The sequence below is a fragment of the Dyadobacter alkalitolerans DSM 23607 genome, from assembly GCF_000428845.1.
Taxonomy (GTDB): domain Bacteria; phylum Bacteroidota; class Bacteroidia; order Cytophagales; family Spirosomataceae; genus Dyadobacter; species Dyadobacter alkalitolerans.
In genome coordinates this window covers 1-57671 of the sequence record NZ_AUAS01000004.1, presented here as the reverse complement: position 1 = coordinate 57671, position 57671 = coordinate 1, and the positions used below count along the sequence as shown (strand labels likewise).

General features: G+C 46.7%; 51 protein-coding genes, 1 tRNA gene and 1 riboswitch (1 of these 53 running past the window's edge). Of the genes, 30 read left to right on the top strand and 22 right to left on the bottom strand.

The genetic code is table 11. The features are described from left to right. Window positions 1-114: the end of a PAS domain-containing sensor histidine kinase gene (locus G395_RS0108715; RefSeq protein WP_229204084.1), read on the top strand. 1119 nt of this gene lie to the left of the window's left edge; 114 of the gene's 1233 nt are visible here — the last part of the coding sequence; the start codon falls outside the window, past its left edge; the stop codon is at window positions 112-114. Between the two features lie 21 nt (window positions 115-135). Further along, on the top strand, window positions 136-1200 hold the full coding sequence (locus tag G395_RS0108710) for a response regulator (protein WP_026629698.1): 1065 nt from the start codon (window positions 136-138) through the stop codon (window positions 1198-1200). 186 nt (window positions 1201-1386) lie between these two features. Here the strand turns inward: G395_RS0108710 and G395_RS28960 are convergent, their stop codons facing one another. After that, complete coding sequence (locus tag G395_RS28960; RefSeq protein ID WP_051350115.1) at window positions 1387-3204, bottom strand: hypothetical protein; 1818 nt, start codon at window positions 3202-3204, stop codon at window positions 1387-1389. A gap of 153 nt (window positions 3205-3357) precedes the next feature. On the opposite strand from G395_RS28960, the gene G395_RS0108700 reads away from it, so the two are divergent. From G395_RS0108700 to G395_RS0108680, 5 genes are all read left to right on the top strand, one after another. Further along, entirely contained in the window at window positions 3358-4356 is a 999-nt protein-coding gene (locus G395_RS0108700) for a 2-hydroxyacid dehydrogenase (RefSeq protein WP_026629697.1), read from the top strand. A 57-nt stretch (window positions 4357-4413) separates the two neighbouring features. Next, entirely contained in the window at window positions 4414-4971 is a 558-nt protein-coding gene (locus G395_RS0108695; RefSeq protein WP_026629696.1) for a hypothetical protein, read from the top strand. Window positions 4972-4987: 16 nt separating this feature from the next. Beyond that, window positions 4988-7153 (top strand): cation:proton antiporter, encoded by a 2166-nt coding sequence (locus G395_RS0108690; protein WP_035360799.1) that lies wholly within the window; start codon window positions 4988-4990, stop codon window positions 7151-7153. Between the two features lie 79 nt (window positions 7154-7232). Next, on the top strand, window positions 7233-8492 hold the full coding sequence (locus G395_RS0108685) for an Hsp70 family protein (RefSeq protein ID WP_026629694.1): 1260 nt from the start codon (window positions 7233-7235) through the stop codon (window positions 8490-8492). Window positions 8493-8523: 31 nt separating this feature from the next. Beyond that, complete coding sequence (locus G395_RS0108680; protein WP_026629693.1) at window positions 8524-8922, top strand: hypothetical protein; 399 nt, start codon at window positions 8524-8526, stop codon at window positions 8920-8922. Here G395_RS0108680 and G395_RS0108675 read toward each other — a convergent pair. The 3 genes from G395_RS0108675 to G395_RS0108665 are packed head-to-tail and all read right to left on the bottom strand — an operon-like array spanning window position 8919 to window position 12057. Continuing rightward, window positions 8919-9500: a sugar O-acetyltransferase gene (locus G395_RS0108675; protein WP_026629692.1), complete on the bottom strand. Its 582-nt coding sequence runs from the start codon at window positions 9498-9500 to the stop codon at window positions 8919-8921. The two genes, G395_RS0108680 and G395_RS0108675, sit on opposite strands and share 4 nt — an antisense overlap. 22 nt (window positions 9501-9522) lie before the next feature. Further along, entirely contained in the window at window positions 9523-11112 is a 1590-nt protein-coding gene (locus tag G395_RS28955; protein ID WP_035360796.1) for a carbon-nitrogen hydrolase family protein, read from the bottom strand. 45 nt (window positions 11113-11157) lie between these two features. Continuing rightward, window positions 11158-12057: an SDR family oxidoreductase gene (locus G395_RS0108665; protein ID WP_026629691.1), complete on the bottom strand. Its 900-nt coding sequence runs from the start codon at window positions 12055-12057 to the stop codon at window positions 11158-11160. 201 nt (window positions 12058-12258) lie between these two features. On the opposite strand from G395_RS0108665, the gene G395_RS0108660 reads away from it, so the two are divergent. Next, a complete protein-coding gene (locus tag G395_RS0108660; protein ID WP_026629690.1) occupies window positions 12259-13197 on the top strand; it encodes a glycerophosphodiester phosphodiesterase family protein in 939 nt (312 codons plus the stop codon). A 218-nt stretch (window positions 13198-13415) separates the two neighbouring features. Continuing rightward, window positions 13416-13823 carry a response regulator gene (locus G395_RS0108655; RefSeq protein WP_026629689.1) on the top strand — a complete coding sequence of 136 codons (408 nt, stop codon included), beginning with the start codon at window positions 13416-13418 and terminating at the stop codon, window positions 13821-13823. A gap of 64 nt (window positions 13824-13887) precedes the next feature. On the opposite strand, the gene G395_RS0108650 is transcribed toward G395_RS0108655, so the two are convergent. After that, window positions 13888-14820, bottom strand: coding sequence for a methylenetetrahydrofolate reductase (locus tag G395_RS0108650; RefSeq protein ID WP_026629688.1), 933 nt, complete (start codon window positions 14818-14820; stop codon window positions 13888-13890). Between the two features lie 101 nt (window positions 14821-14921). Continuing rightward, window positions 14922-17222: a 5-methyltetrahydropteroyltriglutamate--homocysteine S-methyltransferase gene (gene metE, locus G395_RS0108645; RefSeq protein WP_026629687.1), complete on the bottom strand. Its 2301-nt coding sequence runs from the start codon at window positions 17220-17222 to the stop codon at window positions 14922-14924. A 39-nt stretch (window positions 17223-17261) separates the two neighbouring features. Continuing rightward, a riboswitch (cobalamin riboswitch) is annotated at window positions 17262-17403 on the bottom strand. A 409-nt stretch (window positions 17404-17812) separates the two neighbouring features. On the opposite strand from metE, the gene G395_RS0108640 reads away from it, so the two are divergent. The 3 genes from G395_RS0108640 (at window position 17813) to G395_RS0108630 (ending at window position 23606) form a co-directional block, all read left to right on the top strand. Next, a complete protein-coding gene (locus G395_RS0108640) occupies window positions 17813-20284 on the top strand; it encodes a TonB-dependent receptor (protein ID WP_026629686.1) in 2472 nt (823 codons plus the stop codon). A 12-nt stretch (window positions 20285-20296) separates the two neighbouring features. Beyond that, window positions 20297-21637, top strand: coding sequence for a DUF4374 domain-containing protein (locus G395_RS0108635; protein WP_026629685.1), 1341 nt, complete (start codon window positions 20297-20299; stop codon window positions 21635-21637). Window positions 21638-21851: 214 nt separating this feature from the next. Beyond that, the gene (locus tag G395_RS0108630) at window positions 21852-23606 is read left to right on the top strand and encodes a PKD domain-containing protein (RefSeq protein ID WP_026629684.1); all 1755 of its coding nucleotides are present in this window, start codon (window positions 21852-21854) and stop codon (window positions 23604-23606) included. Between the two features lie 15 nt (window positions 23607-23621). Here the strand turns inward: G395_RS0108630 and G395_RS31045 are convergent, their stop codons facing one another. From G395_RS31045 to G395_RS0108580, 9 genes are all read right to left on the bottom strand, one after another. Beyond that, the gene (locus G395_RS31045) at window positions 23622-24140 is read right to left on the bottom strand and encodes a DUF4123 domain-containing protein (protein WP_084439507.1); all 519 of its coding nucleotides are present in this window, start codon (window positions 24138-24140) and stop codon (window positions 23622-23624) included. Then, a complete protein-coding gene (locus G395_RS0108620; protein WP_026629683.1) occupies window positions 24140-24859 on the bottom strand; it encodes an AAA family ATPase in 720 nt (239 codons plus the stop codon). Before G395_RS0108620 ends, G395_RS31045 begins: the two co-directional genes overlap by 1 nt. 344 nt (window positions 24860-25203) lie before the next feature. Further along, window positions 25204-25653 carry a PAAR domain-containing contractile injection system baseplate protein gene (locus G395_RS32975; RefSeq protein ID WP_026629681.1) on the bottom strand — a complete coding sequence of 150 codons (450 nt, stop codon included), beginning with the start codon at window positions 25651-25653 and terminating at the stop codon, window positions 25204-25206. A gap of 11 nt (window positions 25654-25664) precedes the next feature. Continuing rightward, a complete protein-coding gene (locus tag G395_RS32970) occupies window positions 25665-27830 on the bottom strand; it encodes a PKD domain-containing protein (protein ID WP_084439505.1) in 2166 nt (721 codons plus the stop codon). A 12-nt stretch (window positions 27831-27842) separates the two neighbouring features. Continuing rightward, on the bottom strand, window positions 27843-28679 hold the full coding sequence (locus G395_RS0108600) for a PKD domain-containing protein (RefSeq protein WP_026629679.1): 837 nt from the start codon (window positions 28677-28679) through the stop codon (window positions 27843-27845). A 25-nt stretch (window positions 28680-28704) separates the two neighbouring features. Beyond that, window positions 28705-30135, bottom strand: a complete 1431-nt coding sequence (locus G395_RS0108595; RefSeq protein WP_026629678.1) for a hypothetical protein — start codon at window positions 30133-30135, stop codon at window positions 28705-28707. 32 nt (window positions 30136-30167) lie between these two features. Beyond that, on the bottom strand, window positions 30168-31478 hold the full coding sequence (locus tag G395_RS31040; RefSeq protein WP_051350073.1) for an OmpA family protein: 1311 nt from the start codon (window positions 31476-31478) through the stop codon (window positions 30168-30170). 13 nt (window positions 31479-31491) lie between these two features. Beyond that, complete coding sequence (locus G395_RS0108585; protein WP_026629677.1) at window positions 31492-32619, bottom strand: hypothetical protein; 1128 nt, start codon at window positions 32617-32619, stop codon at window positions 31492-31494. 13 nt (window positions 32620-32632) lie between these two features. Then, window positions 32633-33574 carry a hypothetical protein gene (locus G395_RS0108580; protein ID WP_157486623.1) on the bottom strand — a complete coding sequence of 314 codons (942 nt, stop codon included), beginning with the start codon at window positions 33572-33574 and terminating at the stop codon, window positions 32633-32635. Window positions 33575-33794: 220 nt separating this feature from the next. Between G395_RS0108580 and G395_RS31035 the strand changes: the two genes are divergently transcribed. Beyond that, window positions 33795-34547 (top strand): pesticin C-terminus-like muramidase, encoded by a 753-nt coding sequence (locus tag G395_RS31035; RefSeq protein ID WP_051350072.1) that lies wholly within the window; start codon window positions 33795-33797, stop codon window positions 34545-34547. 18 nt (window positions 34548-34565) lie between these two features. On the opposite strand, the gene G395_RS0108570 is transcribed toward G395_RS31035, so the two are convergent. Beyond that, window positions 34566-35351, bottom strand: coding sequence for a LuxR C-terminal-related transcriptional regulator (locus tag G395_RS0108570; protein WP_026629675.1), 786 nt, complete (start codon window positions 35349-35351; stop codon window positions 34566-34568). A gap of 102 nt (window positions 35352-35453) precedes the next feature. Here G395_RS0108570 and G395_RS0108565 point away from each other — a divergent pair, with 102 nt between their 5' ends. Further along, a complete protein-coding gene (locus tag G395_RS0108565; protein WP_026629674.1) occupies window positions 35454-36197 on the top strand; it encodes a sensor histidine kinase in 744 nt (247 codons plus the stop codon). A 119-nt stretch (window positions 36198-36316) separates the two neighbouring features. Continuing rightward, entirely contained in the window at window positions 36317-36970 is a 654-nt protein-coding gene (locus G395_RS0108560) for a response regulator transcription factor (RefSeq protein WP_026629673.1), read from the top strand. On the opposite strand, the gene G395_RS31030 is transcribed toward G395_RS0108560, so the two are convergent. The 5 genes from G395_RS31030 to G395_RS31025 are packed head-to-tail and all read right to left on the bottom strand — an operon-like array spanning window position 36967 to window position 42543. Continuing rightward, window positions 36967-38559 (bottom strand): TonB family protein, encoded by a 1593-nt coding sequence (locus tag G395_RS31030; RefSeq protein WP_026629672.1) that lies wholly within the window; start codon window positions 38557-38559, stop codon window positions 36967-36969. The genes G395_RS0108560 and G395_RS31030 overlap by 4 nt on opposite strands. A 33-nt stretch (window positions 38560-38592) precedes the next feature. Beyond that, entirely contained in the window at window positions 38593-39633 is a 1041-nt protein-coding gene (locus G395_RS28930) for a PP2C family protein-serine/threonine phosphatase (protein WP_051350071.1), read from the bottom strand. A 35-nt stretch (window positions 39634-39668) separates the two neighbouring features. Further along, window positions 39669-40367 carry an FHA domain-containing protein gene (locus tag G395_RS0108545; protein ID WP_084439503.1) on the bottom strand — a complete coding sequence of 233 codons (699 nt, stop codon included), beginning with the start codon at window positions 40365-40367 and terminating at the stop codon, window positions 39669-39671. A gap of 26 nt (window positions 40368-40393) precedes the next feature. Beyond that, complete coding sequence (locus G395_RS0108540; RefSeq protein WP_026629670.1) at window positions 40394-41791, bottom strand: hypothetical protein; 1398 nt, start codon at window positions 41789-41791, stop codon at window positions 40394-40396. 17 nt (window positions 41792-41808) lie between these two features. Further along, window positions 41809-42543, bottom strand: coding sequence for an FHA domain-containing protein (locus G395_RS31025; RefSeq protein WP_051350069.1), 735 nt, complete (start codon window positions 42541-42543; stop codon window positions 41809-41811). A gap of 143 nt (window positions 42544-42686) precedes the next feature. On the opposite strand from G395_RS31025, the gene G395_RS0108530 reads away from it, so the two are divergent. The 15 genes from G395_RS0108530 (at window position 42687) to G395_RS0108460 (ending at window position 57308) form a co-directional block, all read left to right on the top strand. Beyond that, window positions 42687-45185: an ATP-dependent Clp protease ATP-binding subunit gene (locus G395_RS0108530; protein WP_026629669.1), complete on the top strand. Its 2499-nt coding sequence runs from the start codon at window positions 42687-42689 to the stop codon at window positions 45183-45185. Between the two features lie 78 nt (window positions 45186-45263). Then, complete coding sequence (locus tag G395_RS0108525) at window positions 45264-45722, top strand: type VI secretion system contractile sheath small subunit (protein WP_026629668.1); 459 nt, start codon at window positions 45264-45266, stop codon at window positions 45720-45722. A 46-nt stretch (window positions 45723-45768) separates the two neighbouring features. Beyond that, a complete protein-coding gene (locus tag G395_RS28920) occupies window positions 45769-47145 on the top strand; it encodes a hypothetical protein (protein ID WP_035360791.1) in 1377 nt (458 codons plus the stop codon). 45 nt (window positions 47146-47190) lie between these two features. Beyond that, window positions 47191-47583, top strand: a complete 393-nt coding sequence (tssD, locus tag G395_RS0108515) for a type VI secretion system tube protein TssD (RefSeq protein WP_026629667.1) — start codon at window positions 47191-47193, stop codon at window positions 47581-47583. A gap of 77 nt (window positions 47584-47660) precedes the next feature. Then, on the top strand, window positions 47661-48134 hold the full coding sequence (locus tag G395_RS0108510) for a hypothetical protein (protein WP_026629666.1): 474 nt from the start codon (window positions 47661-47663) through the stop codon (window positions 48132-48134). 78 nt (window positions 48135-48212) lie between these two features. Beyond that, complete coding sequence (locus G395_RS0108505; protein WP_157486621.1) at window positions 48213-48968, top strand: hypothetical protein; 756 nt, start codon at window positions 48213-48215, stop codon at window positions 48966-48968. Window positions 48969-48987: 19 nt separating this feature from the next. After that, on the top strand, window positions 48988-50820 hold the full coding sequence (locus G395_RS0108500; RefSeq protein WP_026629664.1) for a type VI secretion system Vgr family protein: 1833 nt from the start codon (window positions 48988-48990) through the stop codon (window positions 50818-50820). A gap of 4 nt (window positions 50821-50824) precedes the next feature. Next, complete coding sequence (locus tag G395_RS0108495; protein ID WP_026629663.1) at window positions 50825-51259, top strand: GPW/gp25 family protein; 435 nt, start codon at window positions 50825-50827, stop codon at window positions 51257-51259. A gap of 7 nt (window positions 51260-51266) precedes the next feature. Next, entirely contained in the window at window positions 51267-53102 is a 1836-nt protein-coding gene (locus G395_RS0108490; RefSeq protein WP_026629662.1) for a type VI secretion system baseplate subunit TssF, read from the top strand. Then, the gene (locus tag G395_RS0108485; protein WP_026629661.1) at window positions 53102-54049 is read left to right on the top strand and encodes a hypothetical protein; all 948 of its coding nucleotides are present in this window, start codon (window positions 53102-53104) and stop codon (window positions 54047-54049) included. Before G395_RS0108490 ends, G395_RS0108485 begins: the two co-directional genes overlap by 1 nt. Window positions 54050-54061: 12 nt before the next feature. After that, window positions 54062-54910: a TssN family type VI secretion system protein gene (locus tag G395_RS0108480; RefSeq protein ID WP_026629660.1), complete on the top strand. Its 849-nt coding sequence runs from the start codon at window positions 54062-54064 to the stop codon at window positions 54908-54910. Beyond that, a complete protein-coding gene (locus G395_RS0108475; RefSeq protein WP_026629659.1) occupies window positions 54907-56004 on the top strand; it encodes a hypothetical protein in 1098 nt (365 codons plus the stop codon). Before G395_RS0108480 ends, G395_RS0108475 begins: the two co-directional genes overlap by 4 nt. A gap of 11 nt (window positions 56005-56015) precedes the next feature. Beyond that, complete coding sequence (locus G395_RS0108470) at window positions 56016-56498, top strand: hypothetical protein (protein WP_026629658.1); 483 nt, start codon at window positions 56016-56018, stop codon at window positions 56496-56498. Between the two features lie 10 nt (window positions 56499-56508). Continuing rightward, window positions 56509-56991 (top strand): hypothetical protein, encoded by a 483-nt coding sequence (locus tag G395_RS0108465; protein ID WP_026629657.1) that lies wholly within the window; start codon window positions 56509-56511, stop codon window positions 56989-56991. Between the two features lie 232 nt (window positions 56992-57223). Continuing rightward, window positions 57224-57308: transfer RNA gene (locus G395_RS0108460), tRNA-Ser, on the top strand. 156 nt (window positions 57309-57464) lie between these two features. On the opposite strand, the gene G395_RS28915 is transcribed toward G395_RS0108460, so the two are convergent. Continuing rightward, a partial coding sequence (locus G395_RS28915; protein WP_035360788.1) for a transposase occupies window positions 57465-57671 on the bottom strand: 207 nt, incomplete at its 5' end.

Below are 57671 nucleotides of genomic sequence, written 5' to 3'. Positions count from 1 at the left end.
AATTATGTGAGTTTGATGGGCGGGCAGGTTACTTTTTCAAGTGAAGCCGGAAAAGGGACAACATTCTTTGTAAAACTGCCCAATGTAGTGCCTGCACAGGCCAAAATTGATTAAGCACCAACCCAACACCTGACTGTGGAACCTAAAAAAATACTGCTGATAGAGGACAACCCTGAGATGCGGGAAAATACGGCTGAAATCCTGGAACTGGCCAGCTATAAAGTGATGACCGCCTCGCATGGCAAGGAAGGCGTCCGCCTCACCAACGAATTCAATCCCGACCTGATCATTTGTGACATTATGATGCCCGAGCTGGATGGTTACGGCGTCCTGCATTTGTTGAGCAAGGACGAGCACACGGCCAACATTCCGTTCATTTTCCTAACTGCAAAAGCAGAGAAGGAAGATTACCGCAAAGGCATGACCATGGGCGCTGACGATTACCTGACAAAGCCCTATGACGACGTGGAGCTGCTTAACATTGTGGAAATGCGGCTTAAAAAAAGCGAAAGGTTAAAAAGGCAATTCGAGCGCTCGGCAAAGGGTTTGGACCAGTTTATTGAGGAAGCCAAATCCTTTGATCTGATTGCCAAGCTGGCAGAAGACAAGAAAGTAAAAACATTACGTAAAAAAGAAACCGTTTACACCGAAGGGAGCTTTCCTTCCAATGTATTTTTCTTACAAAAAGGAAAAGTAAAAGCCTATAAATCAAACGGAAGCGGAAAGGAATACATTACAGAACTATATAAGGAAGGCGATTTTTTTGGCTACATCGACCTCTTGCAAGGCGAGCCTTACCAGGAAAGTGCCATTGCATTGGAAGAAGCGGAGGTTTCCATGATCCCAAAAGATGATTTTTTCAATCTGTTGCAGGGAAACCGCGAAGTGTCCTCCAAATTCATCCGTATGCTTTCCAACGAAATCAAGGACCGGGAGGAGCGCCTGCTGCATTTAGCGTACAACTCTGTCAGAAAAAGAGTAGCGCAGGCACTGGTAACATTGGTACAGCGCTATCAGGAGGATAAAGCCAAGCCATTCTCCATGTCCATCACGCGTGAAGACATCGCATCCATGGTCGGCACGGCCACCGAAACCGTAATCCGCACGCTTTCCGATTTCAAAGAAGAACGCCTGATCGACATGAAAGGAAGCCTGATCACCGTTTTCGAGTATGAAAAGCTAGTAAGAATGCGAAATTAGCAGCACAACAATCCCGGAGGGATGAAATATCGGTAGCAAAGACATCACCGCAAGCAACGGCAAATCCCGGAGGGATGTAACAGCATGCATTTCGTTACTTCCCTCCGGGATTCTTATTTGGTGCCGGTCGTGTTTCTACCAATATTGCATCCCTCCGGGATTCTTATTCAGTGCCGGTCGTTTTTTCTACCAATGTTTTATCCCTGCGGGATTGGTTATGCAGGCATTTTTCACTTCGCGCAGTTTTTGCTCGAATGCTTGCAATTGCTGCAACATTACTTCCCTATACGACTCCGTTTCATGGGCGAACTGCGGGACTAATGTTTTGTAATAGTCGATTCCTTGCAGCAACTGGGCTCTGAACTTTTCGAGATATTTTTGCTTTTTAGTGTCCACCTGCGGTGCATTTGATGCCATATCCTTTTGATAATGCGCTACATATAAGGCGATTTCATTGATAAACATGTTTGGGCGGGGCACGTCGGCCAGAAGATCAACCCTCCCATAGATGTGATCGACCATTTCTTTGAGCTTGTAAACTTTTGAAAACCAGGCAAGATTCGGTCCCGGGCAAATGGAAACGGCGTGATTTTCTTTTGTTGTCAGCAGCTTATGTTTGATCAATGTAGAGGTGCTCAGGCCTTCGCAGAGGCAAAGTTTTTCTGTAACGGAATTGATTTGTTCCTCGCGTTCAGTCGCGGTTAAATCCAGGGATTGAATCTGTCTAATTTTCAGATTCTGATATTGGCGGGAAGCTGTGCAGATCGGTTCTGCGGTGAATTCTGTGTTGGAGACCAGATATTTTTTCTTGCATGGACTTCCAGGTCTTCCTTTTGCGATTCTTTCCAAACGTTGCTTTTCGGCGCTGCTCCTTTTGAAATTATTGAATAAAACGCCCAGCGGGGATGAATTGGAAACATAGTAGTCACTTTCGTTGGCCTGGGTCAGTTCTTGCAGCGTGTGCTCGTCTACATTGGTAACCTCGGGCACGAGCAGGAATGGGCTTCCCCACCCTGTTGCATCGACTTGATAATGTTTCAATAAAAATTCATCTTCCTGAGCAGTGCCTATGCCGCCCTGAACCGTGATGCGCAATGCGGGGATTTTAGCAATATCAATGCTTTTGGTTATCAACGCAGCCTGGTACAATGCAAACAGCTCTGAAAGCATCTCATCCTTTTTTGTTTTAAACTCTTCCAAAATTGGCCCTAGCAAAAATCCATCCGTTGCAAAAGCGTGGCCGCCGCAATTAAGGCCCGATTCGATCCTGAACTCCGAAACCCAGATCCCTTTTTTTGCCAGATATTTAGCCTGAATAAATGCAGACCGGAAGTCGCTCACTTTTAATATGATATGCTTTTTCAAATGTCCGTTTTGATCGGGATAAAAATCAGCAAAGTCTTCCAGATAATTATAAAGCCGCGGATTCATACCAGCCGAAAGTACCAGCGACGAGGATAATGTGCTTTGGGCAAATCCGCGCAACGCCGCCGAAGCGTCTGAAAACTCATCTGCCAGGTTTTCTCCATAAACATCCTTGTTAAGCTTATCCACCTTCGACATAATGTTTACGTCGATAGCGCCCTTGGTAAGCTGCGATTTCAATGTTGCTTGCAAAAGCTGCTTTTCCTGCGCGGAAGGGGTCTGGCACATTTCCACATATTGTTTTTTAAGCGCTGAATGCTCGGGTAAAAGCTGGAAATATTTGTTCAGTGCGGCCCCGTCTTCAAAAGACTGCATTTTAAGGTCTTTAAAGTTTTTGTCAACGATGCGATGAACCAGGTTTAGATAAGCCGTAATGCGACGGGCCCGGAAATCGTGCTCGCCGGGATGGATCGGAACAAAATCCTCGCCGCTGGCTATGGTATGGTGCTTTCTCATTCGCTCGATCATCACATCATCGACGATGGACATAACCGACGAAATACCGAAATGGGCGACTTTTATTGGGGTATCAACAGAATATCCGAGGCCTAAGACCGGAATATGAAATGTATGGTGCATGGTTTGCGCAGTTGGATAATAATAGGCCAAAACTAGGCGAGCATTCCCGAAGAAAAGTTGATGCGGATTGCCGCCTTAAATGATAAATGTCATTGGAAAGCCGTTCCTTGCGGGGGAGCTTGCAGAATTTCCCTTTAACCAATCACCGCATTTATGAAAATCTTATTCTTTTCCGCAAAACCCTACGACCGCACCTTTTTCGATCTGTACAACGAGCGCTATGGATTTGGGCTGGAATATCTGGAAACCCATCTTGGCCCTCACATTGTAGAAGCAGTTCAGGGGCAAACAGCCGTTTGTGTATTTGTAAACGATAAGGTGAATGCAGATGTCATAGCAGCTCTGGCAGCAAAAGGCGTTAAGATTATCGCGCTCCGCTGCGCGGGCTTTAATAATATTGACCTGGAAGCGGCGCGAGACAAAGGCCTACGGGTTTGCCGGGTGCCTGAATATTCACCTCAGGCGGTTGCTGAACATACGGTAGCCATGCTGCTTACGCTTAACCGCAAAACGCATAAAGCCTATAACCGGGTAAGGGAGCAGAATTTTTCCCTGAATGGCCTGATGGGTTTTAATTTGTATGGTAAGACAGTCGGTGTAATCGGAACGGGCAAGATCGGGGCCGCATTTTGCAAAATCATGAAGGGCTTCGGATGCAGAGTGATCGCCTACGACATTATTATCAACGCAGATTTGCAAGCACAGGGGATTGATTACCAGGATCTTGACACTGTACTGAGCAATTCGGACATCATTTCACTACATTGCCCGCTCAACGAGCATACGCATCACCTGATCAATGCCCGGACATTGCAGCAAATGAAGCAAGGTGTTATGCTGATCAACACCAGCCGCGGTGGGTTAATCAATACGCCGGATGTGATCGATGCACTGAAAAGCAAGCATGTTGCGCACTTTGGCATTGACGTTTACGAGCAGGAGGAAAGGTTGTTTTTCAAAGATTTGTCAGAAAGCATTATCGAGGATGACACTATTCAGCGCCTGATGAGCTTTCCCAATGTTTTGGTAACTGCGCACCAGGGTTTTTTCACGGATGAGGCTCTTTCGGAAATTGCCCAGGTCACGCTCGGTAGCATTGAAGCACTCGGCAAAGGCGGGGAACCTGTCAATAAATCGGTGATTTTGGTCTGAACAGTTTGAAATCCTGACTTTAATTACCCACCTTACATGCTTTAAAATAGGACGTGCATGATGAGATGGATATTATTTTTTCTGTTTTTCGCTGCTGCATTGCAGGGCTGCGGATATAAAGAAAAGGAAGCGCAGCTGACCAAAAGGGAACAGCAGGTCGCAGAAAAAGAGCAGACATTAATGCAATGGGAACAGCGACTGACGTTGCTGGAAAAGGAGTTGCAGGAAAAAAAGAAAAAGCAGCTGGAAGATTCCACCGCAGTCACGGACTCGTTACAGGCGCAACCTGTTACGGGCAAATGGATCGTCAAAATGCGCTGTACGGAAACGAATTGCAGCGGATCGGCCATTGGGGATTCGAAAACAGAAACCTGGGAAATCGCCTATCAGAACAGGGGGATCGTTGTAAATACATTCACCGGAAACGAACTGTCCAGGATCTACAACGGTTCTTTCATGCAAACCCGGCTTGAAGCGACCAATGGTCAGCCCGGCTCCGAGTCGGTGATGCGTATCATGCTGGAACTTAAAGAAGGCAAAATGGAAGGGACGCGGGAAGTGGAGCGCACCGATTGCAAAATCCGCTACACCCTGACTGCCGAACGGCAGAAATAACCCTAAACTTGTGCGTATGAATTCGTTGCTGTTACTGGATCTCTCCTTACCCCTTAAAAACCCCGTTATTATTTTTTCGGTGGTGCTCTTTATCATCCTTTTTGCACCTATCCTTTTTAACCGGATCAAAGTCCCCCACATAATCGGGCTTATTATTTCAGGGATGATCGTCGGGCCGTATGGATTAAACCTGCTAAGCCGGGACAGCAGCATTGTGCTTTTTGGAACGGTTGGTCTGCTTTACATTATGTTCCTGGCCGGCCTGGAAATTGATCTGGCCGAATTCAAAAAGAACCGTAACAAGATCATTGTATTTGGGTTAACCACATTTTTACTGCCGCTGATCAGCGGTACGCTGGCAAGTTATTATATCCTGGGTTACGGGTTATTGTCCTCGCTGCTGCTGGCCAGCATGTTTTCCACGCACACATTGGTTTCCTATCCCATTGCCAGCAAATACGGCGTAGCCCGGAACCGGGCCATTAATATGACGGTGGGCGGGACAATGATCACCGACATTCTCGCGCTGCTTATCCTGGCGGGGGTTGCAGGATCTCCGAAGGGCGATGTTTCACCGGCATTCTGGTTTCGGCTCGGCTTTTCTTTCGTTGTTTTTGTGGCGGTGGTATTATTTGTTTTCCCAATAATCTGCCGCTGGTTTTTCAAGCGTTTCGACGATAGCGTTTCGCAGTACATATTTGTGCTGGCAATGGTGTTTCTGGCCTCTTTCTTAGCTGAGATTGCAGGTGTGGAGGCCATTATCGGCGCATTCTTTTCAGGTTTGGTTTTAAATAAATTTGTCCCGCATTCCTCCCCGCTGATGAACCGCATCGACTTTGTGGGCAATGCGCTGTTCATTCCCTTTTTTCTGATCAGCGTGGGTATGCTTGTCAACATCAGCGTATTAACGCATGGATGGGGCGCATTAAGAGTGGCGGGGGTTATCCTGGTGATTGCATTGTCGAGTAAATATCTGGCAGCATGGATCACACAGAAAGTGTTCCGGCTGTCTGCCGATGAAGGGCTGATGATCTTTGGCCTGAGTGCCTCGCATGCGGCTGCTACGCTGGCGATTATTTTGGTAGGATACAACATTATCATCGGGGAAACAGCGCTGGGCGAGCCCATCAGGCTTTTGGACGAAGATGTGCTGAACGGCACCATTGTACTTATTCTGGTTAGCTGCGCGGTCAGTTCATTTGTTGTAGAAAGAGCTTCCAAAAGGCTCGCGCTCACGCAGGATGAAGAAAGCCCCGGAGAAGCCGACGCTGTAAGCAACGAAAAAATCCTGGTTTCGCTTTCCTATCCCGATATGATCGCCGACCTGGTTGATTTTGGGATTATGCTGAAAGCAAAACGCGTTTCGATCCCGCTCTATGGCTTGCACATTGTTACGGATGAAGATCAAAAAAACGATTCGGCGTCCCACGGCAAGAGAATTCTCAATAAAGCAGTTCAGCATGCCAGCTCTTCGGAAAACATGCTCGTTCCGCTGACCCGTTATGATGCCAATATCAGCAACGGAATCACCTACTCTATTAAGGAACAGAATATTACGGATGTGGTCATTGGCTTACATCAGAGAACGGATCACAAAACATTTCTTGGCCCTAAAGTTGAAAACATCGTCAAGCGCGTTTTTGAAACGATCTATATTTACAAGCCGGCCCAGCCATTTAATACGCTCACGCGGATTGTGGTTGCCGTGCCCCCGGCCGGCAGTAATGAGCCTGGCTTTTTGCATTGGCTTGGTAAGCTGCTCACGCTGGCAAAGATCAATGCAATGCCGATTCATTTCTATGCCTCAGGACAGACTATCAAGGCAATTAAAAGCGTTCTGGCGCGTAAAACGACGACTGTCGAAGTGGAATTTAGTCTTTTCAGCGCCTGGGACGACTTTCTGATTTTTTCCCGCGAGCTGAAAATAGACGACTTCTTTGTGATCGTCTCGGCAAGAAAAGGGTCGGCGTCCTATCTTTCACAATTGGAAAAACTTCCGGGTTACTTCTCCAATTATTTTCAGGAGCAAAGCCTGCTGCTGATCTATCCAAAACAACTCGAATCGGGCATTAACATGAACGACATCGAGCAAGCCGACGGCGCACTGATCGGCACATTATCCGACAAGCTGGGATCGCTTACCAAGGCTGCCAGATATCTTCGTAAGATGCTTGGCGACTAATCAAAGCCTTCATAAAGCTGAGTTTTCGTTTGGATTGCCGGGTAAATAATGGGAAATTGCGCGCCCAATTTTTCAAATGATGACTACTTCTGTTTTTTGCGGTATCGATTTCGGCACTTCCAATTCCAGCCTGGCTGTGGCAAATCAAAACGATGTTTTTCTGGTTCCGGTTGAAAATGATAACCAGACCATTCCCAGCGCCATGTTTTTTGCTAGAAAAGACAACCACGCGTACTTCGGCCGGGAAGCAACCGAGCGATTCCTGACCCGCCAGCCGGGCAGGTTGATGCGCAGCCTCAAACGCGTTCTGGGTAGTTCAGCCATGCGCCAGGGCACGATGGTCAATGGCGAGCTGATGAAATTTGATCAGATTATTGCCGCATTCCTCGACCAGATGAAGCGCAAAGCCGAGGCCGATTGCGGAACGGAACTGCGGCATGTGGTGATGGGTCGGCCGGTTCATTTCGTCGATAATGATGCTGCTGCCGATCAGCGGGCAGAGAATGAGCTGAAACAGATCGCCCAAAACCTGGGTTTTGAACATGTAGGGTTCCAGTTTGAGCCCATCGCAGCTGCATTTGCCCATGAAGCCAGGGTTAGCGGAGAAAAACTGGCAATGGTGGTGGATCTGGGCGGTGGAACTTCGGATTTTACCATTATCAGGCTGTCCCAGGAAAATGCCACCAAGCACGACAGGAACGAGGACATTCTGGCCAACACAGGCGTGCGGCTCGGCGGAAATGATTTCGACCGCGACCTGAGCCTGGCCGAAATGATGCCTGAGCTGGGTTTCCGCTCCAAGTATGGCACCAAGAATCTCGAAGTGCCCTCCTACCATTACTTTGACCTGTCTGAATGGAGCAAAGTGAATTTTTTATATACCAACAGAATTTTATTTCAGGCTAAACAGTTGCTGCGCGAGACACACGATCCGGTGCGTTATGGAAGGCTCATCAATGTGCTCGAACAAGAAACGGGACATGCCGTATTGGCAGAAACGGAAAAGATCAAGATTGGCCTGGCCAGCAGTGAAAGCTTTGCTGCTACGTTGGGTTTTATTGATCAGGACTTGCGCATTGACGTTGCCAGAAAGGATTTTGACGCTGCTATCATTACAAAAACGGAGCGCATTGTGCAGTCGGCCAGGGAATGCCTGCAAGCAGCCGGCGTTACGCCGGAAAGTATCGGGCTGGTAATTATGACGGGCGGCTCAACCGAAATCCCGCTGATCCAGCAACATTTCAGGCAGCTTTTTCCGGCAGCGGAATGGTCGGAAGAAAACAAGCTTTCCAGTGTAGGACTTGGCCTTGCCTACGACGCGCGCAACCGTTTCTCGTAATTTGCAGGGTTTTATTATTTAGTAACCGATCATGATTCAAAACAAAAAATACATTTTTCTCATATTGATCATTGCTGTGATCGGTTACATTATCTACGATTCGACCTCGCAGCCGACTGTGGATGATCTAAAAGGGAATTTTACGGAAGTCGCCACATTCCGGAATGAAAACAACCAGGGTCCTATTATCAGAATTTATGCTGCATCGGTTGAGGGGCCTGTTTTTGATGAAATGCAAAAATATGGCGATATGATGCCTTACACGAAATATGGCACCACTACGGTCTACTTTTTTGATGCATCCAAACCATTTCCTAAAACCCTTAATGCAGCAAATCCCAGTTTTGACCCTCAGTATAATGATAACTGCTATGCGGTTTACACAAAGGATCAAAACGGGGCAGTATCATTCAGGAAGTCGCCTTTCTAATCCGTGTCCCGGGAGTCATTTACCGTAAGCGACCGGATAACGCGGCAGGGATTACCGGCCGCAAATACGTCTGCGGGAATATCCTTGGTGACCACGCTGCCGGCACCGATAATGGTCCGGTCGCCAATCGTCACACCAGGATTGATAACAGCGCTGCCCCCTATCCATACATCCTCTCCAATCGTAATAGGTTTCGCCGATTCGACGCCGGAAGCCCTGGTAACATGATCGATGGGATGCGTCGCGGTGTAAATCTGAACATTAGGCCCAAAAAGCGTACGGCTTCCAATACGCACGTAAGTGACGTCGAGCACGACACAATTGAAGTTGAAGAAAACACTGTCGCCAACGATAATGTTGCTTCCATAGTCGCAATAAAACGGCGGTTGCAGCCAAAGGTTAGCGCCGGCGTTCGGAATTAATTGCTTTAAAATAGCAGCCCTTTTCTCCGGCTCATCTTCCCGACCGGCATTTAATTCCAGCAGCAACAAGCGTGTCTGGGTGCGTTCCTGGGTCAGTTCCGGGTCCAAAGCGACGTAGAGCTCGCCATCGAGCATTTTCTGTTTCTCAGTTTTCATGCGGCAATTAATTACAATAGCATTAAATGTGTTCTTTGGGATTTCCTGCGGCCAAACTATTTTTCTGGCTTTCGTGATTCCGAACGAGCGTATAAATATCTGATCTTCTGTCTTTCAAATTCCGGACACTTCCAAATTGATTTAATTCCCTCAACATATCGATATCGACATCGGCGATCAGGATCATTTCGGTATTGGGCGTTGCTTCAGCTTTGATCCCGTTGGTAGGAAAAGAAAAATCGCAGGGCGTAAACACCATGGATTGGGCATATTGAATGTCCATGTTATGCACTTTGGGCAAGTTGCCCACGCTGCCTGCAATGGCAACATAGCACTCATTTTCGATGGCCCTGGCCTGCGCACAGTTTCTTACCCTGGAATATCCGTTTTGGGTATCGGTCAGGAATGGTACAAACAAAATGTTCATCCCCTCGTCTGCCAAAATGCGGCTTAGTTCAGGGAATTCGACATCATAGCAAATCAGGATCCCGATCTTTCCACAGTCTGTATTGAATGTTTTTATCGTGTTTCCACCCTGCATTCCCCATACCTTGGCTTCATCCGGGGTGACGTGCAACTTCTCGAAGCGCTCAATGCCGCCATCCCTTTTACACAAATAACCCACATTATAAAGGCTGTTGTCAACCACTTCCGGCATGCTTCCGGTTATGATGTTGATGTTATAGGAGATAGCCAGCTCAGAGAACCGGGAAACGATTTTCTCCGTGTATTCGGCCAGCTTCCTGATCGCGTCCGGTTCGGATAAGTGATTGTAATCAGACATCAAAGGCGCATTGAAGAACTCGGGGAACAGCGCAAAATCACATCGGTAACCCGATACTGCATCCACGAAATATTCAACCTGCTGCATCAGCTCATCAAAGTCGCTATACAAGCGCATTTGCCATTGTATCAATCCTAGCCGGATGATCGACTTTGTAAATGCAGCCTGGTCCGAGCTCTTTTCATAATAGACATTATCCCATTCGAGCAGCACGGCGTACTCATTGGAATCCTTGTCGCCTTCCAGATATCCTTGTAATATCCTCGCCGGATGAAAGTCGTTGGACAGCTGGAAATTCAAGACAGGATCGTGAATGTCCTTATTTCTTACCTTTTCAATGTATTCTTTGGGAGAGATTGTGTCGGAATATTGGTGGTAGTTTGGGATACGGCCGCCGAATACGATTCCTTTTAGGTTCAATTTCTCGCAAAGTTCTTTCCTGTAATCATATAATCGTCTTCCCAGCCGCAGGCCACGATACTTGGGGCGGATGAACACATCGATCCCGTACAACACATCGCCTTTATTGGTATGCGTCTTGAAACTATAATTTCCGGTTATTTCCCTATACGTATGTTTAGAGTCAACTTTATCATAGTCTACAATGATCGATAATGCACATCCGGCCAGCTCGTTATCTACCCTGATGCCTACCTGGCCCTCGTGAAAAATGGTGATCAACGTTTTAATGTGATGTTCTTTCCAGTATGCGTTAGGCATACTGGAATAGGTTTCTATCATCATTTCTTTGATCTCCTCGTAGTCTTCCGGTTTCAGAAAAACCAATTCAATATTCTCAATCGACTTAAAGTCCTTATTCGTTTCCATTCGTTTTTTATTGCGGTTTTTCTACACTATGCGCAAAGCTACGCATTATGGATGCCCGCCACCACCTGCGGCTCCGTAAATTTGTCCGGTTGCATAGCTGGCCTCCGCATCTGCAAGCTGCACGAAAATGGATGCAAGCTCGGCTGGCTGGCCTGGTCTTCCCAGGGGCGTAGCTTCCCCAAATTCCACGATCTTATCCTGTGGCTGTCCACCACTCACCTGCAACGGAGTCCATACGGGTCCCGGCGCAACGCCATTTACCCGGATCCCCTTAGGCCCGAGCTGCTTGGCCAGCGACTTGACATAAGCCACATTGGCTGCCTTGGTTTGGGCATAATCAAACAGATTTTCAGACGGATCATAAGCCTGGACCGATGAAGTAGCAATAATCACGGAGCCTTCTGCCAGATGCGGCAATGCAGCCTTTGTAATCCAGAACGGCGCATAAATGTTGGTTTTAATCGTAGCATCAAATCCTTCGGATGTAATGTCGAGCAAAGAATCCACCGCCTGCTGGTGGCCTGCATTATTAACCAGGATATCCAGGCCTCCCAATTGCTGGACCGCCTGCGCTACAAGCTCCTGGCAAAAGGATTCCTGGGTTATATCACCCGGAATGGCATATCCTTTCCTGCCCTCGGCTTCAATGAGCGCGATCACTTCGTCGGCATCAGATTGCTCCTGGGGCAAATAATTAATGGCCACGTCAGCTCCTTCACGTGCGTAGGCAATCGCTGCTGCACGCCCGATCCCGGAATCGCCGCCTGTGATCAGGGCCTTTCTGCCCGCGAGGCGTCCGGATCCTTTGTAGCTGTTTTCGCCGTGGTCAGGCTTGGGGTCCATTTGGGAAGCCAGGCCCGGCACTTGCTGGGGCTGCTTGTTAAATGGTGGCTTGGGATACTTGGTGAGTGGATTTTGAAGCGATGCTTTGGTTGTTTCAGACATGTTAATGAAGTTTTGTAATGAATAAATCAATTCTTAATACGGGTTTCTGTATTAAAACTTTGCCAATCGGTTCCAAAACCCCTCTACGGGTGACATTCACTGTGCCAGAAGGAAAGGTTACCAAAATTTAATATAGGAACTCGGGAAACGGCACTACATTCACGACTTTGTTTTACACAATAGTCTACTAAACCCATTTTTATGAAAAAGTCTTTTTTATTTTCTGCTGTAACCGGCTTGTTTCTTCTTGGGGCGATAAGTGCGGTGAATGGTCAGGATCAAATGAATGTGCTTAGATTGAAAAGTGCCAGGGACCTGCATGCGTTTTTTAAATACACCGGAAATGATGTGCTGCTTATTGCCGGCCATCGGGGCGGAATGGTGAAAGGTTTTCCCGAAAATTCGATTGCGACTTTTGAAAATACATTAAAACATACGCCTGCATTTTTCGAGATCGATCCGCGGCTTACCAAAGACAGCGTCATGGTGCTCATGCACGACGCTACGCTGGACCGGACTACGACGGGGAAAGGCAAACTCTCAGATTACACTTACGCCGAGCTCAAACAATTCAGGCTGAAAGATGCCGAAGGTAATGTGACCGATTTTCCGATCCCGACATTAAGTGAAGTCATTGAATGGGGCCGCGGAAAAACGATCCTGAACCTGGACCACAAGGATGTCCCCCTGGAAATGACTGCTGCACTGATCCGCAAACACAAAGCTGATGCATTTGTCATGATGACCGTCCATAAGCCCGAAGAGGCTGCGTTTTATTTAAAAAACAACCCTAACAGTACATTTTCGGCATTCATCAAAACCAAAGCAGAATTTGAAAGTTATCAGAAAGCTGGCATCCCCTTCACCCAACTGATCGCCTACATTGGCCCCACCGTAAAGCCCGACAACCAGGAGCTTTACAGTTTGCTCAACAAAGCCGGCGCGATGGCGATGATCTCAGCCGCCTCTTCCTACGACAAACTCAAAAGCGCCGAGGAGCGCAAAGCCGCCTACATTTCCATTGCAAAAGATGGCGCCTCGATCATAGAATCTGACTACCCCATCGAGCTGGCCGAGGCCGTAAAAGGCTTCATCAAAAAAGATAGTCCCAAGCAAAAGTTCTTCGGCAAAAGCAGGTGATTTGAAAATAACGGGCCGCGGGCGGATCATTTCTTTGTTTTCGCAAGTGGCATTTAATGAGACCGGTCTGCATTGAGAAAGCCTTGTCAGACCGGTTTTGGTTTGTTGTTGCCATATTAGTGCGTAATTTGGCTCAAATTATACCTCAAAAAAGGACAACGAGAGCCCTGACGATATCTCCTGCCAAGGGGATTGCAAGAGATCGATAACGTATTAAGATGATGCTGGCTAAGAAAACCGTATATATTGTCGACGATGACTCCGATGACCGGATGCTTCTGCGGGAAGCGCTGGAAAACGTAATCCAAGACATAGAAGTACAAGAGTTCGTTGACGGCCAGTTGCTGCTGGATGCGCTTGCCAACAACTTGCCCGAACAGCCCGCATTGATATTAATGGACATGAATATGCCCCGGCTCACGGGGCTGGAAGCTTTGAAAAGGATAAAGAGCGACCCCTTATGCAGGCACATCCCGGTGATCATCGTCTCCACGAGCTCCAATGCGGAGCTGATCAGGCATTGCTACGATCAGGGAGTGAATGCCTACATTGTAAAACCGGTTGTTTTTGAAGGATATATTGAAATAGCTCAATCCGTCAGCATTTGTTTCAAGACCAGGGCCTGAGCCTTTTAGCCGAAATACGGAATTTCATTGCCAGCCGGAATATCGGCAAAACTGTTTACCGTTTTTAATTCCTTAATCCTGCATCCCTAAGCAATTGATTTATTGCAGATGCCATATCAATAGAAGCTTCAATCTCCGCTTTACGGATTGCGACACTTTCAATATTGAAGCCAAAGGGAATTGCGTGTTCCATGCAAAACGCGGTAAGCTCCGAGGCGATTTCAAGGCATATTTCCACGGACCTTTCAAGCATATCGTCTGCCTGACGGAGATCTTCCTTTACCTGGGCAGGCAAGTGAATGCCCAGCCACTCCATAAAATCGAGCGTTTTGGCAGATCCGCAGGCTGTGATTGTAAAGATGATCGTTGGCGGGTCTGTCTGCTTGCTTTTGCAGCTGGCCGAAAGGTCCGCGATAAGCTGCTTTGCATAATCCAGATCAAAGACACATTGGGATATGAAATAAGAAACGCCGCTGCTCATTTTGTCGAGTATCCTTACATCCTCATCCTTTAATACATGATGTCTTTCCGGAATGGTCACTGCTCCGATAACGGATGTAACCTTGTGCTTTTCCCAAATTTTGTAGGCTTCCGAAAGACTGGTCTTCACCTGAAAATCCGGCGCGGGCACGCCTACAAAAACGGGATAAAATGTCTGCTGATGCAGCTTTTCAAGCCAATCTGTTAATTCTGCATTGGTAAATTTACCTGCGGGCCGGTAAATGATTTTAGGAACATTCAAACTACCCAGATGTTCAGAGGCAAAATCAAGGGGATCCATCGCATTGATAAATGGGAACGGCCTTTCCTGATTCGTCCTGGCAGATTCATCTTGTACGTCATATACGACGAGTGCATCGATATCCAGGGACGAAAGGCGGGCAATTGTTTTATCTGCGATTTCTGCAACCCGCTCAGGGGTTGTGCCTGCCTTTGGAGGAGTGATGCCGTAAAGCATTACACCGGACTGTCTGGATTTGATCTTTTCTAAAAACATAAATGGTAGTTTGAATACGGCTCCTTGCTGCTTTTTTATTTTTTTGTTCAAATATATAATGGAATGCCCGTAATGGAATGCCCGCCCTTCCTGATTTTGATTTACACTTCTGTTGCAATTTGCTCCCGCGCCTGTCTGGCAGCAGCTACCATATTTTCCAGAGCAGCTTTTGTTTCAGGCCATTTACGGGTTTTCAAACCGCAATCCGGGTTAACCCAAAGATTTTGTGCGGGCAACAGATCTGCCGCTTTGGCCAGCAGCGAGGTCATTTCTTCTGTGGTTGGCACGCGCGGAGAATGAATGTCGTAAACGCCCGGCCCGATTTCGTTTGGATATTCGAAATGCGCGAATGCCTGCAACAACTCCATCTGCGAGCGGGATGTTTCAATGGTGATCACATCGGCATCCATCGCGGCAATGTGTTCAATGATATCATTAAATTCACTGTAACACATGTGGGTATGGATCTGCGTCCGGTCCTGAACGCCGCTGGCGGTGATGCGGAATCCACGCACAGCCCATGCCAGGTAATGCGGGCGCTTGGCTTTGCGGAGCGGCAAACCCTCGCGGATGGCGGCCTCGTCGATCTGGATAATGCCGATTCCGGCTTTTTCCAACGCCAGCACTTCATCGTGAATCGCCAGCGCAATTTGGTTGCTGGTCTGCTCACGCGGCTGGTCATCGCGTACAAACGACCATTGCAAAATGGTAACCGGGCCGGTCAACATGCCTTTCATGGGTTTGTCGGTTTGGGCAGCGGCAAATGTGCTCCACCGCACCGTCATATCAGCAGGACGGCTGATGTCGCCATAGATAACCGGCGGCTTTACACACCGGCTTCCATAGCTTTGAACCCAACCATTTTTTGTAAATAAAAACCCGTCAAGCTGCTCGCCGAAGTATTCGACCATATCGTTGCGCTCAAATTCACCGTGCACCAACACATCTAAGCCGATTTCTTCCTGCCAGCGGATTGCTTCGATCGTAGCCTGTTCAATTGCATTTTCATATTCTGCGAGCGTCAGATCGCCTTTTTTGAACCTGGCGCGCAGCTGGCGAATATCGTCTGTTTGCGGGAATGAACCAATGGTCGTTGTCGGGAATGCGGGCAAGTTGAAACGCTCGCGCTGGATTTGCTGGCGCACCGGAAAAGCCGTACTGCGCGTTGCGTCTGCATCCGTGATAGCGGCCACCCGGTCTTTCACGGCTTGCTTATGCACTTTTTGCGAGGATCTTCTGCTTACGATCGCTGCTTTATTTTCCGCTAACAATTCTGTATTTCCGTCAGCAATCTGGCTTAGCGCATTGATCTCAACCAATTTTTGCCTGGCAAAAGCCATCCAGTTTTTGATTTCCGGATCAATGGCCGTTTCCAGTTCCAGATCGATCGGGCTGTGCAGCAGTGAGCAGGACGGTGCAATGATAACACGATCTGCTCCCAACTTATCGACGGTCCGATTGATCAGCTGCAAAGATTTTTCATAGTCGTTTTTCCAGACGTTACGCCCGTCTACTACGCCCACGGATAAAATCAAGCGGTCCGGAATCAGCGAAAGCACTTCCTCCAATTGCTCCGGAGCCCTTACCAGATCCACATGCAATGCATCAACCGGCAGGCCAACGGCCAGGCTCGTATTATCCAGTAATGCTTCAAAATAGGTAGCCACCAAAATCTTCACGCCGCTAACCTGCTGGGCGATGGTTTTGTAGGCAAATTCAAATGCTTCCTTTTCTTTCTTGGTAAGATCAAGAGCCAGGCAAGGCTCGTCGAGCTGAATCCATGTTGCACCCGATTGGCCCAGGCGGTTAATGATCTCAATATAGACCGGAACCAGGCTGCTGATAAGCTCAATGCGCTCGAACCCTGCCTCTTTTTCTTTACCCAACAAAAGATAGCTTACCGGCCCGATGATCACTGGCTTAGCTTTTGCTCCCAGCAGTGCTTTGGCCTGGTTATATTCGTTGAAAATATTTTCGTTGTTGATGCGGAATTGCTGATCGGCTTTGAATTCGGGCACAATGTAATGGTAGTTCGTGTCCAGCCATTTGGTCATTTCCATGGCTGTAATATCCAGACCATTCTTTTGGTATCCGCGCGCCATCGCAAAATACAGATCCAGCTCTCCATTATCCGTTGCCTGCGAGCGCACTGCCTCATAACGCTGCGGAACGACGCCTAGTAAGAGGCTTGTATCCAATGTCTGGTCATAGAAACTGAAATCGTTGCAGGGGATCAGGTCGATGCCCGCTTCCAGCTGCGTCTGCCAGTTCTCTTCTTTGATCTTTTGAGCCACATTGTAAAGCTCAGCCAGATCGATCTTACCTGCCCAGAATTGCTCACAGGCTTTTTTGAGTTGTCTTTGTCCACCAATCCGCGGGTAGCCAAGGTTTTGTGTTAGCATTTTGTCGTTTGTTTAAATAAAAATTGTTACAAGCGCTTTGCTTAACATTGGTAACAGGCAGTAACCTGACTCGTAACCTGCCCTCTACGGCGGCTACTCACAGTTGCGCGACAGCTCGTGAATTCCACACGATTCCCTATTAATCCGACCTTCGTCAGGAACCTGTTTCCAGTTGTTATGGTAAAGAACGATTCGCGATATTTTGTATCCGGCAAAGGATTAAATATCTACGCAAAGCTAGGAAGGAAGCATTTAATCTCTACACATTGCCATATTTTTAGATATTATAACTAGGTAACGGTCATTAGTACCGTATTTTTATCTTTTTCAACATAAAAATGTCCGTGCTAACAGATAAAATTTTAACGATGATGGAAGTTGGAAAACGGCCTGTTGAACTAACGGCATTTTATATAGACACGTAATTCTTGTTACCCCAGGTAACATTTGTCTTTTTTATCTTGCTATTCAAAATATCGGGGCCTATATTTGCGCTCAATAGACTTAGTCTAAATAAGACTTGCTTCACACCTACTCTTGAAAACCCGGCAGTGGCAACTGTCAGGCAGTTAATTAAGAAAAATCATCGAATGTTATTGAAGCCTACTCTACTCTTTACAGCAATTGTTACCCTTTTCCATCTTCATACTTTTGCACAGACATCTGCCCTGAAAACCGCAGTAATCAAAGGAAAAATCAGCGACGATAAGGGTTCGGTGGTCAGCTTTGTAACCATAAGGGTTAACGGGACCAGCATCGCCACTTTCTCTGAAACCGATGGCACCTACACATTGAAAGATGTGCCTTACGGCCATCAGGAAATTATGATTACGTCTGTCGAAATCAAATCCAAAACTTCCAGGATCCACGTTCACAAACCCACGCAAGAGTTTAACGCGGTTGTAGCAAAAACCGCCCAGGATCTCAACGAAGTGCAGATTGTTCAGAAAACGGAAAAGAAACAGCTTGAAACGCAGGGATTTGCAGTCGCAATCATTGAAACAAAAGAAGCTTCGCTCCGCAACTTAACCACCAATGAACTGCTGGACCGGGCCGTAGGCGTCCGCGTACGTCAAAACGGTGGGATCGGATCGCGGGTGGAGTATAACCTGAATGGCATGTCAGGCAGTGCGGTTGGGATTTTCCTGGATGGCATTGAGATTTCAACTTATGGGTCTTCATTCAATCTGAACAACATTCCACCTGCAATGATCGAACGCATTGAGGTTTACAAGGGTGTGTTGCCCTCGCATTTGACAGGCGATTATGTGGGCGGGGCCATCAATGTTGTTTTGAAAAAAGACGCTTCCCAAAACAACATTACAGCTGCGGTTGCCTACGGATCTTTCAACACATTTCAGGCCGATCTTTCCGGAATCTATCGTAACAAGCAAACTGGTTTTACCACAAGGGCATCAGGCTTTTACACATACACCGACAACAGCTACACCACCTGGGGCAAGTTTTCAAAATTTGTGCATCCCGACCGAACATTGGAGCGGTATTACAGGGCCAAAAGATTCAATAATGCTTATAAGTCAATCGGCGGCAGGTTTGAAATCGGATTTACGAATGTGAAATGGGCGGACCAGTTTTTCATAGGTTACAATATTTCAGACACTTACAGCGAAATCCCGCACGGCACAACCATGGCAAGGCCTTACGTCGGCAGGTTTGGCGAGTATCAGGCGCATGTGGTCAGCCTGATTTATAATAAGAACAATTTCCTGGCCAAAGGATTGGCGCTGAATGTGAATGCGGTCCGCAGTTACAGGAGCACATATGTTCAGGATACAGTTGGCCAGGTTTACAACTGGGACGGAAAACCCAGAATGCTCATCCGGAACGGGGAAGTTGTGCCCGTGCCACCGACTCCGGGAATGGGCCAGCAAGGTGCCAAGAGCATTGTGGAAGTAAACCGGCAGATCACCAATATGCGCTCTAATCTAGGATACACTGTTTTTCCGGGTCACAGAATTTCCCTTAATCACAAGCTGGAAACCACCGACAGGGATGACAATGACCTGCTGAATCCTGAGCGGAAGGAAATGGTGACTGTAAGCAGTGTAGTGAACAACATTCTTGCCTTAAACTATGAAGCGCAGTTCTTCAACGACAAGCTCAAAACGAACCTGCTGGGAAAATACACCTCCAACCGAACCATTCAAACGCGGCCTGAACTGATCGAACAAGACGGCGCAAATGTCATCAACAGGGTGCGCAACAAAACGGTGAACCACAACAAAGGATATGGCGCTACGGTTTCCTACAATGTATTTTCCAAAATGTACATCATTGGTTCCACCCAAAACGCCTACGTTACAGCCACCGAAAACCAGCTGTACGGCGATCCCGAAAACAACATTCTGGAAAACCCTGGTCTGATCCCTGAAAAGAATGTGAATTACAATCTGGGTTTCCGCCACGGCCCTATCCAGGCCGGCAAACACAAACTGACGCTCTATGCGAGCGCATTCTGGCGGAATGGCTTTGATAAAATCACCCAGCAGGCAGTCGAAAATGCGATTGTGCCGGGACGGGAAAGCGATGCGGATATTCAGGTCACCAAATATATCAACCTGGGACGCACGCAATCCAGGGGCTTTGAAGGAGAGGTAATTTATGTATATGACAACCGCCTGAATGCACTCTTCAACTTCTCCAAATTCAACACCTTATTCAAACAGAAATTTGACCAAAAGGGCAATCCGCACGATCTGTACAACTTGCAGCTTCCCAACGAGCCGTTTTTTACCATGAACGGCAGCGTTCAGTACCGGCTTAATGACAAGTTCCAGAAAAATTCGATTCTCAATTTTTATTACAATACAGGCTTTGTCGGTGCTTTCGGGACCGTATGGATGGAATCTGAATGGTTTACCACGCCTACCCAGTTCTACCACGATTTGGGGGCCAGCTACCGGTTCCCAAATGGTAAGATGGTCGCCAGCTTCGATCTCAAAAACATGCTGAATGCAGAGATGTATGACAACTTCGGTGTGCAAAAGCCTGGCAGAAGTATCTCAGTTAAGTTGAATTACACAATTAGTAAATTTTTATAATAATAATTTAAGATGAAAAAAAATCTGATAAGCGCGGTGATCCTGGGTTTGGCAATGACGTTTGCCGGTTGCAAAGATGATGTGACCGATCCTGACGGTGGTGGCCAAACGCCTGTGAGCGAAAGGGAATTTATCTCATTGACTGCATCGATCCCTGATGCTGAGGGAACGGCAGGCAACGGCGGCACAATGGCTTACGCCATCACGCATGCGCAGGCTATCGACCCAAACTTTTCAGTTGATATATACAAAAACGGCTTTGGCCTCCGGTCTGCTCGCACAGCCCGTGTGCAAGCCTCTGAGGATGGAACGGAGCTCTACAACATTCAGTATACGGGTGAAGATGGCGGTGTATTCAACAAATATTTGGTAAAAGGCGCCAAAGATTACCAGGATACAGGCAACGAACTGGACTTGTCGGATATCGTAGGGACTTCTCCCCGCTGGACAAAAGCGGCTGAGAATATCGGGATCGGCGTACATTTAACCGGAAGCAAGACGGTAACGGAAGGCGCTGCGCCAAACCACGTTTTCAAATACACCCGGGGTAAAGTAAGGATCGCTGTCATTGACCTGAAAGAGGCCAGAGTGCCCAACTCCACCGAATTCGACTTCCCTTTCCCGGCGGACCTCGAAGCACAGGGCTACGCAGTGGGGCGCATCGATGTTCCTGTTTTGAATGATGACAAAACCAAGATATTCATCGGTTGTAACGTAAGCAAAATTGACCCGAAAAAATTGTCTTATAACACTGCCGGGGAGCCGGTATGGGCCAACGATGCTGCTAACCGCACGCTGGGAACAACGACGCTGGTCGTTGATTATCCTTCTTTACAAAATCCAAAACTGATCTATTCCACCCTTTCTAAGACCAACAACCACTCCTACCGCACCATGACGCAGTATGTGGGAAATGATGGCAATATTTATCAGGCCACAGCTACGGGCGGAAAGGATATTTTGCGCATCAATAAAAGCAATAGCGATTATGATAATGGCTATCATTTTGACCTGGATGCTGCTTTGAGCCTTAAAGACACGCGTATCCAGGCTTGGAGATACATCAAGGACGGAATTGGCCTTGTCTTGTACAACATTGCCGGAGAAGGCGGCTACATCGCGTTAATTGACCTGAATGCAAAAACGGCAACCAAAATCAGCAACGAATACGAAGCTGGTTTGGATTTTGGCCAGTATCAGAATATTGCGGTGAGCGGAGATTTTGTATATGTTCCGCTGACACCAACCGGCGAAGCGGGTAAGTTGCACGTGATCAACTGGAAAACCAAAGAAGTCATCAAGGGAGCCGCATTAACCGGTCAGTCAGGATCGAGCTATCTGGGTTCTTATTAGTTGGCAGGCTACTGATCATTGTTGGCAATGATCAGTAGCCACTCCACTTCTCTGCCGAACTACGCCTCAAAAGGCATTTCCAAAATTTATGGGAATATCCACTACCTAAAATACGTCAAATGACGTATTGCTGCTCCATGCCGGCAATTTTATCTTTATTAGCAAAAGTCTGGTTCTCGAAGACACTTTGTGCGTAAGGAAAAAAATTACTCAAATGGTAAAGGCACTTATTTCATTGGTTTTTTTAACACTTGTTTTCTCTTGTCACAAAGAAATCGAGTTCCCGGAAGCAGATTTCGAAGTGCCCACGGGGACGATAAAGGCTGGCGTGCCTGTGACATTTAAAAATACTTCGCGGAATGCCAGTGCCTATGAATGGGATTTTGGCGACTCCTCTACCATTGTGACCACCGGTGATGCTGAGATCACGCATAATTTCAAGATTGGTGGCAATTTCAATGTGAGACTTATAGCTAAAAATGGTGGCGGATCCAATGGGGTTTCTAAAAGTATAAAAGTGGACGCGCCAGACAGGCCGCTTCCCAAAGCTATTTTCGAACTTGCTCCGGCCCTTGAATGCCCCGCCCCATGCACGGTGTCTATTACCAACAAATCCATTAATTCCACCTCATACACATGGTTTTTCGGGGATAATACGCCTGTTGAAACGCGTGAGCGTGATGAGAAATTATCCCACACCTTTTCTGAACCACGTAGCTACGCAATCACGTTAGTTGCAAAAGCCAGTGGCCTCCCAAACGACACATTAATAAAAAGGTTAAATGTAACCACACTACAGTCGGTGCAACCCACAGCAGAATTTGACATTTCCGGAGAGAACTGTACCTATAATTGCGACGTCACATTTACAAACAAATCCGTTAGTGGGGTCACGTATTTATGGAACTTCGGAGATGGAAGTTTGTCCACGGATCTTTCTCCGAAGCACAATTATAAGCGTGCGGGAGCATATAACGTCATCCTCGTTACCAGAAATGGTAATTTGATCAGTATAAAAAAGAAAACCGTACAGATCTACGCTAAATGCAAACTTGCCAAACACACAAGGCAGCACCAGATCACCGGAAAGTACGAAGCTCTTTTCACTTATGACGCAAATGATTTCCCGCTCCGAAGCACGGAAATAGAAAACGAAATGTCGGGCGCGCCGGTCTCCCGTATCGTCAACGATTACACTTATGCAGACGGCTTAATTAGCCGGCAAAATTATAGCCTGTCCGTTAGAAACAACAGCCAGGTCGTTGTGGAGATCAGCTCCGGAATATTTTCTTATAAATACAATAATGATGGGTTGCTGTCGTCCACCGAAATTTTGAGAACAACTGTCAAGGACAGAAACAACCCTGCCGGGGGAAGTACGATCAGTAAGTTGGCCTTACAGTATGAATATCATACAAATTACAATGTTTCCAAAGTCATAGTTGACGGCACTGTTTATAATTATTCTGAAACCGGCTTGCTCTTATCCGTTATCCCAAGCAGCGATAATTCGGGGGAAGTGTACACACTTAAACACCAGAATTTTACCAAAACATACCGGGTCACCAAATATATCATTGCGGATAACCGGATTTCCGAGATTGAGTTTACAGACAATGCAAAGCAAAAATTGGAGTATGACAATGAAGGGCAACTGACCAGAAAAATTTTCAGAGATCCAGCTTTGCCTTTCGAAACGACTTGTGTTGAAGAATGGAAGTACGACAATCAAAAGAGTATCGATCTGCTCTCGCGTGTATTTTTGGGTCATCCTTCCTATCTGGCACCGGAAGGGATTACAGTTCATAATGTAACCAGTTACACCAAGGTGACATATAGATATGGATCGGCGGACGAAACGCAGGCAAAAGAATTAACCGCTTTCACGCAGTATAACAGCGAAGGCTTCCCGTTAAAATCGAATCGCTTCGGCGGGGACAACACCTATTTTTACGAATGTGATCGATAGGCAAGCAAACGCAATTCAGCGGCTAACCTCATCATTCAGAATATACTTCAATAGGAAAGCGTCTTGGCGATCCACAAACAATTGCCCTTGCCAGAGTGAAAAAAGGATGCAAAAAGCCGGATCTTCGTCTTCCATGACGAACTGACTAACCGGCCCAAAAAACTCTGCCAACTGATCCTGATCGCAGGTAGGCAGGAAAATCCGCAAAACTCGTGGATCATAAAACCGAAAATAAAGCTCCTGTCCATCTGCGGTTTGCACCATTAGGAACCGGCGGAAATGCTTGTAGAGCTCCTCAAATTCAGCACTGCTTTCTGCCCAAAGTCCCCAGGAATTACCCCAGCCCTCATTTACCACAAAATCCTCAAAATCGGCCGTGTACGGATATGTAAACAAAAACGGCGCCACAGACGGAAGGATCTCATCCTGCCCCTCTTTGTTACGATAAAGCGAAGAGTGCAACGGATTAAGTTCTCGTGCCCGATCCATGGCATCTTCCATGCAGGCAGCGTCTAGGAGGAGGTGGGTTGGCATTAGGGTTCGGGTTTAGGTGGATTTTTAGGGTATTTAATACCAATTACATCACCATTAACATCTTTTTCAATTTGGGGAAAACCATTTTTATCTCCTTTTCCTACGGTTTTTTCTAAGCCACTTTCCCGACGTACTTTGGCCAATTCCTCTTTCATCAATTGTTCTCCTAATTGATCATTTTCGATCTGCTTTGATCTTGCTATTTCCCTTGCTTTCGCACTATTTAGGTCTCTTTTAGAATTTTGTAATTTATCCAGTGTACCAAAACGATCTTCAATAATTTTCCGCCTGTTTCTAGCACTTTCTATTTCCTTCTCGACCTGTCCTTTCTTCTCATACAACTTAGAAAGCTCGTGTTTTTTCTCTCGATACTTGGCTTGGCCTTCTTCATTCAATCTTCCATTTATATCTTTTTCAAGTTTTTCAATGTCTGCCTCGATGTCCGCTTTCTCTTTCCTCTTCATTTTCTCACGTTGTTCAAATTCTTTAATTGCTTGAATACTTTGATCCTTATCCTTGATTTGTTTATCAATTTCGGATAGCTTTTCAGAACATGCCTGAATCGCATTGGGAGCAGTGCTTTTCAACTTTTCTATTTCCTTGTCAATTTCATTTAGCTTTTCGTCTAAGGCCGCAGCCATAATCAGGCCTGCTGCTACTTTTGCCGTTTCAACAAGCGCGGTCAATATGGGCAATAAGATCGGGGCTGCAACTGGCATTTGTGAGCTAGTTAGATTTCGAACATTCAAAAAAAGTCTGCACTGCGTCGTCACCTTGTCCTTTGCATTGCCGGAAAAACTCCTTCCATTCCTTTGATTGGCAAAAATCCGGACCGAACATAGGCTCTACACACAGCAAAAGAAAAATCCCTTTTTCTGTGTAAATGTGGAGCGACTGACATTCAAGTCTCTTGAGCTTAATTTTTTGGAAGCCAAAGTCACCATCGTAAAAGCCGGGAAATAACTTTTGAAACTTTTCCTGCAAAGATCGGTTAAACCGATCCTGAAAGTTTTCCTCGACAATTTGAAGTGAATAGTTCGAAATTACCATATTCTTTGCCGCATTATGAATTACACTTCTCACAAAACGGTGTCCCATTACTCGCCGCCTTTTTCATCGTCACCGCCTGGTTCACCGCTTTCTTAACATTGTCCGGCATACTCTTTAACCCTGCCGACAAAGCTACCGGCGACAATCCCGCCAAACCGCTTCCAACAAATGTCTCCCCGATCAAAACCGTAGGCAACCCAACCACTATTCTCCCCCCATGCGCGCACATATCACCCATCCTCGCAGCCGGTTTTCCACCAATAAAAACACCGGTCGAACCAAGCACAATCGTATCCGGCGGACCGGTACACACACACATATCACCCGAAACCGCCGCCGGCATTCCACCGATCAGAACCGTTGGAACGCCGCGGCCGACAACTGGGCCACCAACGTGGGGCACGAGCCCGGTCACCATTGGGCAGACATGCATATCGCCTATTCTTGCAGCTGGTTTTCCCATAAAGAGTGGTCTTAGTTTTTAAATTTTACAATGTATGTGTTGGCGGTACCTGAAGACGCTTCAAGTCGAACTCCATTAAATGTTGCAGCACCATGGAAGAAACCTGTTAGATACACTGTACCATTCGGCGTAACACACAAGCCGTCCGCAAACTCATCTCCCATCCCACCAACTGATGCCTGCATCTTTCCCGTAGCACGGCCATCGCTAGAATTTATCTCACCAACAAGCACATCGCGTGCTCCTGCCGATTCAAAACCATTGCCGTTGTTCATTGGAAGCCTTCCGTTGACTTCATATGTCCCGGATACAACAATACCACCGGAGTTTGTAACGGCGATATCTCCAAGAGAATCGTCCATTCCATTATTAAAACCATTCGTCCCCCAAATGACTTCCCCATGGTTTCCAGAGTATTTCCTTACAAAGATACTTTGATCACCTGCCGTACCTATTCCGAGAGGATTATTAGAGGCATTGTACTCCCCGGCAACATAAACATTATTTTGTCTATCGACAGCCACACTCCGACCAAAGTCGTCACCGGTTCCACCCAACTTGCTCGCCCACTCCCACTCTTCATTTTTAACGTTCCATTTAGCCAAAAAACAATCCGTTCCACCCGAGCCTTCTAGGTTGATCGCTGACGACAGTCTCATAGATATATTGAAGTATCCAGTCAAATATGCATTACCTTCACTATCCACCACCATAGACTCGACATTGTGTTTTCCGTGCCTATCTTTGCCGATAACTTCGGGTGGGCCAGGGGCTCCACTTTCTGCATCATATATCACAATAAAGATTAATGTACCCGTTTGAACATCAATTTTGTAGTTATCAAAATTAATTTGAGTTGCATTTGAAAAATAATTCCCTTCCACATGCCCAGTGACATAGAGTTTGGGACGGCCATTGCTTTGATCAAATTCAACGCTTATCCCCTCATCTGCCAACGCGCCCCCAAATGTCCTCAACCAAAGTTTTTCGCCACTATTACTCAGTTTTGCAACGAACCCGTCATTTTTGTATCCGAAGATCGGACCGCTTTGCATGTTACCGGCTATTAGTCCGGTGATATAGACATTATTACTTTTATCTAGCGCGATGCTATTTGCACGATCACTACCAGCACTCCCATCAACATATACCCACAAACATGCTCCATTGATACTATACTTTGCGACGAAAAAGTCCAAATCACCACTGCTATGTCTTACTTGTCCACTACCAAAATCTGCCAATCCTCGCATGACGCCACATATGTAGATATTACCATTCGCATCCGCGACGATATCCGTTGAATAATTATAATCGCCAGCGATTTTAAATGCTAAAACGTCTTTCACATTGATGATCACCGCTTTCTTGGTATCACCTGTACCTCCGTCTCCTGTGACAGTCAATGTAACTGTGTAAGTCCCATCCTGCTGATAAATATGTGTGGGTGAAGTTTCCTTACTTTTGGGACTACCATCGCCAAAATCCCAACTATATGTGTTAGCACCTGTAGATTTATTGGTGAAGCTGACTTCACACGGTGCCGAACATTCATCACCTGTAAATGTGAAATCAGCGATTGGCTTTACGGATTTGACTTCTATCTCAATAGTCTTTGTAGATGCTTTCCCATCCGCATTGTAGACGGTTAGGGTAACCTTGTACTTTCCCGGCTTGCTATAAGTATGTGATGGGTTGTCCTCAGTACTTTTATTTGGATTGTCGGGCGTAGCATTGGGATCACCAAAATCCCATTCATACCGCGTTGCATTCCCTGACTGGTTGTCAAATGTTACTTTCGAAGGGGCAATGCTGTCATTGCTCATACTGTACTTAAAATCTGCTTCGGGCAGGCTTGCCGGTTCCGGTTTGACTTCCACTATGTGTTGTGCACCGCTACTTCCACCATCTTTGCTTTTAGCAATGAGTTTTACTGCGTAGTTCTTCCCTTTTGCAAAGTAATGTTTAACTGTTTCACCATTTTCGATTGGTGTTCCATCATTAAAATCCCATTCTATTGCAGTTGCATTTTCCGAATCACTTGTAAATGTGACCGAACATGGCGCTGTACAGCCACCATTTGTAAAAGTAAACTTAGCAACCGGCTGCGGGGGCAGCTCCTGATGACAGCCGAAAACGATTGCCAGTAACAACAACTGAATTAAAATTCTTCTCATAGGTTCGGCTTGCTATTTCTTTTTGATGATGAGGGCTCTTGTTTTTTTCTTCATTTCATTTCCCGAAATGGCGGAAAGAGAGATGTTATGCGTAACATCTTTGGCGGTGCGTGGGAATGCGTGTGTCGGTGAGTCGACCTTGGCCTGGCTTTTATCTCCAGAATCCCACAAATAGCTGGTTGCATTCTTGGATTTGTTGAGGAATGAATAAACAGCTGAATCGGGGCGGGTTGTATCTTTTGCAACAATAATGAAATCGGCTTCGAGTACTTTGGACGCTGCGATAATGGTCACGACTTTCGCAGCGCTGTCGCTTACCGTTTCATTGAAAGCCGTTAATATGACTTTATATGTGCCTGCTTTGGTAAATGTGTGCTTGGGAGAATCTTCTGTCTTCACTGCGCTGCTATCGCCGAACTCCCACTTGAATGTTTTTGCATTCTTAGAAAGATTAGTGAAACCAACCTCGCACGGTGCCTGACAATTGTTGCCGGTAACAAGGAACTCTGCTTCCGGAGCAATGGGTGCCGTAATCGAAATTGTTTTCTCCGCGGTGTCGCTGCCATATTTTGCATTACTGATCGTCAGAACAACCTGGTATTTACCTGCTTTGGCAAAACTGAGGATGGGATTCTGCTCCGAGGAAAAGCTTGTGCTATCCTTGAAAGACCAGTCGTACTTCCAATTGTAGACACCTTTATTTTCCGACAAGTCCTTAAAATTGACCTGACAAGGCGCCTGACAGCCTTCGTTCATCGTTTCGAAATTTGCCTGCGGGGCTCCGGGCTCCTGCATTGAGCACGCGACGACTACGAATGCCATGATTATGAATGCTATTTTGGAAATCATTTTTCCGTCGGGTTTAGAAAATCAATTAAAACTGGTATTTCAAATGAACTCCGGCATATCGTTGGGCACCATTCCACTGAGGGGAGACGACGATCTGCTTTCTTTTTTGTTCGAGTAATTTGTTGTAGCGCCTGGCTTCCTTGGCACTTTTGCTGCCGACAAACCAGAGCACGCCACCTGCAATGATGCCGGCACCCGCCACAAAAATCCCCGGACTGGCAAAAGAAATAAGGCTGTTGGGTTTGGCGTGATAGCTTGCACGTGAATTGAATCTGTCGCCATTTCTAACGCCCCCGACCTCGGTGTCATACCACTTATCAAAGGCGGCGTTATTTTTGTCTATCTCGGACTTATAATCATTGTAAGCACCATATAAGATGACGCCGGTTGCTATGGACGCAACTACTGCAATGCCTGCACCTGCCCTGATAAGCGTACTTTTCGTTCTATATTGCGCGGCTTTTTTCTGCAAAGAAACCAGCTCTGCATTCAAAGTCGCGGTTCGCCTGTCCTTGGGCGTGGCAGGAACCATTTCGGGAGATTTTTCGGCTGGTTTTACAGTAGCGGGAGCTTCCTTTTTCGGCTCTGCTTTTGGCGCTTCCTTCTTCTCCGAAACCTCCGGTTTTTTCAATTCTGCTACGGGAACCTCTTCCTTTACCGTGCTTTTCGCCGGTGCTTCTTTTTTGGGTGTATTATCCGTTTCTTTGTTTGCAACTGCCGTAACCGGAGTCTTTTCCGGGACAGCAGAAACTGTCTTTTTAGGTTCCTCGGGCTTTTTGGTTTCCTCCGGTTTCTTTATTTCCTCCGGCTTTTTTACTGCAACAGGTGCTGAAGCAACAACGGGCGCAGGGGCTGTCGCGGTCGGTGCGGCCGCTGTTGTATTTGCAGAGGGCTGATAATAGCCGATGCGGGTTATCAGCACGATCCATTGTTTGTCCGGCTTGTCTGCCCGAAGTTCCGCTACTCTATATACGTTTTCATATTTAGTTGTTTTTTGCCGGTGTGTGTTGGTGAAGTGTGTTCTAAAAGTCACCTGGACATAGGGGTATTCTTTTTGCTGCACCTGCCCTACCGAAACCTCCGAGATTTTGATACTGTATTTAGGGCTTTTGTTATAATACAATTTGAGATCATCCAGATACTTACGGATCGGCAGGTCCGGACCCGACTTCTTGACCGTGTTGTCCGGATTTACATCATCTTCCACCATAGCTTTATCCCCATAAAAAACCTGGTTCTGACTGGGCAGATAGCTGTCGTATATCAAAAGCTGTTTGTTACTCTCCGTAATGTTGTCCAGGGCCACGGTGTTCAGCAGATCGTTAAGCTGCACTTCTACTACCTTTCTGGCCTCTGCCCGGATCTCTTTGATATCGGCCGGTGTAAGCTCGGGGGTCTGCGCGAATGTCAGAGCTTGGATGGCGAAACAAAAACAGGTGATAAAAATCAATCGCATAAGCTGTATCAGTTAATGATGCTGGTCTTGGGTTATGGGAGCATGGAAACTTCCACTCTCCTGTTCAATCTTTTGTTTTCTTCCGTATCATTTTTCCTGGCTGGATATTTCCCTCCAACCCCTGCCCACAAAATTTGCTTCTCACTCACCTTCCTGGACAACAGGTAATGCCGGATCACTTTGGCCCGGAACTCCGAAAGCGTAATGTTTAGCTTAGTGCTGCCGACATTATCCGTATGTCCCACCACCCGCACTTTTTTGTTGTTATTTTTTTTCAGCCATTCTGCGAGTGCGTCGAGCTTTGCCTTTTCATCCGGTTTGAATGTATAATCGCTTTGATTAAAATATATCGTAAGCGTTTCCAGAGAATCCAGCCCTTCTGCGTTTACAGGTCCGGCTTCTGCTTTTGCTACCGGCATTTCACGAACAGGGATTGGCTTGTTCCCCACGACTAGGCCCATGAAATTCAGTCCTTTTGTCACGAAAACTTGCTCAGAATGTATCAGTGCCATTTTCTTGTCAAATACGGTAAGGCGATAGTTTCCCGCACGCACCAGGGCAGCATAGGCCATTTTATCCAAAGCAGGCAGTACGATCTCGCCGCCCGACTCCGCTGTAAGTTTACACGATGCCACCGATGGGCTTCCGCTGACGTTCAGGGAAAGCATCGTAATTTCCGGCGTAAGCTTAATGTCGTATTTGCCTGGTTTTTCATCCATTTTTTCCAGGATAAGGTTACCTGTATATTCCTGGTATCCTTCGGCAGAAACCGTAAATCCCACAATGTCGGATTCGCCAAAGGACATAGTCATCTCCTCATGAAGTTCCTTGCATTCCTTCCTGGCATTTCTTGTAAACTCGAAACACAATGTTCCATTTCTAACCGCAGAGCCATTTACGGCGTCAGACACAAAAAATTTTCGCACGATGGTAGTCTTCTTCTTTTGCTCATTTTCAACCGTGTACTGCGTTTGCTGGCTCTGCATGTAAGGCGTATCGTTTGCCTGTGCATCCAGTGGTATTAATGGTATTTTTACAAAAAAATCAATCCTTTTTCCCGTGTTCTTATAGGTTGTTATACCTGTGCTGATCAGCCGATAACCCTTTTTTTCTATCGTGATCTTTGCCGCATCCGAAAGCAGATCGAGCTTGAAATGTCCTTGCTCATCTGTGGACGACAGCAATGTGCGCCGGTTGTCTTTTTCAATGTAAAAGGATACACCCGACACGCTCGCGCCCGAGCGTACATCACTGGCCTGGCCAATAATGCGCAGCGCTTGCGGCGACGCCTTCGTCTCCCAAACCACTATAAATAGCAACAACAGCAGCAAAACCTTTTTCATTGAAATAATAGAATTATTCGTCAGCCACAACGCCAATATTCCCGAGCAGCACCGTCCAATTGGTTTTGCTTTGCCCGTCAATCTCTTTTTGATATGCTTCAAGCTTCACGCGAACGCTCTTTTTTGTGATGTCGCTGTAAAGGATATTCTGGTTTTTTTCTCCGTAGCCTGTGAACGTCTGGTTTCCGACAATGGTCCCATAGTAATTGCCATCCTGCTCTTGTTTCAGCTCACTTACATACTCAATCTGGCTCCATTTGATCTGCACATTGCCATAGGGAAGCATTTTCAAACGTTTGAGATACATTTCCAGTGGCAGCTTTGTCACTCCTTTCCTGTTTTTAGAAGAAACCTCGATTTGTGTTTCTGGCAGGAAAAGCTGCAATGCATTTTTAATCGCCAAATCCCTTTCATTCATTGAAAAGCTCCTGTCCACGATCACCTGTAAGTAATCGCTGAACTGCTCCACTTTGGCAATTGACTTTTGTCTGTACTCCTTATATTCCTGTTCCGACAACACGGGCTGCTTGATTTTTTCAGCTACAGGCTGCGGAGCGGTAGCCATTTTTGTGGGTGGCGCATTGTTCCGTTTGGCCGCAGGCTTACTGTATCTAAGCACCTTATCAGCGGCTGCGCTGAGTAAATTTTCGGCTTCCTCAGCATCTTTCAGCAAGAGGTGCCTGCCGTCCTGGTAAATGATGGCTACAAGGTCATTTTTATTAATGGACGCCGGTTTGTTGTCTTCTGTAAGATAATTGATCGCGTCATTCTCCATCCTGATTGTTGCCGGGATCACCTCAATCGGCGTCGACTTGATGAGCAAATCGGTTGAGGGTCCGGTAGCATTATAAAACTTTTCGAGCGACTTCCGGGAAATCTCCGGATCTGGGCTGAGATCTTTTATTACGATAAACAAGCCGTGCGCATTGAAAGCAACCACTACATTCTCCCGGTCAATGCCACGCCTGATCGTTGCGTCTCCTTTTGGCTCCAGAAACTTGATCTCCTTATCATTTGCTTCTACGATTCGATGCGGGAAAGTGTTACCGTTTCGAAAGTAGAAGCGCTCCTGAGCAAATAATGCATGGGGACCAATAAGGAGAGCCAAAAATAGAACGATCGTTCCAGAATTAATTTTCATATCAGATCTTTGATCAGTGCCCGCCCGGAAAATGGAACAGCACGCCTGCGCTTAACAAACCTAAATGCGTATTAACACTGGTTTCCCCAGGTTTATAATCCTTGTTTTCTCCGAGATTGTAATACCAGTCTGCATTGATAAAAACTGCGTGGCGCGGACCTTCCAATATCGTAACACCGATCCCGCCGGTCAGGCCAAATCCTAGTCCCTTATCAGAGCAAGTGTCACAATTCTTGACAGTTGAGCTGCCATTTGCATCGCTGACTTTCAAACCACCGTTGCCTATCTGCATTAGTCCGAATGCACCCACTGAAACACCGATCCTGAGGGGGCCCGCCTTTTGCGATGTCATAATGGTCAATGGTAAAAGGAGCTGCGATTGGGTGCCTTTGATACTGGTTACTTCACCCGCTGTTCCAATCGGCACCGACACGCCAAATCCTACTTGTGTGTATAGTGCCTGAATTTGGACTGCCAATGCTTTTTTGTGTAAACCAATGGCAATACCGCCGCTATATGCCGTTTCGGTTCCCTCTATTAGTCCCCCTGATTTGGGCATGAAGGATAGCCCTACACCGACTTTGGGCCCTGCGTACAGGCCGCTTTTCTCCCAGAACTTTTCATCCGCTTCCTTCTTTTTGGTGACGATCAGATCGGTGGGTTTTCTTGCCTTTGCAGTCGTAGTAACGGGGGGATTAATCTCTTCTACATCACCATTATTCCAAACTATTTTCCAAACTTCCGTTTTTGGAATGGCGTACAAAGGCCCTTTCGGGTCGCTTAATTTTTTGTAGGCAATGTCGGTTTTATTTACCTCCTCAACCAGCACTTCCATGCTGGTTTGGTCGATTTTAAAGATCTTGTCCGGTTTGCGTACGGGTGTTTGCGCAATGGAATTACCACAGATTAATATTGACAATAACAGGATGATATGCCGTGGTAAACGATTGTGCATGGCTGCGTAAAGTTTAGGTAGAAGGGAACTTTGCACTTTTAACAAGCCAAAAATAGGTTGGTCAAAACTGGCAATCAATACGTCAATTGACGTATATTTTGGAGGCAGCAACCGTAAAATAAGTTTAAAATTTCTGAGCTGATATTGAAAAACAAAATCGTATTTTTAAACAATATTCAAGTCCCAAAGTCGTATCGCAGCAGTACAAAATACTATTCATATGACAAAATATACCTTTACTTATCACCAGGAAATAGGTCATCAGGGGCAAAGCCTGGTCCCCCACTTTCCAGGAGGCAGGTCAGGCGTTACCATCGGACCTGGCTATGATATGGGGCATCGCACGCCTCAGGAAATTTATACAGACCTTACCAATGCCGGCATCGATCCTGAGACTGCTTATGCATTCATCGACGCCGCTGAAAAAACGGGCCCGGAAGCTGCAAGCTGGGTTGCGGAGCGAGGAGGGATCTTTATTACAGAACAACAACAGCGAAATTTATTTGAAAATGTGCTGGTGCCCGAATACGAACAGCGCACGATTGACCAGATCGAGAACTTCGCTACCGCACATGCCGGTTCCATCCCCGAAAACGTGAATTGGGAAAGCTTAACAGGGAGGCAGAAGCAGATCCTGTTTGATTATGTATACAATACCGGATCTTTGGCCCGATTCCCGGAGCTTACCACGGCTGTATTAAATGAAGATTGGGAAACGGTTTCGCTTCATTACGAACGCTTTTCAGATGATCAGCCGCTGGTTTACAGAAATGAAATGTTTTACCGCGAATTTCTTGATCCGGCGTATGTTCATGAGGATGATGAAGTCGAGAATACTAATGATTTGGCGGTTGCGGAGAACCAGCTGCTTGATCAGCAAATAGATGAATTGTACTCGAACGACGAGATTGCTGAAAACGCCGATGACGTGCAGTCGAAAGATTCCGACGAATGGTATGAACAACACATTTAGAATAGCTTGAATCAGGCGCTAGATGAGGTGATACACGGTTAAAAAATTAATCAATTCCATTGTGTCAGTCATGTCGAGCTTTTTGAGCATATTTTGTCTGTGTGTATTTACGGTGTGGGTACTGATAAACAGCTTTTTTGCAATGTCTTCGCTTGTTAGTTTTTTCCCTGTTAGCCGGGCAATTTCCAGTTCACGATCACTTAGGCTTTCCAGCTTTCTGCAAAAACCTGTTTCGTTGTTTACCTCATAAATTAAACTTTCGGAGCCATTTGTGAGGTGCAAGTGCTGCCTTCCATCACGCTTTAAATGTGTAATATCCGAGATCAATGCGAGTAGAAAAGATATATTACCCAGGGAATCACGCTTCAACGCAACTCCATGATGCATTATCCTAGTGAAACTTCCATCTGGCCGAACTATTCTAAAATCAAAAAGTGATTTAAATGAAATAACTTTATGATCATCCAATTTACATACATATTCAGTTGTCATAGCCGACATTATTTCAAATCCTATATAGTCGGAAGGGAATATCTTGGAGAGAAAAAACTGCACTCCTTCCTGCATCAAAATGTCGTTGCTCCATCCAATAACTTGCACAGCATCACCCAGGCAGCACAGATAGCGCATCGACTGAATGTCAATGATGGCCACCGACGTGCTATTTGAATTCAGGGTTTCAATTAAAAGTGAATTTTCCCGAAGGTATTCTTCAATTTCCTTGGCTTCCGATTTGAGTATGTCAGATTTCCATATCTTCCTGATCGTAGTTAAATCAAAAGCACTTGGCTGAGTAGAGTTCATCGCATCTAGTGAGGGTTTTTTCCCAAATTACTGAATGATCAGTATTGTAGCTATTAATAAGTTAAAAGAAATTTGATAACCGTAATTATTCCACCCCTACTCATGACTAACGTTTCCTCATTCAACGATTATCCCGTGCTTACCGTCTCCAAAACCAGCTCTTCTGCTAACGAAAAGCTCGGCGACCCCGAGAGGAACAACAGGAAAAGAGCCGTCAAATTCCTCTCGCAGGAAAGCGCGCAGCTGCATTCTCAATTAAAAAATCAGCGCGAACGCATCGCGCGTGATTTACATGACGGGATCGGATCGCAGCTGACACACATTATCTCACGGCTCGACATTATGGCCTTCAATAACCAGGCGAACCAGACGCAGCTGGCAGACCTCCGGGATTTTACCAGCGAAACCTTTCAGCAATTGAGGGAGACGATCTGGGTTCTGAATCAACCTGAGATTCCGTATGGCCAGTTGACAGAGCGTGTACGCGGACTGCTTACCCGCATTTCCTGCGAATCGGAATATCCCAAGCTGAACGTTGTGGCTTACGGAGACAGCGAAATACTGCTTTCCCCTCCGGTTGCTTCGTCCATTTTCAGGATCGTTCAGGAGTCCGTGAATAATGCCATGAAGTATGCCAACGCAACCAGCGTTTCGGTGTGTCTCGCCATTGATGAGACAAGCTTTACCGTGCTAATTAATGATAATGGTAAGGGCTTTTGCCGCGAGGAAATCTGTCCGGGATATGGTTTGGAAAATATCAAAAAAAGGGCGGAAGAACTGAATGGAAGGCTGGAATTGGAATCTTCCGGCGAAGGCACAAAAGTGCTGGTAGAGTTCCCGCTTTGATAAACAAAATACGTCATTTGACGTATTTTTTGCGCGACTTCTGATTCGTTACTTTGTGAAAGGGCGATTGCCGCATGACGGCATTTTTATCTTTCTCTACAAAGTTAACCTCCCATTCTATGCCTAAAATTAGTATTGGACTAGTGGAAGACAATCCCACCATTGCCTCTGACTTATGGGAAAAATTGTCTCTTAGCGAAGACATTGAACTTATACTTAAGGCTATAAACGGGAAAGACCTTTTTAAGAAATTAGCCAGCGTCGCGCTACCGGAAGTTTTCCTGATGGACATTGAAATGGCCGAAATGGACGGAATCACCACCACCCGCCTCCTGAAAGAGAAATATCCTTCGGTAAAGATTCTGATACTCACCATGTTTGATGATGATGCCAAACTTTTTGAAGCCATCAAAGCAGGTGCGTCCGGCTATCTCCTAAAAGATGAAAAACCCCACAAGATCATTAATGCCATATCCGAAGTGCTGGAAGGAGGCGCCCCTATGTCGCCGTTGATGGCTGCCAAAACGCTGGACTTGCTTAGACAAGGATCCAACGACATTCAAATCCAGTCGGTTTCAAAGTCGGCGGAACTTACTCTTAGGGAAAATGAAATTCTGGAATGGATTGTCCGAGGGCTTAATGTGCGCCAAATCAGTGAAAAACTCTTTGTTTCTGATAAAACTATCCGCAAACACCTGGAACACATTTACCAAAAATTGCAGGTAAAGGGAAGCCGCGAGGCTGTTGCCAAAGTGATTGGAAGGACGTATTAATCAAACGTTACAGCGGCAATCGTCCTCACCCTTACGCTTCTTCCGGCTGTTCTGCCCGGGATCCAGCGGGGCATCGCTTTTACGAGCCGGACCGCCTCCTCGTCACAACCATAGCCCAGGCCTCTCACCACCTGTATATCTTCCCGGGTTCCATCGGCATTTACCACAAACGAAACACGTACAGCACCGGAAATAAAGGAGCGTGACGCCGCTTCGGGCATTTGCATATTACTGGAAACCCAGCTTTCCATAGCCAATGTTCCCCCGGGAAATCTCGGACTTTCTTCCACCACATGGTATATGGCCTTACTGTCTGTTTTAGGTTTGGCTGCCACAGCGGCGGCGTTCTTAACAGGGAGTTTTTTCCTAGGCTTTTCAGCGCGCTTAACGACAGCTGGCGCAGGCGCTTCTTTAACAACAGGTGTGGCCGCAACAACCGGTGCGGGTAATGTTGATTTCACGGCCGCCGGTTTTGGATCTGCCGTAATAAGCATCCACGAAAGCCCGCCAATAACTGCCGCGGAAGCAAGTGCAATAGGCATGACATAGCTCTTCTTTTTTTCCGGGATGGGTTCCGGCAGCGGTTTTGGCTCCTCTTTTTTTACTTCTATTACCGGTTCGGGGATTTGCGGAAGGATTTTGGTTTTTTCGTCAATGACCACCGGCTTGGCTTTAACAGCCTCCGGCTTTGGCATAACCTTCGTTTGCTCATCCACTACAACAGGCTCGCCGCCGCGAAGAATCGTGTAAAGCTGGTCCACGGTTTTCACCCTATTTTGCGGACTGATAACCAGGCACGCATCGATCATCTTCTGATAAATTTCCGGCAGGCCTTTCAGATCAGGGATGAAGTCCAGGGCCATTACCCGTTTCATGTATTCAATTCTTCCGGACTCTGTGGCAATGCTAATGTCGTCGGAGCGGAACGGGAGTTTTTTACCATTGAACCAAACATAAATGGCCAGAATACCGAAGCTCCACAAGTCTGCATTGGGCCTCAATTCTTTCGCCTCCCATTGCTCCGGGGCCGCGTATGCGTATGTGCCGGCACCGGTGAGATTAGTAACATAGGATTTATCATCCACCGTTGCCCTGCGGCTGATCCCAAAATCGGTGATTAACGGAATAAAAAACCCGCGCCTTTCGACCACCAGAATGTTCGACGGTTTCAGGTCGCTGTGAATAATCAGGGGTTTGAGCTTATGCAGGTAGGAAATGCCATCCAGCAATCCCTCAATGAGCTTGTTTTTCTGACCTGTGGTAAGGGTGTGATTTTTCAATAATTGTGCAAGATTCCCGTGCTCATAATATTTCATCAATGCAATATCATGCGTCCCTATGCCCGGCAATTTGATCCGGCGGCAGTCCATGTATCTGGCAATGTTGGGATGTTCCAGCTGCTTAACCCTCTCATATTCACTCAGCAGGCTAAATTCCTCCATACCCGGCACGACCTTCGACATTTTGAGTGCAATGAACTCATTCCGCACGTTATCCCAAGCTTTGAAAATTTTCCCAAAACCACCCTCGCCGAGCAGGTCGTTGTCGGGATCATAGTCGAAGCGGTCATTGAAATCGGTAGCATCCATATTGATCGATACTTAGTTCACTTCTTATTAAACTTAATCGGCAATCTCCGGCTCGTCCATTGTTTGTACAGGAACTTCCAGCCGAACCGTATCTCGCTCATTTACATTTACTTTTGATTCCGAAAGTGCTTTTTCAGTCTGCTTTTCCGACCTGACAAAATGAAATATCAATCCACTACAAAAAATGACTGCAAATGTGATCAGGCCAAACAAGACACCGCGTGGTTTCCGGGCCGTTGACTGCGGAATTACCGGCTCGGGAATCACCATATTCACCACTTTTTCTTTCACCCTCTCTTCCGCGGTTGCTTGTTGCTCAACTGATTCTATTTTAATGAGGTAGGCAGAAAAATTATCATTGGTTTTGTGCGCACATTCATTTTTTATTGCTTCCAGTATTTCAATCGGTTCAGGATGGTTGTCGGGGTTGTCTCGTAAATGATATTCCAAAAGGTCATCGTAAAGCTGTTCAAGTACACCATCCGAACAAAGGAAAAAAAAGTCATCTGCCCTGATATCCGTTATTCGCGTATAGTCCGCTTCATCCGCGCGGGAAGCGGTTATCACTTTTGTAATCACATTTCGCTGCGGATGCTGCATAGCCTGCTCTTCTGTGATCACCCCGCTTTCCACCAGCTCATTCACCCATTTATGGTCTTTGGTTTGAAAAATAACCTTCCCGTTTCGGATCTGGTAAATCCTGCTATCACCCAGATGGGCCAGCACGGCACCGGTATCATCAAAATAAAGCAATGTGAGGGTTGTGGCCATTCCCGCCGTTTCAGGATCGCTTTTTTCAGTTTCAATAAATGCTTCCCTTGCTGAATCGATCGCTTTCTGAACAAATGCTTTGGAAGCTTCTGCATCTCCCATATTGGAAAAACATTCACTGATATGCTTACAAGCCAGGAAGCTTGCCACCTCTCCCTTATGTTCGCCCCCAACACCATCACAAACCATAAAAAGCCGGTCTGAAACGGTGGCGGTTCCGGGAATGGGATAAATGCTATCCTCATTGTTGGAGCGTCCGCCTGTTTCGTTAAAACCGGCTGGCTGATGAATCGATATTTTCATTCCGGAAGAGGCTTTAAAATCCTGACTTATCTGTGCTATTTAATGATCACGGTCGGCGCATAGTCCATATCCTGTACGATTCGGGATGCATCCTGCGCGGTGGCCACGGTGATTAGCGTTTTGATCACCACTTTGGTTTTGCCCATTTGAATGGTGTCCCCATCTTTGAGATATACCATATCCTTCGGCCTCAGCGGAGCAGGTTGTGCATTCACGAATGTTCCGTTGGTGCTCATTTGTTCGGGCATACCATTGGTCATCTTTACATCCGACAAAAAAAACTCGTAGCTGCCGGTCCTGCTAGGCTTTACTTCAAGAATGCAATGGTTACGGCCCATGTAAGGATCATCCGTCTCAATCATAATATCACAAGGCCTGCTCACGCTTTTCCTGCCAATAACCTGTTTTCCAATCCGTAAGGGATGTGTTTGCTGGTCTGCATTTTCATCGTGGACGACCAGCCATCCCAATTCCGGCGCGCTGGCTTGTGGCCTGCTTGCCGCTGGCCTCGGCGGCTGGGACATGGAAGGCGGTGGCGGAGCGGCTATTGGCTGCGATGGTGCACCCATTTGTTGCGATGGTGCAACCGGGGCTGGCATGTGCGGCCTCGCAGGTGGCGGCTGCGCGCCCGCAATCACAGGGTTAGGATAACCACAGTTTGTACATTTAACAATTGGTATAGCGGTGCTGGCTACGGATAGCACGGCGCCGCATTTTCTGCATGCTATTTCCATTGTACTGCCACGTTAAAACCTTTCATTTAAGCATTTTGATATTCATCCGACTGATCCTGATCATTCTTAAAATAGGAATCAAAATCGTCGGTAATGTCATTGTCCTCATTCATCGACAGCGCTTCATTTTCAGAAAGCTCCGGCATATCCGCTCCATCCTGCCCTGCTGCTTCCGAATACATTTGATACTCCGGTGGCCCAACTGTCATTTCCTCCATCGGCGCAGTTTCCTGGAGACTAATCGTGCCACTTTCCGAATCGTAGATATAACCCGTCTCGATCTGCCCGTCATTATCGTGATCCAGCCCGACGATCGGCCCGTGATTGTCTGTCAAATAACTTATTGCATCAACTGTGTTGTCATGATTGCTGTCCAGGCTAACCACATAGCTATCACCGAATTCAACAATAGAAACCGGTGATCCATCAGAGGAATCGCCACTTGTGGATTGGTTGAAGAAGCCCATATCCGGCCCGACAGGCACAATTTCGAGCTGTGCTATCTCAGCTGCGCTCATTGAAATCGGTTCTATGACGGACGCATAGGTTCGCCCGCTGGATGCTTCATAATCATACCGCGTATCCAGCAGCCCGTCGCCATCCGTATCCATGAGCACCATAGGAGACTGGCCATTGATACGTGCCATCAGGATTTCAGCCTGTCCGTCCTCGTCTTTATCGATTCCTGTCCAGGTAACCGCCCCTCTTTCGGCCACGATCACATGCTGCTGTTGCTGCTCGGCAACCGGCTCGGCCACTGGCACAAGGTTCTCGACATGCGGGTCAATGATCGGCTGGGCACCGTCAAGCCATAACGCTTTCTTGTCCTCCGCAACGGACTCCCACTCCTTGTCGGTGAATGTACTGTAATAAGTGTCCCGCCAGGCGAAAAGTCCGGCAGGGCCCACTTCCTTTCTGGCAGCATTAAATGCATCTATGAAAGTCTGCTCGTCCCTGGGTGTTGTGGCAACTTCGGGCGTCTCCGGAATGTCGATCAACGCATGAAGGCCATCGGGTTTGGAATGTTCTTTGGCTGGTTCATGTGGCCTGGACGGCGGTTTTGGTGGCGGTGGGGTATGATGTACAGGCTCCGGAGTTTGCGGTTTTGCAACAGGCTCCGGCGAGCCGAGATCCAGTTTTGGCGCATTCAGATTTGCAATAGACGGAGCAATGGGAGACACATCCACATCTTCGTCCGACAAACTCGTGATGACAATCGCTCCCAGCCCTATCGCCAGTGCGCCGCCCGCTGCCAGCGTGATTTTTTCTTCTTTTGTCAAAGGCCGGAGCACGGGTTTCTTAATACTGAAAGCCGGTTTTTGAATGTTCAATGATGGTTTTGGAATGGAGGCCGCAGGAGGAACAGGGTTGGCAGCCAGGTTTTTCGCCCAGATCTGGGTTTTTTCAAAATCTAGATTGTTCATAAGATATCCGTATGATATTAGGGAATCAGCGGCTTTTTGCACGCCCTGCAATTCTTCGTTTTTTCAAGTAGTTCAAAAGGTTGCTGGATAAATGTGTGGCAATGCGGGCACACATAATGGATCTTGTACCAGTCGTCAAGGCCCGTATATTTCTTTTTTTCCTTACTTAATTTCTTAGAACTGATCAGAGCGCTTACCGCAAATCCAAGCGAAATGACGCCACCTGCGTAGCCGAATATTTTATAGTCCGGTGGCAGCGCCTGGGCGAGCGAACCAATCACTGCGCCCATCGGAAAACCCAAACCCTGAATCCGGGAATTAATGGATTCCTGCGCCTGAATTTCCGCGATCCGGTTGCGCTTTTCCCGGAAGTCATCACTCACTTTTTTAAGGTTCCAGGCAATTTCCCGTATTTCCTCCTGCGCTGCTGATGGCTCTTCGGGTTCCGGGACTTTGGCCGTTTGCATTATTGGCACAACCGGAGCCAGCGGTCGCGGATCCAGTATAAGCTCCCACGACAGCAGAGTCTGGCCTAGCTTGATCTGATTAGCGGGTGTAATTTCCTTTCTGTACACGCGCATTCCATCCACAAAAGTCCCGTTTGCCGACCCAAGATCCTGAATCTCCCATGTATTCGTTACGGGCGTCACAAGTGTGAGCGAAGCGTGTGTGCCGCTTACATCATGGGTGTTCAGGACAATGGTGTTGCCTGGTTTACGGCCAATCGTAATGCGCTTTGCAGATGGATTCATGAAGTTCAAAAGCCGGTTTCAAGACCAATGCAAGTAGCAAAAAGTGGTAGTGCTAAAAAATACGTCAAATGACGTATTTCTCCCGGCCTATAACTTTAATAACATTGCATCGGTAATTTATTGCACCTTCTAAGCCGGTTTTCATGCTGACTTCAAATCTCACCGACGAACTGATTCGCGCATTGCAGGTTGCTCAGGCAACTGCCAGGGAATACCGGCATGCAACATTCTCGCCGTCGCATTTATTGGTCGGTCTTTTGCACAATGATGTAGGCATAGGCAGCACACTTGTAGCTTGGGGAACAGACATTCAGTTTATCCGTGACTGGGCCGAATACAAGATTGAGAAATATCCAAAATCGGCGCGGGCCGTTGAAGAACCGGCTGGCGACGAGAAGGTGATGAAAACCATGGAAGTCGCGGATGTGATCCGGCTTAAACTGGGTGAACAGGAAGTTTCGCCCTTTGCTGTTCTAATCGCGCTTACCCGCCCGGAGGTTGCTTTTAACAAGAATGAACTGAAGGCCTTCCCGCTAACCGAATCCTTCCTGCTGACCAAGACGCTGGAAGATGTTCAGTCTATGGATTCGGGCAATGATGGAGGATTGTCACCTACCGGATCTGCGCAGGCAGCCACCATTGCGCCGCCGTCGCACCCGCAAGCCAAGGCGATCGCTAAGTTTTGTATTGACAAGATCGCGATGGCAAAAGCAGGTAAATTGGACCCGATCGTTGGCCGGGAAAAGGAAACCCGTATGATGGTGGAAACATTGGGAAGAAGAACAAAACCGAATGTGATCATTGTAGGCGAACCCGGCGTGGGCAAAACGGCTTTGGTTGAAGGATTAACCCATTTGATCATCAACGGAAATGTTCCCGGTCATTTGCTTAATTCCCAGCTTTTTCAGCTGGATATGGGATCATTGATTGCCGGCGCGTCCTACAAAGGGGAAGTGGAAGACCGTTTGAAAAATATCATTGCAGAAATAAAACAATACGAAAGGGCATTGCTCTTTATTGATGAGATCCACGTTTTGATGGATCCCCAGGGCGGCGTTCCGGGACTGGCAAACCTCCTTAAACCAGAACTCGCAAGAGGCGAACTGACGGTGATCGGCGCAACAACGCTGGACGAATACCGCAAATACATGGAACGGGACGAGGCTTTCAGCAGACGTTTTGAAATTGTGAAAGTTGACGAGCCGGACGATGTGCGGGCCCGCAGAATGATTGAAAAGGTTGTGCCGCAATTCGAAAAACACCATGGCTTAAACCTGGATACAGACGCAGTAAAAGAAGCAGTGACGTTATCCAGGCGATATATAAAAGACCGTCGCTTGCCCGACGCGGCATTGGACCTGATCGACCGCACCATGGCCGCCCGCAAGCTGATGACCGAAACCACGCCGGGAGAAATTGAGTATCTGAACAAGGAATTTAGAAGGCTAAAAGTCGAATACACAGAAGCCGAACCGGCTTTGTTCCTGGAAGAGCTGCGGTGGTTTGAACAACAACTGCATGACCGGCTAAGTCCAGTGTTGCTGGGGCAAATCGAGGAACTTAATGACATCAAGAACATTGAAGAGCCGCAAACGGCCATTGATACACTCACATTACTGCTCGAAAAAGTAGCATTGCAAGGACAGCAGCATAAAGAATTGGTTGATAAAACGGATATCGCCGCCGTAGTCGCTTACAAAACGGGAATACCGCTCGGTAAGATCCAGGTGAACGAGCAAGAGAAGCTTATGCAGCTGGAAGATCATTTAAGAAAGCGGGTTGTGGGACAAGACACTGCCATCGAGATCATTTCCAATGCGATCAGACAAAGTCGTTCCGGTGTAGGCGAAACGGGAAAACCTGCATCATTCTTTTTATTGGGACCGACGGGAACAGGCAAAACGGAGCTGGCAAAAGCGGTTTCTGAATTGCTGTTTAATGATGAAAAAGCCTTGATCCGCTTTGATATGTCGGAGTATGCAGAGGAACACACGGTTTCGCTGCTGAAAGGCTCGCCTCCTGGGTATGTCGGTTACGAAGAAGGCGGTTTACTGGTTACCCGTATCCGCCAACAGCCTTTTGCTGTTTTACTTTTTGACGAAGTAGAAAAAGCACATCCGAAAGTGTATGACATCTTTCTTCAAATTCTGGATGAAGGCCGGTTACACGACACATTGGACCGGGAAGGCGACTTTACGAATGCGATCCTGCTATTCACTTCCAACATTGGGTCTCAGTTTATAGTAAAGGAATTTAACGAAGGACGTGTGCCGTCACAAACTGACCTGATCCAGAATATGGAAGGTTACTTCCGGCCTGAATTCCTCGGCCGACTCACAGGCCTCACGCCTTTCAGGCCGATCACCGAAGACACGATTCGGAAGATCTTTAATTTTCAGCTGCGTCCGCTGCGCAAGAGTCTGGATAAGCTGAGCATAACATTGAACATTACCGAAGATGCGGAAAAAGCATTGGCACTGGAAGGTTACAATCCGCAGTTCGGCGCTCGGCCGGTTCGCGCGGTCATCAGTAACCGGCTCCGACAACCGCTTTCCCAGATGATTATCTCGGGAGAAATAGGAAAAGGAAGTGAGGTAAAATTGAGCATGGACGAAGACAAAGCTTATGTCTGGGAGCACTAATTTCTTCTACGTATACAAATAGACGTTATTTTACTGATCTAGGAATTTTTCTACTAAAAAATTTAAAATACTAAGCTTATGGCTGGCCAATTTGACTTCATTCGCCCGGGCGGAAACGTGGATCCCGACGCTAACAAAGGTTATGAAAAAATAGAGGCCCTGCCTCCTTCCAGGACATTATATGTTTCGGCTTTTAACAGTAATCCTGAAAAGGAAAAGGTAACCGGGTTTGAAACGATGGAAGCCGTCTTCGAACATTTCAAACCCGAAGTGGAAGCCGAATTCGAGGATGAGAATGGTGCGCCGGTTTTTGAAACCATGTCTTTCACCAAGATGAAGGATTTCTCGCCAGAGGGAATGCTGGAACAAAGTCCGTTTTTGAAGGAGCTTTCAGGTAAGGAATACAATTACGACCGTTTTTACAAAAACTTGAAAAACAACCGCCAACTACAAAAAGCATTGAGCGATCCCGCCACCCGCGCCACGTATCTGAGTGCATTGCAGACATTGATCGGCGAGCTGAAAGAAAGCTTGTAATCCCTGTTATCTATCTCAAAAACCTACTTTAACCAGTCATACCGACATGGCAAAACAACAGGAAGAAACCCAACCATTAGGATCAGAAGCTGCATTTAAAGAGCCGTCAGCAACACAAACTGCCTCTCAACAGCTGTCCCTGAATGATAGTCTGGAACTGCTGAAATCGTTGGGCGGATTCAAATTCATTGAAACCACCGTCGAGGGAGTCCGCGATCTTAACCCCCAAAAGGCAGGAGCAAAAGCCAATTATCTCTCCGACGAAGAGACAGAGCAGGAACGTAAAGATCTGCTGCAACGCCTCGAACTATGGGCTGAGCTGATCAGCGAAAGTGCTTCTGTGGATGAAATGCAGTCTAAAGCCCGGGCTGGACAAGAACTGAATGAGTCGTTACTGAAGAAAAATCAGTCCTCCATTCTCGAAGCTTCCCGGGATCTGGAAGTTGCCTACCAGGGACTTTCCACATTCATGCTCAATACGGAGCAACGTTCTATTCCAAAGCTTACCATAGTGAATGCTTCCATGGATCAGGTGGCGGACATTAAAGATGGCGAGGTGTTGCAAACCATTGACGAAGAGCTGCATAATAATTATCAGGTGTACGATCTGAGCGATAATTATTCGCTGATGGTTATTCCGGGTTATATGGGTAAAAATACGGTTATCGATTCATTTGCCCGCGTTGCCAGCAAGCATAAAGTGATGATGATCACTGATTATGAAGATTTTGTGGACGTAAAAGAGGCCATTTCTTCTTTTGAAAAAACCAAACTGGCCGACGCCAGCAATCACAAGGCTAACTTGCTGATGGCCTGCAACTGGCTTGTCGGACGAAAAGCGTATAATGATTTGGGCGAGGAAGAAGCATTGCACATTCCACCCTCAACGGCGCTGGCCGGCAGAATGCACTCGGTACTCATGTCGCAACCGGTTGCGGGCGCCACGTACGGCATGCTGATGGGCGCAGAAGGGACCCGTTTTAACATCGACAGGAACCAGGCTGGGGATATGAACCGAATGGGACTGATCCCAATGTTATCGGCTTACGGAAAAGTGCAGGCATTCTCGGATCGGACCATGTTCAACGGCGATAACGTAGGACTGCAAACGTATTCTGTTGTCCGTGTTTTTGATTGGATAAACAAAGTGCTTGTCGACTTTCTGGACCGTTACGCCTTTCAGAACTGGACTTACGATACAGACGACAACCTCCGCAAACAGATCTCCAAATTCCTGAACAGCATTACCGGATCTAAAAAACTAATTAAAGATTACACGGTCAAAGACATCCGCCGCGACCCGAACGACATCAAGAACATTATCCTCGACATTTCCATCACCCCGCATTTTTCAGCCCGGAGCTTTTTGGTGAGCTTGTCCGGCATGGACGGCGGTGACGAGTGGAACACTGAGATCAAGTAAATAATCATTTTGCAACTATTTTCTACCTTAAAATTCTTTTCAACCATGGCTTTCGAAGCAACAGTATCCATTGACGGCGGCACCGCCCGCAAACTACACCATTGCTCTTATTCAGTATCGCAAAGTGCTGACTATGTTACCGGAAAAACTACTTCTGAGGTTTTCGCAGGAAATGTCTCCCTGGTTGTAGAAGGTGTGAAAGAGTCTGAATTCTGGAAACTTGCTATCCACCCAACCAAGCGCAGCAAGGGAAAAGTGGTTTTCAAAGATCCTTCCGATATCGACAAAGATTTCAAAACCGTAGAATTCGAAGATGGAGCAGTTGTAGGTTACAGCGAATCCATGGACGCTGGTACTGCGGGGACTATGACAGAGAATATTACAATTTCTTGTAAAAAGCTGACTGTTGATGGTGTGGCTTTTGAGAAGAAGTGGTAAGAGGAGTCGTGTATTGAGGGAATTCGATGGATTCTTCTCAATACACCAATATTGTAAATTGAACAACTATACTAACAATGGCCCTCTCAATTGAACAGGCGAAGCAGATTATTGACGTTGTCGCAACCGACACAACAAGCTTTGAAAAGATTAACAGCGTATTTAGAGCAATCCCTGGCGGATTAGGCTGGGCAGGAACGGCGCGGAACTTTGGTCTTTGGGCATCAGAATTGGTTGGTATTGCACCAGAAGTTTCCGACGCCAAGTCGAAGTGGGATTGTAATGCCATAGCAGAAGCCACGGCAAATGCTATTAAAATAAAAGGCGCATTATCAAGCTCGTTTCCTGCTCAAACCGCAACTTCCGAGGCTCGTGACTCAACTACAGGTTCTGCACATCAGGGAACTGTGGTTACTATGCGGGACGGCACGAAATATGTCTTTGACTGGCATGCTAACCTAAATGTTGGAAATCCCTTTATATATGAATCGATGACCGAATTTAATATTGGCAAGGGTGTTCCTTTCAGTTCATTCAAAGGCTTCAAATAAGTTTCCGAAAAGTCATTGACAAGCAGCCTTGGCGGTTAATTCTAAAGCATACAATATCAAATCCAGACCGTGGAAATTATGAGCTTACAAATGCGGGAAGAGGACATTCAGGTCTTTAAGGAGGCAGCAGTGCATACCGGATCCTGGATTATGTTGCGGCAGACGAACGTGCAATCCTTGAAATTCATGGGGCGGGCGGATTGTTTACCAAAACCGCTTGTATGTAAGTTTAAAACCGCAAGCCGCGACAGCAAATCTTATCACACAGGCGGGCTTGTTGTCAGCTATGAAATTCACACTGATTGCTTCGATGAACCGAAAGAGGCGCATAAAGAATGGGTAAAGTATGCGAAAAAATATCAGCTGCATCTACACCAAAGGCCACGTCACAAGCCGGGAAAAGGTTTTGGAATTGACCTCGATAAAACATCGCCACGACACGGCTGTCTTACCTACGACGGATATTATTTGTACGGCGACTATGATCTCTTCGATATTGTCCGGGTTGGCGACGAACGTCGAAATCTGGGCCTTGTGGGCGAGCAGAATGGAGAAATTACAGTGACAGGCATCAACTACAAGGCGGTCAACAATTACATCAACATGTCACTTGGCATTGATATGATACAGCATCCGGGCTCCGCTCTTTTTAAAAACAAGTTCGACAACATTTATGTGTTTTCCCCAGAAGGCAATTTTGAATTCTGGCCAAAACAAAAAGCCGAGGAGGAGTACGCTAAATGGATACGCCCTGTTTACAGCGCCATAAAACAGAAAGACCCAGTCCCGCCCCCGCCTGTCAATCCAAAAGGACCATCACTCAGATTAGTATAATAATGTAAAGTGAATTCATATGTCGCTCACTCACCGGTTAGAAGTAAAGTTTGGCGGACTGACGCTTAAAAAGTTTATTTTTTTAAACTTGTCCCAGCCATTTAATGATCACCATCGACTGGAGATGCACGTCACTTTCGACGACATTAATGCTGCTCTAAAAGGAGATGAAGAGGGCAGTGAAGCAGATGCCGACTGTGAACTTCACCTGCAGAAATTGGTAGAAAGATGGTCTGGCGAGAAAATTACGGTGGCCATTACGCAGGATGACAACACCACCAAAACGCCAAAAACAGCCACACACAGCTTCACTGGCATTATTATGGGCATTCAATTGCAAATGAATGATGCCATTGACAATACACTTATTATCCATGCTGTAAGTCCAACCATCTTACTGGATACCGGAAATAATACAAGAACATTTGAAGCAAAGGAGTTGAAAAATGTTTTGGAGGATGTTTTCAGGCCTGTCCAAGGGTTGATGGAGGCCAGGGTGAGCCCAAAATCCACTGAACAAATCCCCTACCTAACTCAATATCAGGAAAGTAACTACCAATTTGTGCAGCGACTCGGCGCTGCTTACGGAGAATGGTTTTATTATGATGGCGACAAGGTCATATTCGGGAAATCAGCTCGTGTCAAAAAAAAGCCTTTGGAGCTGAATTATGGTGTTAATCTCCAGCAAATGGAATATCTGCTGGCTCTTGAGCCTTTGACATTTACAGGCAAGCTATATAACTATGCCAAGGACAAGCAACTGGAAGCATCTTCGAAGAGCATCAATGTTGATTTGCTACAGGATGTTAGAATTGCCTCTTCTCAGTCCGATAAGCTCTTTAAAGAAGAAAACCTGGATATTGATTTTTCAGGATATGATACGGAATCCGCATTGGCTGAGGCTGCGAAGGTTCGCAAGAGCGGCTATGCCAAAAACCTTGGGTTGCTTAAAGGCACTTCACAAAGTGTTGAAATGTATGTCGGCATTCCATTTACAGTAAAGGATGAAATAAAAGACCATGAAGACAAAACGGTCCGCACCGACAACTATGGTACTTTTACCGTGACTAATGTGCATCACTACCTCGACTCCAGAGGATTTTACCAAAACCACTTTGAGGCAGTACCCCAGGACAGCGATTACCCGCCCGTAGATTATTCCATCTCAAAGCCCAAAGCAGAATCCCAACCAGCCAAGGTAATCGATACCAATGATCCTGAACAAATGGGCCGCGTGAAAGTGCAGTTTTACTGGCAAAAAAATGGTGACTCAACGCCGTGGGCGAGAGTAGCAAACCTGATGAGCGGAGATGAGCGCGGTGTATACTTTGTGCCTGAAATTGATGAGGTGGTTTTTGTTGATTTTGAGTTTGGAAATCCCGATCTGCCTTTTGTGCGCGGATCGATGTACACGGGTTCAGCATTGCCGGGCGGTAACCTTTTTGAAAAGGTTAATATGATTAAAGGGATCATAACCAAAGGCGGCAACCATATCATTATCGATGATTCTGATGGAAAAGAAGCTATCAGGATTTACAATAAGGAAAACAGAAATGAGGTGGTCCTGACTCTGGATGGCGAGCCGGTGATCAGCGTAAAGAGTGAGGGAAAAATTACGCTGGAAGCCAAAGAAATTGAATTAAAAGCCGAAAAGATCAGTATGACTGCCCAGCAGGACTGGACGGTTGAGACCAACAAAGGAAGCATTGAAGCCAAGGCCAAAATGCAGATTACAGGTGCTACAGTGAATGTTGAAGGCAAGTCGCAAACCAGCATTAAAGGTAATGCGCAACTCGCTCTTGAAGGCGGCGCGCAGGCTAGTCTGAAAGCGGCTATGGTGATGATAAACTAAGACAATGGCTAAACACTACCGTATTCCGGTTGATTTTGGCGCGCTGCTCAAAAAAAAGCCGTTGCCGCAAGTGACTGTCAAGGCTTCGGTGCGGGAATACATTTATCTCCTGCTCCTCACTCAGCGCGGTGAATGGCGATATGATAACGGATTTCAGTGTTTGTTGTGGGAGAAAGATTTTGAACAAACAGACAATCTGAATATTTGGCTGGACCAGGTGCGCGACGATATTCGGCTCTCGGTCCATAAATATGAGACCCGTCTTAAAATCCACGACGTGGATGTGCAAAGGGATGAATTGCAGGAATTAAGCAGGGAAAACAAAGTTACCAGAATCAGAAACCGTCTCAATATAAGGGTGAAAGGAACTGTGATCCAGTCCGGCGAAAACTTTGACGAACTATTCTTAATGTTCTTCGGCCCTATCACCGTGGTCTGAACAACATATGTCGAAATCCAACATTATGCCGATTTTAGAAACCAAAGAGTCGATAAAAACCCGCTTGCATAAGGAAGCGGCCCGGCAATGGGGCGTGGATGAAATTGACCTGAAAAATGGTTCGTTTGACCCGCTGGTGGATCTGCTATTTGGTGCCTTTGCCACAGAAACAGAGAAGATCTGGCAGGAGATAGAGTCTTCGCAGTCCCATACCGTGAAGCGCATGGCAGAGGCTGTGTTACCTGAGACGATCACGGGCATTATTCCAGCACACTCCGTAGTATTGATAAAAACCACTTCCGGACCCGTTGACGTCATTCCTTCGGATCAGTTTGCAACCCAGGGAAATTCCGCAGTCACAATGAGCCCGGCCGGATCTTTCCGCCTTTCGGGCGCAAATATCCGCTTCATTGCAACCGGCGCGCGGATCGACAAGATCGGCGCTACTTTTCAGCGAGAAACTGCATTCCCGATTCCAGCCAAGCCCATTGAGCAGCAGATATGTTGGGTTGGCATTGAAATACCTGAAAAAGAAGTGCCCGACCAACTGACATTGTTTTTCAACTGGGGCGCTGTCGCTGATCAATCCAAAAACCTTCCTTACATTCCGCTGATCAAGTTTTCAAACAGTGCACCAGGTACGTTTACTGATCCCGTCCAACATTACGGATCGACGGATGGCATTATGGCCGGGGAGAATGCAAAAAGCAAAAGTGATTTTTTCAAACCCATTGAAGAGAGCGTGCGGGAATCATACAATGCGCACTTTATGGCTATTACCGGGTTGAAAGCAGGATCTCAATTTGAAAACTATCCCAAAGAATGGGCTGGAATGATTCCGGAAGCCAATGCTAAAACGCTCTTTCCAGACAAATTGCTTTGGATAAAAATGCGCTGCCCTGCTTCAATGACGCCCGCCGCACTGGACAAAATGGAGATCTTCACAAACTGCATCCCGGTCCTGAACCGCAAGCTAATCCACCAGCGAGGCAGATTGCAGCCGCTCTTTAATGTATATGGTTTGAAAGATGATGATGGTTTCATGGCCATTGAAAAAGTTGTCAATGGTGACGGGGAGATTCTTTCGCCAACCGAAAGAAATAAGTTTGCCAGCAGCCAAAATGTATACGCGCTGCGCAACCGTGCCGTCGCCCGTTTTGATAAGCGCGATGCATTCCAAAGCCTGAACGATGTTACGGCAAAAATGCGCGACGACCTGGCTGCGTTCAATGCCCTCGATATTTCTATTGTTTCCAATCACCTGAACAAGATCAATCAGCATGTAAGCAAGCTAAGGGAACACCTGGACACATTTGATTTCGTATTACCCCGGGTTTATTTGATGGTAAAAACGCGGTCAACAGGGACCATACTGGACGTGTATTTCTGGACTTCCGATGGAGAAAAAGCCAATGGGCTGCGCGCACTGACAAAATTGAATGCTGCTTCGGCAAACCAGTTCAAGGCCGAAGCGGCGTATTTGATGCTTCCCACCAATGGCGGCCGCGCTCCTATGGACGATCTTCAAATGCAAAAGGCACTTAAAGAAACATTGCTCACGCGCGGACGGGCGGTAACGATTGAAGATTACCGCACCATTGCAATGAATTTTTTGGGTGATACAGCATTAAAAGTTGAAGTAAAAAAAGGACTGGGCATCGGTGAAGGACAGAAAGAAGGCCTTCGCCTGGCGCTGGATGTATTGATATTTCCTGATAAAGAAGATCAGAGTGATGAATATTGGATGAGGCAAGCCAGATTGGTGAAAAACAGCCTGCTACAAAAGTCGGTCGGAATGATCCCCTTATATATTTCTGTTCACGGATTTAACTGGAAAATGTGATGGAGATATACGAAGTGGCCGAAACGTTGCTCACATTAAAGACCGACTTACGTGCAGAAACCGTTGCACGGGAAATCGCAGAAGCCGTTATTCATCCATCTGAAAATATATTACTAACGCCCATTGGCGCCTTTAACCGCTCCGGGTCCAGGGATGTTACGGGCATAACCGACGAGCACCGGGATTCCGATTTTCAAACGCCTTATGCCAAAGTGCGTATGGCACGGGAGGGAATTTCCGATATGCTGCCACCGGGAATGATATTTCAGCCGACGATCAGCCGGAGCGAACGTTCCACGGAAGTTATTCTGGAAGACATTGATTACTACGAATCAGGCATAAATCAAGCCAGAACATTCTTTTCGCCTTTCGATATTGAATTTAGCAGACAGCGGGTAGCCCTGGAAATGCATGAGCACCATTCCGTGGTAAATCCATTTGCTTATTACCACGATACGCTTTTCGATTATCTGTGGCCCGATCTGGATCTGCAATTATCTCCTGAGCAGAAGGAAGCCATTTTGGAGCTGACCATCCACGCACATCTGATCGTCGGTAACATGCCGGCTTGCCAGATGTATTTTGAAAAAGTGTTGGGACAAAAAGTGGCATTTGATAAAAACGAATCGAAATCCAACCACAGCACGGACCTTGACTTTCTGCAACCGCTGGGAAAAGGCACATTGGGGGTGGACTGGATCCTGCATGGAAAGTATTATGATCCGGATCACATCAGCATCCGGATTGGCCCGGTTGCCGACACCGACCTGCACCATTTCCGGAGCCATGAACCGGCTGGAAAACATTACCAAATTTTGACATTTCTATGCGGCTTGTTGTTGCCAGCCGAAATTTCGTGGGACATGTTACTGATCGCAGAAAAAGGTTTTTTTACCATTAGTAAAACCAGAGACACGGGTGTTCTGGGCTATTCAACAATTTTGTGACTTTTAACATCTATGGAGCTGTTTTACAAGATATTACCGGCACTGCTGGCACTGTTATCAGGGCTGGCATTTACTGGTATTTTAATGTATGAAAAAACAAACGCAATGTCCGTTTTGAGATGGGCGATCTGGCTGATATGGGTATTTCTCCTGTTTGCTGTTTTAGGGTTTATCAATTCAAAAACAGACTCGATTATCACGGGTTTTATCGTATTGCTCGCCATGTCCTTTCTAATGGGTATCCTGTATTTAGTATTGGCGCCAATGACCTTATCATGGTGGAGCAACGATTCCCTGCTGGACGTTTTCATTGCCGGTCTTTCACTGTATTTCGTTGGCATTGCAGGATATATGGTTACTTATAGCCTGCTGAACCACGACAATCCTTTTCAATATCTTCTGCTCTCCGCTTCTCCTGCTTTCCTCCTACCCGCGCTGATTTTCGTTTCCTATGAACTCTGGATGAAGATCCCGGCGTTGCGATACAAGACCTGGACTTACCCCGTAAACGAGCCTGTGCCCAGGTTGGTGCCTGTTGAAACGGTCCGTGTAATGATGAATTTTACGCCCGTACCAGGAAAAAACGAGCCGTTTGAAGGATATGAGGTGGAATATCCGGGAAACACAACATTAGGACAGCTTTTCCATTACTTCATATCTTTTCACAACAAACACCGGGAATATCGCAAGAAACCAATCCAGTTCCTGTCCGATAACCAGCTCCCGCTTGAATGGATGTTGTTCAAATATTCTCCTCAAAGGAAAAAGATCATTCTGGACACAGAGAAAACCCTTTTTGAGAATGAAGTAAAGGGAAATGATATTATTTACGCCATCAGCACTAATCCAATCCGGTCATGACACTTCCAGAAATTACTTATCCATTTCTGAACTGGCGGGATGGTATGAAAATCACCCAGCAGCATCTCGTTGCACACGACCACGCGATCCGCGACGCTTTGCGTGATGCTACTGCTATCTTTCTAAATACACATAATTACGGCCTGCTGCCATCCGCCGATAACTCTGGCGCAGGAATTCAGCTCCGGGTCCTGGGCGACACCATCCAAATGCTCTCCTGCCGTGCCATTACACCGGGCGGCTTACGCGTGGAATGGGACGCGGGAACGGACCCTGACAGCGTAAGCCTCTCGTTGATGGATTACAAGAACCGGCTCGGCAATGTGGGTATTTTTTATGTTGTCCTGCGCATTTCATTGTCGGGGCTAACAGAAACAGGTGAGTATGATATGGAAGAGCAGCCGCTTCGAAAGCCATTTGTGACGCTAAAACCTATGCTGGAACTGCTTTCCGTCCATGAAAAGCTTTCGGATGCTCATAGCATGCCTATTTTTCGGATCCGGTTCGAAGGGCAGATGTTTTCTCCCGACTACGATTACATTCCTCCCTCGGCTGGTGTTTTCGGGGAAAATTTGCTTTGGTATTACGAAACATGCGGCAAACAGATCAACAGCATTCACCAGACCGCAATATTAATCCAGAGGAAAATTAATGGAATGCAAAACCAGTCGCCCGTTGCCCGGGACATTTACCAGATCTCCGAAAAACTGGTTTTCGCCGGCCTTGAAATTATCGACCATTACCGGCTCATTTCAAAAGATCTGCCGCCTGTACATTTCATTCAGGAACTGGTCCGCTACGCTCGCACCATGCGCACCGCCATTGACTGTCTGTCGGAAAGCAGCGCCAGTCGGTTTTACCAATATCTGCGGAATAATGTTGCCGGGACAACCAAGTTCAACACGCATTATGCGGAAGTAACCAAGTCGGTAATGGACTCCATGATCGATTCCGTATTAACAAGCCCTTACAATCATAATGATTGCAGCTTGTTGCTCGATAATGTAAAAGGCTATCTGGATTTCATTGATTTTGTCCTTCAAAACCTGCTGGCACTCCCCTATGTCGACGCCGGAAAATGGGACATTGCCTAACCACAAAAGATATGAACCGATCACAACGGTATATACTGATTAACGTGAGTTTACTGCTCCTCGGGAGCATCGCCTTTTATTATGCTACGCCCAAATTCAGAAAGGGCAACCAAACAAAGTTGATCAGCCAGGACAAGGAAACTGAGTTCAGAAAGGAAGTTGTTGTTTTGGACAGTTTATATAAACAACACATTGCTGCACTCGCGTCCAATGATCAGATCGCCATTGCCAGCAGCGACGCCGTTCTGGAAAGGCAATTTGCTTCAATGAAAAAGGAATATGCGGGCCAAACCTCCCCCGCCCTGCTTGCTTCAAAACTTATCCGGAATTACCAGGTGAGAGTTCTGCTGAATAAGCATTTGTTGAACAAACGCAATGAACAAGCAGGTGAAGTAAAACGCGTCAGCACGCTGGTTTCTAAATTGGAAGAACAAAATGCAGAGCTAAAATCTCAGAATCAAATGATCAAACAAGTCCTGCTGGGCTTGCCTTAACCGACCGTTTATGAAGCCAATCAATGCTGCACAGCGAAATGCAACAATCCTCCGCTTCTCGCTGTGTTATATTCTAATGATCCTACTCGTCGCTTTTATGCTCTATTTCTCAATGATTGAAATACCCAAAAAACAAAGCGACCTCACTGCCGTAACGAACGAGCAAGTCGAAAAGCTAATACATCACACCAACGACGCAGACACCCTCGTCATCCAAATCCAAAAGGCAGCCGATGTCAAAACAGAAGCCCTGGCGCCGCTTTTCAAATGGACAAACGATCTGCAAAGCAACTATCGACAACCATTCTATCAAATTATCATTACTAGCTATGTCGATTTGTTTAATGAGATTGTGAAGAGTAAGGCGGGTGATACGACGTTGATTTCTGCAAAAGCGAAAATGAATGCGCTGCAAAAGGAGAATCTTACTTTAATGGAACAGAATAGGGAACTGGAGTCAAATCTTTCAGCAGCAAAATTGAAACGAAACTGAAATTTGGCGGTCGGTTTCAGGAAAGCGGTCGACTTGTGGAAGAGTCATGCATGTCTAGCTGAATAGCAAGCAAGTTTTAGAAGTGACAACGGATAACTTCTTTCCCATGCAAACAAAGCCCTAACCTGAACGCATGAGCCATAGTTTCCAAACATTTTTTTTCAAGCCAACTCTTGCGCATACCGATTTTGTTTTTACCTTTGCACCACGTTTCGCACACGGCGAAATATTTAGAGAGATGGCAGAGTGGTCGATTGCGACGGTCTTGAAAACCGTTGACTGTAACAGGTCCGGGGGTTCGAATCCCTCTCTCTCTGCAGGACATGATGTCAAAACATTCAAAAGAGGGTGTCTCATTTCAAAATGGGGCACCCTCTTTCGTTTCTGGTTTTTGTAACTGAGAATTAAGATTCAAAATCCGCCGTTAAAAGCTAGCTTACTGGATTTGCCAGGTAGGCGCGTAAACAGCCCTCCTAGGCCGCCCTTTTCCTGATATTCTGGGCTAGTGCGATCAATCCCCACTCTATTTCGACCTTTTGTTTGCCGCGGAGCATAAACTTGCGGAAGCCGTGGTTATGTTTAATGTTGCCAAAGACGGGTTCTACGTCATAGCACCGCTTCTTTCGTTTGACAATGCCTTCCTCACTTTTTAGCAGCTCGTCGGCTTGCTGTTTTTGCCT

Excerpts from the sequence above, each read along its gene's own strand:
- G395_RS0108635 (WP_026629685.1), top strand. The coding sequence starts at position 20,297 with ATGAAAAAAAATCTGATAAGCGCGGTGATCCTGGGTTTGGCAATGACG.
- G395_RS0108495 (WP_026629663.1), top strand. The coding sequence starts at position 50,825 with ATGGCTAAACACTACCGTATTCCGGTTGATTTTGGCGCGCTGCTCAAA.
- G395_RS0108525 (WP_026629668.1), top strand. The coding sequence starts at position 45,264 with ATGGCTGGCCAATTTGACTTCATTCGCCCGGGCGGAAACGTGGATCCC.
- G395_RS0108690 (WP_035360799.1), top strand. The coding sequence starts at position 4,988 with ATGAATTCGTTGCTGTTACTGGATCTCTCCTTACCCCTTAAAAACCCC.
- G395_RS0108500 (WP_026629664.1), top strand. The coding sequence starts at position 48,988 with ATGTCGCTCACTCACCGGTTAGAAGTAAAGTTTGGCGGACTGACGCTT.
- G395_RS0108665 (WP_026629691.1), bottom strand. The coding sequence starts at position 12,057 with ATGTCTGAAACAACCAAAGCATCGCTTCAAAATCCACTCACCAAGTAT.
- G395_RS0108510 (WP_026629666.1), top strand. The coding sequence starts at position 47,661 with ATGGCCCTCTCAATTGAACAGGCGAAGCAGATTATTGACGTTGTCGCA.
- G395_RS0108685 (WP_026629694.1), top strand. The coding sequence starts at position 7,233 with ATGACTACTTCTGTTTTTTGCGGTATCGATTTCGGCACTTCCAATTCC.
- G395_RS0108475 (WP_026629659.1), top strand. The coding sequence starts at position 54,907 with ATGACACTTCCAGAAATTACTTATCCATTTCTGAACTGGCGGGATGGT.
- G395_RS31045 (WP_084439507.1), bottom strand. The coding sequence starts at position 24,140 with ATGCCAACCCACCTCCTCCTAGACGCTGCCTGCATGGAAGATGCCATG.
- G395_RS0108700 (WP_026629697.1), top strand. The coding sequence starts at position 3,358 with ATGAAAATCTTATTCTTTTCCGCAAAACCCTACGACCGCACCTTTTTC.
- G395_RS28955 (WP_035360796.1), bottom strand. The coding sequence starts at position 11,112 with ATGGAAACGAATAAGGACTTTAAGTCGATTGAGAATATTGAATTGGTT.
- G395_RS0108465 (WP_026629657.1), top strand. The coding sequence starts at position 56,509 with ATGAAGCCAATCAATGCTGCACAGCGAAATGCAACAATCCTCCGCTTC.
- G395_RS0108540 (WP_026629670.1), bottom strand. The coding sequence starts at position 41,791 with ATGAACAATCTAGATTTTGAAAAAACCCAGATCTGGGCGAAAAACCTG.
- G395_RS0108655 (WP_026629689.1), top strand. The coding sequence starts at position 13,416 with ATGATGCTGGCTAAGAAAACCGTATATATTGTCGACGATGACTCCGAT.
- G395_RS0108675 (WP_026629692.1), bottom strand. The coding sequence starts at position 9,500 with ATGAAAACTGAGAAACAGAAAATGCTCGATGGCGAGCTCTACGTCGCT.
- G395_RS31035 (WP_051350072.1), top strand. The coding sequence starts at position 33,795 with ATGACAAAATATACCTTTACTTATCACCAGGAAATAGGTCATCAGGGG.
- metE (WP_026629687.1), bottom strand. The coding sequence starts at position 17,222 with ATGCTAACACAAAACCTTGGCTACCCGCGGATTGGTGGACAAAGACAA.
- G395_RS0108640 (WP_026629686.1), top strand. The coding sequence starts at position 17,813 with ATGTTATTGAAGCCTACTCTACTCTTTACAGCAATTGTTACCCTTTTC.
- G395_RS0108660 (WP_026629690.1), top strand. The coding sequence starts at position 12,259 with ATGAAAAAGTCTTTTTTATTTTCTGCTGTAACCGGCTTGTTTCTTCTT.
- G395_RS0108570 (WP_026629675.1), bottom strand. The coding sequence starts at position 35,351 with ATGAACTCTACTCAGCCAAGTGCTTTTGATTTAACTACGATCAGGAAG.
- G395_RS28920 (WP_035360791.1), top strand. The coding sequence starts at position 45,769 with ATGGCAAAACAACAGGAAGAAACCCAACCATTAGGATCAGAAGCTGCA.
- G395_RS0108545 (WP_084439503.1), bottom strand. The coding sequence starts at position 40,367 with ATGGAAATAGCATGCAGAAAATGCGGCGCCGTGCTATCCGTAGCCAGC.
- G395_RS0108585 (WP_026629677.1), bottom strand. The coding sequence starts at position 32,619 with ATGAAAATTAATTCTGGAACGATCGTTCTATTTTTGGCTCTCCTTATT.
- G395_RS0108650 (WP_026629688.1), bottom strand. The coding sequence starts at position 14,820 with ATGTTTTTAGAAAAGATCAAATCCAGACAGTCCGGTGTAATGCTTTAC.
- G395_RS0108490 (WP_026629662.1), top strand. The coding sequence starts at position 51,267 with ATGTCGAAATCCAACATTATGCCGATTTTAGAAACCAAAGAGTCGATA.
- G395_RS0108595 (WP_026629678.1), bottom strand. The coding sequence starts at position 30,135 with ATGCGATTGATTTTTATCACCTGTTTTTGTTTCGCCATCCAAGCTCTG.
- tssD (WP_026629667.1), top strand. The coding sequence starts at position 47,191 with ATGGCTTTCGAAGCAACAGTATCCATTGACGGCGGCACCGCCCGCAAA.
- G395_RS0108580 (WP_157486623.1), bottom strand. The coding sequence starts at position 33,574 with ATGCACAATCGTTTACCACGGCATATCATCCTGTTATTGTCAATATTA.
- G395_RS31040 (WP_051350073.1), bottom strand. The coding sequence starts at position 31,478 with ATGAAAAAGGTTTTGCTGCTGTTGTTGCTATTTATAGTGGTTTGGGAG.
- G395_RS0108560 (WP_026629673.1), top strand. The coding sequence starts at position 36,317 with ATGCCTAAAATTAGTATTGGACTAGTGGAAGACAATCCCACCATTGCC.
- G395_RS0108630 (WP_026629684.1), top strand. The coding sequence starts at position 21,852 with ATGGTAAAGGCACTTATTTCATTGGTTTTTTTAACACTTGTTTTCTCT.
- G395_RS0108620 (WP_026629683.1), bottom strand. The coding sequence starts at position 24,859 with ATGCCAGTTGCAGCCCCGATCTTATTGCCCATATTGACCGCGCTTGTT.
- G395_RS32975 (WP_026629681.1), bottom strand. The coding sequence starts at position 25,653 with ATGGGAAAACCAGCTGCAAGAATAGGCGATATGCATGTCTGCCCAATG.
- G395_RS0108470 (WP_026629658.1), top strand. The coding sequence starts at position 56,016 with ATGAACCGATCACAACGGTATATACTGATTAACGTGAGTTTACTGCTC.
- G395_RS0108505 (WP_157486621.1), top strand. The coding sequence starts at position 48,213 with ATGAGCTTACAAATGCGGGAAGAGGACATTCAGGTCTTTAAGGAGGCA.
- G395_RS0108600 (WP_026629679.1), bottom strand. The coding sequence starts at position 28,679 with ATGATTTCCAAAATAGCATTCATAATCATGGCATTCGTAGTCGTCGCG.
- G395_RS0108485 (WP_026629661.1), top strand. The coding sequence starts at position 53,102 with ATGGAGATATACGAAGTGGCCGAAACGTTGCTCACATTAAAGACCGAC.
- G395_RS28930 (WP_051350071.1), bottom strand. The coding sequence starts at position 39,633 with ATGAAAATATCGATTCATCAGCCAGCCGGTTTTAACGAAACAGGCGGA.
- G395_RS31030 (WP_026629672.1), bottom strand. The coding sequence starts at position 38,559 with ATGGATGCTACCGATTTCAATGACCGCTTCGACTATGATCCCGACAAC.
- G395_RS0108480 (WP_026629660.1), top strand. The coding sequence starts at position 54,062 with ATGGAGCTGTTTTACAAGATATTACCGGCACTGCTGGCACTGTTATCA.
- G395_RS28960 (WP_051350115.1), bottom strand. The coding sequence starts at position 3,204 with ATGCACCATACATTTCATATTCCGGTCTTAGGCCTCGGATATTCTGTT.
- G395_RS32970 (WP_084439505.1), bottom strand. The coding sequence starts at position 27,830 with ATGAGAAGAATTTTAATTCAGTTGTTGTTACTGGCAATCGTTTTCGGC.
- G395_RS0108565 (WP_026629674.1), top strand. The coding sequence starts at position 35,454 with ATGACTAACGTTTCCTCATTCAACGATTATCCCGTGCTTACCGTCTCC.
- G395_RS31025 (WP_051350069.1), bottom strand. The coding sequence starts at position 42,543 with ATGAATCCATCTGCAAAGCGCATTACGATTGGCCGTAAACCAGGCAAC.
- G395_RS0108680 (WP_026629693.1), top strand. The coding sequence starts at position 8,524 with ATGATTCAAAACAAAAAATACATTTTTCTCATATTGATCATTGCTGTG.
- G395_RS0108530 (WP_026629669.1), top strand. The coding sequence starts at position 42,687 with ATGCTGACTTCAAATCTCACCGACGAACTGATTCGCGCATTGCAGGTT.
- G395_RS0108695 (WP_026629696.1), top strand. The coding sequence starts at position 4,414 with ATGATGAGATGGATATTATTTTTTCTGTTTTTCGCTGCTGCATTGCAG.